Annotated in this window: 38 protein-coding genes, 22 tRNA genes, 3 rRNA genes, 3 pseudogenes and 1 riboswitch; of the genes and pseudogenes, 7 read left to right on the forward strand and 59 right to left on the reverse strand. The window is 42.3% G+C overall.

The window, feature by feature from the left end; genetic code table 11:
- From ETB99_RS12225 to ETB99_RS12290, 14 genes are all read right to left on the reverse strand, one after another.
- Positions 1-69 (reverse strand): 16S ribosomal RNA (locus ETB99_RS12225); the annotation flags it as partial.
- A gap of 60 nt (positions 70-129) precedes the next feature.
- Positions 130-200: transfer RNA gene (locus tag ETB99_RS12230), tRNA-Gly, on the reverse strand.
- Positions 201-372: 172 nt separating this feature from the next.
- Positions 373-449: transfer RNA gene (locus ETB99_RS12235), tRNA-Pro, on the reverse strand.
- A gap of 20 nt (positions 450-469) precedes the next feature.
- Positions 470-546 (reverse strand) — tRNA-Arg (locus ETB99_RS12240).
- A gap of 59 nt (positions 547-605) precedes the next feature.
- Positions 606-688 (reverse strand) — tRNA-Leu (locus tag ETB99_RS12245).
- Positions 689-710: 22 nt separating this feature from the next.
- Positions 711-794, reverse strand: a tRNA-Leu gene (locus ETB99_RS12250).
- A 5-nt stretch (positions 795-799) separates the two neighbouring features.
- Positions 800-875 (reverse strand) — tRNA-Lys (locus tag ETB99_RS12255).
- Between the two features lie 148 nt (positions 876-1023).
- A tRNA-Gln gene (locus ETB99_RS12260) sits at positions 1024-1098 on the reverse strand.
- 35 nt (positions 1099-1133) lie between these two features.
- A tRNA-Asp gene (locus ETB99_RS12265) sits at positions 1134-1209 on the reverse strand.
- Between the two features lie 8 nt (positions 1210-1217).
- Positions 1218-1290, reverse strand: a tRNA-Val gene (locus ETB99_RS12270).
- A gap of 39 nt (positions 1291-1329) precedes the next feature.
- Positions 1330-1401, reverse strand: a tRNA-Glu gene (locus ETB99_RS12275).
- Between the two features lie 16 nt (positions 1402-1417).
- Positions 1418-1510: transfer RNA gene (locus ETB99_RS12280), tRNA-Ser, on the reverse strand.
- Between the two features lie 2 nt (positions 1511-1512).
- Positions 1513-1587: transfer RNA gene (locus tag ETB99_RS12285), tRNA-Asn, on the reverse strand.
- Between the two features lie 283 nt (positions 1588-1870).
- Positions 1871-2326: a SprT family protein gene (locus ETB99_RS12290; protein WP_077429782.1), complete on the reverse strand. Its 456-nt coding sequence runs from the start codon at positions 2324-2326 to the stop codon at positions 1871-1873.
- Between the two features lie 73 nt (positions 2327-2399).
- On the opposite strand from ETB99_RS12290, the gene cmpA reads away from it, so the two are divergent.
- Entirely contained in the window at positions 2400-2513 is a 114-nt protein-coding gene (gene cmpA, locus ETB99_RS12295; protein WP_012573928.1) for a cortex morphogenetic protein CmpA, read from the forward strand.
- Here cmpA and ETB99_RS12300 read toward each other — a convergent pair.
- The 9 genes from ETB99_RS12300 to ETB99_RS12340 all read right to left on the reverse strand — a co-directional run bounded on the left by ETB99_RS12300 (position 2508) and on the right by ETB99_RS12340 (position 12279).
- Entirely contained in the window at positions 2508-4673 is a 2166-nt protein-coding gene (locus tag ETB99_RS12300; RefSeq protein WP_253263634.1) for a Tex family protein, read from the reverse strand. The two genes, cmpA and ETB99_RS12300, sit on opposite strands and share 6 nt — an antisense overlap.
- A 57-nt stretch (positions 4674-4730) precedes the next feature.
- Positions 4731-5081, reverse strand: coding sequence for a type II toxin-antitoxin system endoribonuclease NdoA (gene ndoA / locus ETB99_RS12305; protein ID WP_003253417.1), 351 nt, complete (start codon positions 5079-5081; stop codon positions 4731-4733).
- Between the two features lie 4 nt (positions 5082-5085).
- On the reverse strand, positions 5086-5367 hold the full coding sequence (locus ETB99_RS12310) for a CopG family ribbon-helix-helix protein (protein ID WP_003398486.1): 282 nt from the start codon (positions 5365-5367) through the stop codon (positions 5086-5088).
- A gap of 152 nt (positions 5368-5519) precedes the next feature.
- Positions 5520-6677 carry an alanine racemase gene (alr, locus tag ETB99_RS12315; RefSeq protein ID WP_171700723.1) on the reverse strand — a complete coding sequence of 386 codons (1158 nt, stop codon included), beginning with the start codon at positions 6675-6677 and terminating at the stop codon, positions 5520-5522.
- Between the two features lie 95 nt (positions 6678-6772).
- Positions 6773-7792 carry a LolA family protein gene (locus tag ETB99_RS12320; protein ID WP_077429779.1) on the reverse strand — a complete coding sequence of 340 codons (1020 nt, stop codon included), beginning with the start codon at positions 7790-7792 and terminating at the stop codon, positions 6773-6775.
- Positions 7793-7866: 74 nt separating this feature from the next.
- The gene (gene acpS / locus ETB99_RS12325; RefSeq protein WP_077429778.1) at positions 7867-8229 is read right to left on the reverse strand and encodes a holo-ACP synthase; all 363 of its coding nucleotides are present in this window, start codon (positions 8227-8229) and stop codon (positions 7867-7869) included.
- Between the two features lie 47 nt (positions 8230-8276).
- The gene (cshA, locus tag ETB99_RS12330; RefSeq protein WP_077429785.1) at positions 8277-9683 is read right to left on the reverse strand and encodes a degradosome RNA helicase CshA; all 1407 of its coding nucleotides are present in this window, start codon (positions 9681-9683) and stop codon (positions 8277-8279) included.
- A 145-nt stretch (positions 9684-9828) separates the two neighbouring features.
- Complete coding sequence (locus ETB99_RS12335; RefSeq protein ID WP_171700724.1) at positions 9829-11205, reverse strand: UDP-N-acetylmuramoyl-tripeptide--D-alanyl-D-alanine ligase; 1377 nt, start codon at positions 11203-11205, stop codon at positions 9829-9831.
- Positions 11206-11214: 9 nt separating this feature from the next.
- Positions 11215-12279 carry a D-alanine--D-alanine ligase gene (locus ETB99_RS12340; protein WP_128999469.1) on the reverse strand — a complete coding sequence of 355 codons (1065 nt, stop codon included), beginning with the start codon at positions 12277-12279 and terminating at the stop codon, positions 11215-11217.
- Between the two features lie 151 nt (positions 12280-12430).
- On the opposite strand from ETB99_RS12340, the gene ETB99_RS12345 reads away from it, so the two are divergent.
- The 3 genes from ETB99_RS12345 to ETB99_RS12355 are packed head-to-tail and all read left to right on the forward strand — an operon-like array spanning position 12431 to position 16094.
- A complete protein-coding gene (locus ETB99_RS12345) occupies positions 12431-13507 on the forward strand; it encodes a GerAB/ArcD/ProY family transporter (protein ID WP_171700725.1) in 1077 nt (358 codons plus the stop codon).
- Positions 13504-14967: a spore germination protein gene (locus tag ETB99_RS12350; RefSeq protein ID WP_171700726.1), complete on the forward strand. Its 1464-nt coding sequence runs from the start codon at positions 13504-13506 to the stop codon at positions 14965-14967. Before ETB99_RS12345 ends, ETB99_RS12350 begins: the two co-directional genes overlap by 4 nt.
- On the forward strand, positions 14964-16094 hold the full coding sequence (locus ETB99_RS12355; protein ID WP_171700727.1) for a Ger(x)C family spore germination protein: 1131 nt from the start codon (positions 14964-14966) through the stop codon (positions 16092-16094). Before ETB99_RS12350 ends, ETB99_RS12355 begins: the two co-directional genes overlap by 4 nt.
- 16 nt (positions 16095-16110) lie before the next feature.
- Here the strand turns inward: ETB99_RS12355 and ETB99_RS12360 are convergent, their stop codons facing one another.
- The 17 genes and pseudogenes from ETB99_RS12360 to ETB99_RS12440 all read right to left on the reverse strand — a co-directional run bounded on the left by ETB99_RS12360 (position 16111) and on the right by ETB99_RS12440 (position 30993).
- Complete coding sequence (locus tag ETB99_RS12360; RefSeq protein WP_171700728.1) at positions 16111-17223, reverse strand: MGDG synthase family glycosyltransferase; 1113 nt, start codon at positions 17221-17223, stop codon at positions 16111-16113.
- A gap of 15 nt (positions 17224-17238) precedes the next feature.
- Positions 17239-17820, reverse strand: coding sequence for a DedA family protein (locus ETB99_RS12365; RefSeq protein WP_171700729.1), 582 nt, complete (start codon positions 17818-17820; stop codon positions 17239-17241).
- Between the two features lie 14 nt (positions 17821-17834).
- Positions 17835-18504 (reverse strand): annotated as a pseudogene (locus ETB99_RS15265) (polysaccharide deacetylase family protein).
- A 175-nt stretch (positions 18505-18679) separates the two neighbouring features.
- Positions 18680-20227, reverse strand: coding sequence for an acyl-CoA carboxylase subunit beta (locus tag ETB99_RS12375; protein ID WP_077429769.1), 1548 nt, complete (start codon positions 20225-20227; stop codon positions 18680-18682).
- A 5-nt stretch (positions 20228-20232) separates the two neighbouring features.
- Positions 20233-21015: an enoyl-CoA hydratase gene (locus ETB99_RS12380; RefSeq protein WP_077429784.1), complete on the reverse strand. Its 783-nt coding sequence runs from the start codon at positions 21013-21015 to the stop codon at positions 20233-20235.
- The gene (locus ETB99_RS12385; RefSeq protein WP_171700730.1) at positions 21015-21905 is read right to left on the reverse strand and encodes a hydroxymethylglutaryl-CoA lyase; all 891 of its coding nucleotides are present in this window, start codon (positions 21903-21905) and stop codon (positions 21015-21017) included. Before ETB99_RS12385 ends, ETB99_RS12380 begins: the two co-directional genes overlap by 1 nt.
- A 10-nt stretch (positions 21906-21915) precedes the next feature.
- A complete protein-coding gene (locus ETB99_RS12390) occupies positions 21916-22128 on the reverse strand; it encodes an acetyl-CoA carboxylase biotin carboxyl carrier protein subunit (RefSeq protein WP_171700731.1) in 213 nt (70 codons plus the stop codon).
- A complete protein-coding gene (gene accC / locus ETB99_RS12395; protein ID WP_171700732.1) occupies positions 22121-23482 on the reverse strand; it encodes an acetyl-CoA carboxylase biotin carboxylase subunit in 1362 nt (453 codons plus the stop codon). The genes ETB99_RS12390 and accC overlap by 8 nt, the downstream gene beginning before the upstream one ends.
- An 11-nt stretch (positions 23483-23493) precedes the next feature.
- The gene (locus ETB99_RS12400) at positions 23494-25134 is read right to left on the reverse strand and encodes an AMP-binding protein (protein WP_171700733.1); all 1641 of its coding nucleotides are present in this window, start codon (positions 25132-25134) and stop codon (positions 23494-23496) included.
- Between the two features lie 12 nt (positions 25135-25146).
- Positions 25147-26289 carry an acyl-CoA dehydrogenase gene (locus ETB99_RS12405; protein ID WP_171700734.1) on the reverse strand — a complete coding sequence of 381 codons (1143 nt, stop codon included), beginning with the start codon at positions 26287-26289 and terminating at the stop codon, positions 25147-25149.
- A 98-nt stretch (positions 26290-26387) separates the two neighbouring features.
- Entirely contained in the window at positions 26388-27023 is a 636-nt protein-coding gene (locus ETB99_RS12410; RefSeq protein WP_006322517.1) for a TetR/AcrR family transcriptional regulator, read from the reverse strand.
- Positions 27024-27103: 80 nt separating this feature from the next.
- Positions 27104-27808: a DUF3298 and DUF4163 domain-containing protein gene (locus ETB99_RS12415; protein ID WP_128999477.1), complete on the reverse strand. Its 705-nt coding sequence runs from the start codon at positions 27806-27808 to the stop codon at positions 27104-27106.
- A gap of 63 nt (positions 27809-27871) precedes the next feature.
- A complete protein-coding gene (locus tag ETB99_RS12420; RefSeq protein WP_077429760.1) occupies positions 27872-28918 on the reverse strand; it encodes an NAD(P)/FAD-dependent oxidoreductase in 1047 nt (348 codons plus the stop codon).
- Positions 28919-29009: 91 nt separating this feature from the next.
- Positions 29010-29168, reverse strand: a pseudogene (locus tag ETB99_RS12425) (TipAS antibiotic-recognition domain-containing protein); the annotation flags it as partial.
- A gap of 1 nt (position 29169) precedes the next feature.
- Positions 29170-29544 (reverse strand): annotated as a pseudogene (locus tag ETB99_RS12430) (PspA/IM30 family protein); the annotation flags it as partial.
- A gap of 14 nt (positions 29545-29558) precedes the next feature.
- The gene (locus tag ETB99_RS12435; protein ID WP_077429755.1) at positions 29559-29909 is read right to left on the reverse strand and encodes a lmo0954 family membrane protein; all 351 of its coding nucleotides are present in this window, start codon (positions 29907-29909) and stop codon (positions 29559-29561) included.
- A gap of 175 nt (positions 29910-30084) precedes the next feature.
- Positions 30085-30993 (reverse strand): AraC family transcriptional regulator, encoded by a 909-nt coding sequence (locus ETB99_RS12440; RefSeq protein ID WP_077429754.1) that lies wholly within the window; start codon positions 30991-30993, stop codon positions 30085-30087.
- 120 nt (positions 30994-31113) lie between these two features.
- On the opposite strand from ETB99_RS12440, the gene ETB99_RS12445 reads away from it, so the two are divergent.
- The 3 genes from ETB99_RS12445 to ETB99_RS12455 all read left to right on the forward strand — a co-directional run bounded on the left by ETB99_RS12445 (position 31114) and on the right by ETB99_RS12455 (position 35198).
- Positions 31114-32061, forward strand: coding sequence for a DMT family transporter (locus ETB99_RS12445; protein ID WP_077429753.1), 948 nt, complete (start codon positions 31114-31116; stop codon positions 32059-32061).
- Between the two features lie 95 nt (positions 32062-32156).
- Positions 32157-32346, forward strand: a riboswitch (cobalamin riboswitch).
- Positions 32347-32487: 141 nt separating this feature from the next.
- Positions 32488-34758: a 5-methyltetrahydropteroyltriglutamate--homocysteine S-methyltransferase gene (gene metE, locus ETB99_RS12450; RefSeq protein ID WP_171700735.1), complete on the forward strand. Its 2271-nt coding sequence runs from the start codon at positions 32488-32490 to the stop codon at positions 34756-34758.
- Complete coding sequence (locus ETB99_RS12455; protein ID WP_043964492.1) at positions 34749-35198, forward strand: acyl-CoA thioesterase; 450 nt, start codon at positions 34749-34751, stop codon at positions 35196-35198. The genes metE and ETB99_RS12455 overlap by 10 nt, the downstream gene beginning before the upstream one ends.
- A 71-nt stretch (positions 35199-35269) precedes the next feature.
- Here ETB99_RS12455 and glmS read toward each other — a convergent pair whose 3' ends face one another.
- From glmS to ETB99_RS12550, 19 genes are all read right to left on the reverse strand, one after another.
- Positions 35270-37072, reverse strand: a complete 1803-nt coding sequence (glmS, locus tag ETB99_RS12460) for a glutamine--fructose-6-phosphate transaminase (isomerizing) (RefSeq protein WP_171700736.1) — start codon at positions 37070-37072, stop codon at positions 35270-35272.
- Between the two features lie 388 nt (positions 37073-37460).
- Entirely contained in the window at positions 37461-38807 is a 1347-nt protein-coding gene (glmM, locus tag ETB99_RS12465; protein WP_171700737.1) for a phosphoglucosamine mutase, read from the reverse strand.
- A 19-nt stretch (positions 38808-38826) separates the two neighbouring features.
- The gene (locus ETB99_RS12470; RefSeq protein ID WP_077429740.1) at positions 38827-40059 is read right to left on the reverse strand and encodes a CdaR family protein; all 1233 of its coding nucleotides are present in this window, start codon (positions 40057-40059) and stop codon (positions 38827-38829) included.
- Positions 40052-40873 (reverse strand): diadenylate cyclase CdaA, encoded by an 822-nt coding sequence (cdaA, locus tag ETB99_RS12475; protein ID WP_077429739.1) that lies wholly within the window; start codon positions 40871-40873, stop codon positions 40052-40054. The genes ETB99_RS12470 and cdaA overlap by 8 nt, the downstream gene beginning before the upstream one ends.
- 63 nt (positions 40874-40936) lie before the next feature.
- Positions 40937-41551: an anti-sigma factor family protein gene (locus tag ETB99_RS12480; RefSeq protein ID WP_077429738.1), complete on the reverse strand. Its 615-nt coding sequence runs from the start codon at positions 41549-41551 to the stop codon at positions 40937-40939.
- A gap of 17 nt (positions 41552-41568) precedes the next feature.
- Positions 41569-42132 carry an RNA polymerase sigma factor SigW gene (gene sigW, locus ETB99_RS12485; RefSeq protein WP_077429737.1) on the reverse strand — a complete coding sequence of 188 codons (564 nt, stop codon included), beginning with the start codon at positions 42130-42132 and terminating at the stop codon, positions 41569-41571.
- 123 nt (positions 42133-42255) lie between these two features.
- Complete coding sequence (gene rocF / locus ETB99_RS12490) at positions 42256-43152, reverse strand: arginase (RefSeq protein WP_004888717.1); 897 nt, start codon at positions 43150-43152, stop codon at positions 42256-42258.
- A gap of 135 nt (positions 43153-43287) precedes the next feature.
- A tRNA-Ala gene (locus tag ETB99_RS12495) sits at positions 43288-43360 on the reverse strand.
- 1 nt (position 43361) lies between these two features.
- Positions 43362-43436, reverse strand: a tRNA-Gly gene (locus tag ETB99_RS12500).
- 6 nt (positions 43437-43442) lie between these two features.
- Positions 43443-43515: transfer RNA gene (locus ETB99_RS12505), tRNA-Lys, on the reverse strand.
- A 24-nt stretch (positions 43516-43539) separates the two neighbouring features.
- Positions 43540-43614, reverse strand: a tRNA-Gln gene (locus tag ETB99_RS12510).
- A gap of 145 nt (positions 43615-43759) precedes the next feature.
- Positions 43760-43844: transfer RNA gene (locus ETB99_RS12515), tRNA-Tyr, on the reverse strand.
- A gap of 5 nt (positions 43845-43849) precedes the next feature.
- Positions 43850-43925: transfer RNA gene (locus tag ETB99_RS12520), tRNA-Thr, on the reverse strand.
- A gap of 59 nt (positions 43926-43984) precedes the next feature.
- A tRNA-Val gene (locus tag ETB99_RS12525) sits at positions 43985-44060 on the reverse strand.
- Positions 44061-44070: 10 nt separating this feature from the next.
- Positions 44071-44142, reverse strand: a tRNA-Glu gene (locus ETB99_RS12530).
- Between the two features lie 15 nt (positions 44143-44157).
- A tRNA-Thr gene (locus tag ETB99_RS12535) sits at positions 44158-44230 on the reverse strand.
- A 2-nt stretch (positions 44231-44232) separates the two neighbouring features.
- A tRNA-Asn gene (locus ETB99_RS12540) sits at positions 44233-44307 on the reverse strand.
- 166 nt (positions 44308-44473) lie between these two features.
- Positions 44474-44590 (reverse strand): 5S ribosomal RNA (gene rrf / locus ETB99_RS12545).
- A gap of 366 nt (positions 44591-44956) precedes the next feature.
- Positions 44957-45078: ribosomal RNA gene (locus ETB99_RS12550) — 23S ribosomal RNA — on the reverse strand; the annotation flags it as partial.

The raw sequence follows: 45078 nt of genomic DNA on the forward strand, positions 1-45078 counted from the left end.
CCGCTCGACTTGCATGTATTAGGCACGCCGCCAGCGTTCGTCCTGAGCCAGGATCAAACTCTCCATAGAAAGTTCATATCTCTAGCTTCTTTACGCTTTTCGCTTCGTTCAGTTTTCAAGGAACATCAAAGCGGGTGATGGGAATCGAACCCACGACATCAGCTTGGAAGGCTGAGGTTTTACCACTAAACTACACCCGCATGTTAGTTAAGTTTAAACCATTACTAGTCATCACGCATAATCATGCCTCTTCCTCTACTCGCAAAATCAGAGATGATTGATGCGTCGAGGCAACTCGCAGTTTACTCAAAGATGCGTTGCTCGTGGCTGAGGTTTTACCACTAAACTACACCCGCATGATTATAAACGAGATGGTCGGGAAGACAGGATTCGAACCTGCGACCCCATGGTCCCAAACCATGTGCTCTACCAAGCTGAGCTACTTCCCGTCTTCATGACGTTATAAACATGGCGCGCCCGAGAGGATTCGAACCCCTAACCTTCTGATCCGTAGTCAGATGCTCTATCCAATTGAGCTACGGGCGCATTTTTAACGACCTTTTCATCGTATCACATTTCATCAACTAAAGTCAAGCTTTTTTAGATGCGGCCGAGAGGACTTGAACCTCCACGGGGTTTCCCCCACTAGGCCCTCAACCTAGCGCGTCTGCCATTCCGCCACGACCGCATATCATTAAAAACCGACCGACTGGTGCGGGTGGAGGGACTTGAACCCCCACGCCAAAGGCGCCAGATCCTAAGTCTGGTACGTCTGCCAATTCCGCCACACCCGCATACATGGTGAGCCATGGAGGACTCGAACCTCCGACCCTCTGATTAAAAGTCAGATGCTCTACCTACTGAGCTAATGGCTCGTTTCAAAAAAAGTTTTTAAATAAGATTTTTGACGTCCCGCTCTCAGTATGCTTAATCAAGTAGCAGCTCGAGCGGTACGCTGTTGCCTTTTCAAAGAAGCTAAATCGATCGTGCTCTACCTACTGAGCTAATGGCTCATCACATTCATGGCTGGGCTAGCTGGATTCGAACCAGCGCATCACGGAGTCAAAGTCCGTTGCCTTACCGCTTGGCTATAGCCCAACAACAAACAACTTTAAATAAATTAAGTTTTCAAATGGCGGTCCCGACGGGGATCGAACCCGCGATCTCCTGCGTGACAGGCAGGCATGTTAACCACTACACCACGGGACCACAAAGAGTGGAGGATGACGGGATCGAACCGCCGACCCCTTGCTTGTAAGGCAAGTGCTCTCCCAGCTGAGCTAATCCTCCGAAATAAAATGGAGTGAACAAAATGAGCACTCCAAAGGATGACCCGTACGGGATTCGAACCCGTGTTACCGCCGTGAAAGGGCGGTGTCTTAACCACTTGACCAACGGGCCATATTCAACATCTTCCTGGCGGAGAAGGCGGGATTTGAACCCGCGCGCCGTAAAAGAACGACCTAACGGTTTAGCAAACCGTCCCCTTCAGCCACTTGGGTACTTCTCCAATGGCTCCGCAGGTAGGATTCGAACCTACGACCGCTCGGTTAACAGCCGAGTGCTCTACCACTGAGCTACTGCGGAATAAAAAGCAAGTGACTCATACGCCTTAAGCATGATTTCAATTAAACTTACTGCCTCTTCCTCTGCTCGTCTAATCAATGATGATCAATGCATCGAGGCAACTCGTAGCCTAATCGACGAAGTATCGCTCGTCACTGAGCTACTGCGGAACAATCAAATCATAAGGACTGTTTATATTATATTTACTCTTTTTTGCTCTGTCAACTATCTTTTTTATTTTATTTCTTCACCGAACGTCGAATAACGACGGCTTTTATAATTTAGCACAGAAAGATTTGACTTGTCAACACTCTCTTTTTATTTTTTTCAATTTCCCTCGACAAAAGCCGCATACGTATCGAGTTGTATCTAATGCTTTTCTTCGCACATACATATAGCGACATGATGTGCATTTGTAATAATGTTCTTTTTTTGTCTTCGATAATAAAACAGGCTTACAAAAACGTGGAGCTTGTACCTTTTGTAATAATTCGCGAAAATCACGATCGCGATGGCGATAGCCTTTTCCTTCAAGATGCAAATGATAGTGACATAATTCGTGCTTAATGACTTGAATGAGTTCTTCTTCTCCGTACTGCTCATAATATTTTCTATTTAGTTCGATATGATGTGTAGAAAGCACATATCGCCCACCAGTCGTGCGTAATCGATCGTTAAATACCGCACGATGACGAAATGGTTTATGGAATACATCCAACGATATGCGCTCAACAAGCGCCTGTAATTCACGCTCATCCATTTTACTTCCGTCCTTTCACCATTGGGCTCTTTTACTCATAACATAATAAAAAAACAATTTGAAGGTGATCATTATGCCGATGTGGTTAAAAAATCAAATGCGGCGTGCATACTATGAGAAAAATCGCGCACAAATTAAACTTCTTAATCAATGTTGGTTTTTTTATCGGAAAACACACTGCTCATGACAGTGTGTTTTCCAATGTTGGTGGAATCATTGTTAAAGCGATGCGCTCTTTTTGTAAATCGACCGAATCAACCCATACTTTCACAATATCTCCGACAGACACAACATCAAGCGGATGTTTGACATATCGCGTACTTAGTTTCGAAATATGAACAAGTCCATCTTGTTTCACACCAATATCTACAAATACTCCAAAATCGACGACGTTTCGTACGGTGCCCTCTAACTCCATTCCCTTTCTTAAATCCTCCATCTTTAACACATGTTTCTTTAAGATTGGTTTTGGCAAATCATCACGCGGGTCACGCTCCGGGCGATTCAATGCATCGATGATATCTTGAAGTGTCAATGTGCCGATATTCAGTTCTTGTGCTACTTCTTCGATGTTAATCCCTTCAAGCGCCCCTCGCAACTGCTCACTTCCAATCGCCTCTGTTGAAAAGCCAAGACGATGTAGCAATTGGTACACTTCCTCATATCGCTCTGGGTGAATTGGTGTGCGATCTAACGGCTCATCCCCATCTAAAATACGTAAAAACCCGATACATTGTTCGTACGTTTTCGCACCAAGGCGTGGGATATGTTTTAATTGCGTGCGATTCGAGAACTTCCCGTGCTCTTCCCGATATTTCACGATGTTTTCAGCTACCGTCTTTGTTAGGCCCGATACATATTGCAATAACGTTGGAGAAGCAGTATTAACGTTCACACCAACTTGGTTGACTACTGTTTCAACAACAAACTGCAACGATTGCTCAAGCTTTTTTTGCGACACGTCATGTTGATATTGGCCGACCCCAACAGATTTTGGATCTATTTTTACTAATTCAGCAAGTGGATCTTGCACACGACGGGCAATCGAGACAGCGCTTCTCTCCTCCACTTGCAAATGCGGAAACTCTTTACGCGCCAAATCTGATGCAGAATATACACTTGCTCCTGCTTCATTGACGATCAAATAAAACACGTTCCCGTCCCACTCAGAAATTGTATCGGCTACAAACTGCTCTGTCTCTCGCGATGCCGTTCCGTTCCCAATGGCAATTAGCTCCACTTGATACGTATGAAGTAATTGCTTTAATTTTTCTTTTGCTTTTTCAACTTCATTTTTCGGAGGATGCGGGTAAATGACATCGATATGAAGTACTTTTCCCGTTTCATCGACGACAGCTAACTTACATCCTGTTCGATACGCCGGGTCTACTCCCAAAACAACTTTCCCTTTTAATGGTGGTTGTAACAATAAATTACGCAAATTTTCAGCGAAAATGTGAATCGCTCGTTCTTCCGCGCGTTCTGTCAACTCATTTCGCACATCCCGTTCAATTGACGGGGCAATTAAACGTTTATATGCATCTTCAATCGCTTCCACAACAATGGGAGCGGCCGATGATTGTTCGTTCGTTACGATTTGTTTACGAATGTATGCAGTCATTCGGTCCGTATCTACGTCAATGTCAATGCGTAAAATTCCTTCTTTTTCACCCCGATTCATCGCTAAAATACGATGAGCAGGTGCTTTGGCGATCGGTTCACGGTGGTCGTAATACATTTCAAATACACGCTTTTCGTCTTTTTCCGTTTCTTTTCCAAAAGAAACAATGGTGCCCGTTTGCCACGTTTGTTGACGAATCCATTGCCGAAGGGCTGCATCATCTGAAACTTTTTCAGCAATAATATCTTTCGCTCCTTGGATCACTTCTTCGATCGTATGTACTTCTTTTTGCTCATCAATAAACAATTGTGCTCGCTCTGCAATTGACTCATTAGGAAACGTTAATAACCATTCTGCAAAAGGTTCTAGCCCTTTTTCTTTTGCGATTGTTGCTTTCGTTCGTCGTTTTTGTTTATACGGGCGATATAAATCTTCCACCTCTTGCAGTTTCGTTGCTTTTGTAATCGCTTCTTTCAGCCCATCCGTTAACTTTCCTTGTTCATCGATTAAACGAATCACTTCTTCTTTTCGTTTCGCTAAGTTTTGCAAGTAATTCCATTCATCTAAAATGGTGCGAATTTGCACTTCATCGAGCGCACCAGTCATTTCTTTTCGGTAGCGCGCAATAAACGGAATCGTATTCCCTTCCTCATGAAGTTGAATGACGTGTTGTACATGTATAAATGGAATATTTAATTTCGCAGATAGTTGCTTTAGTAGCTCCAAGCAAAATTCCTCCCCTAAACAAAAATAGCTACACAACGTAGCTATTTTTCCAGCATATTAGAAATCAATAAGACCGAGACTAATTTGCAACGCTTCATCTACTTTATCCATCATCTCATCATCTAGATGGGTAATCTTATCTGTCAGACGTTGTTTATCAATCGTCCGAATTTGTTCAAGCAAAATGACAGAGTCCCGTTCAAATCCGTAGCGCTTTGCGTCGATTTCAACATGTGTAGGCAACTTCGCTTTTTGGATTTGCGCAGTAATGGCAGCAACGATGACGGTTGGACTGAAACGGTTCCCGATGTCATTTTGAATAACAAGCACAGGGCGCACGCCCCCTTGCTCTGATCCAACTACTGGAGAAAGATCGGCAAAATACACGTCACCACGTTTGACAATCAAAAGATTACCCCCCGCTAACTAAGCGTTCAACGGTGTGGTCAGCTTCATATTCCGCAAGAAAAGCTTCCGACGCAAGCGACAAATTAATTTTCGCCATCTCCATATACCCACGTCTCATCGCTTCTCGAATTTGACGTTTTTTCCGCTCACGGATGTACATTTTCATCGCTTGATAAATCAGTTCATTTCGGCTGCCGTTTTCTTGCTTCACAATTCCATCTAATTCGCTCACTAACGCCTGCGGTAACCGAATAACAATTTCTGTTGTTGCGCTGGATTCAGACACAAACACACACCTCCAACTAAACTACAACCACATAGTTGCTCCCAATTTACATCATACCATTTCATCTTCGCGATGCAAAGTCATTTCCAGCATCATTCGCCCAAATTTTGTAGAAATTTTTCGAAAACGACCATTCTCATTACACCCATCTACTATAATACCGCATTTCTCACTTCAATTATACTCTTGTTTTTTAAAAAAATACGGGGAACACGATAACTAATTGTACAAGGAATTTCATAATTAATCGTATTTACATGCGCGGCAACATCATCAACGGAAATACGGTCCCCTTGTTGTTCACCGATGAGCGTCACTTTCGTACCGACAGGAAGCTCATACGGCAAACGAATCATCATTTGGTCCATACAAACCCGTCCAACAATTGGGGCACGTTTTCCATCAACGAGCACAGAAAAATGTTGCATCCGACGTAACCACCCGTCAGCATAACCGATCGGAACTGTGCCGATCCATTCATCTGTCTCTGCTTCATATGTCGCTCCGTAACTTATTTTTTCTCCGCCTTTCACTTTTTTTACATGCGTTAAACGACTGTGAAGCGAAAACGCTTCTTTTAACGGATAAGGTAACAATGATTTCATTTCTTGCGACGGTGCTAATCCGTACATTGAGATACCGAAACGAACCGCATTGAATATACGATCGGGATAACGTAGTCCTGCTGCACTATTGGCGCAATGAATGAGCGATGGCTGAATCGACAACCATTCTAGCATGTGTAGAAACGTATCATATTGAAACGAAAAATAGTCTATATTTTGTTCATCAGCTGTTGCAAAATGTGTGTATACTCCTTCGAGTATGAAACTAGGATGCTGTTCGATTGCGTGTATCATTTGCTTCACTTCTTCTTTTGTTTTCGCTCCTAATCGCCCCATCCCTGTATCTAACTTCATGTGAACGTTCAACGGTTGTTCATACGGGGCATACACGATCGCCTGTTCAAACCAATCCGCCCGAAAAACAGTTAGCGCAATGTTTTGACTAGCGGCTAACGGCGCATATTGAGGGTTTGTTGCCCCAAGTACGAGAATCGGTACGTCTAAAGAAATGCCTTTTTTTCTTAAAGCGAGCGCTTCGTCTAAAAAAGCGACGGCTAAACGTGTTGCACCTGCTTCAAGCGCTGTTTTCGCCACCTGAATATCCCCATGCCCATAAGCGTTCGCCTTCACGACAGCAATGACTTCAACATGAGATCCAACATGCTGTTTCATTGACTGTACGTTATAAAAAATCGCATCTAAATCAATCTCTGCCCATGTATCGCGGTAAAATGCTTTCTCCATCCTTCAAAAGCCCCTTTAAAAATATGTTCACGTTTGATTATTTCTTTTGCCCTTGCATCATGTCAACAAAAAAATAAAGACTCGCCGCGCGAGTCTTACTTCATAACCTTCCCTTGCACCGAACGGGCAATCGCAACCATTTCTTCTTTCGTTAAATCTTGTGAAGCGAGAATAAAATCGACACCTTTATACGTCCACGTCAACGTGCCGTTTGCCATCGCTCCAACAGCAAACCCTAAATCAACAGGCTCACCTTTAACAGTTGTCGATACGTTTGCTGTCGGTACAGCATGCGCTTTTTCTTGTACAAGCGTAAACGACTTTTCCCCAGCAAATGTCATCACTATCCGCTTGCCATTTGCCGTTGTAAATTCTTTTTCTTCAACAAGTTTCACACCATCGAGTTCGTATGTCGGATACATGACCGGCGCTGCTTGTTGGTTTGCTGCTGTCGTCGCTTCTTGTTCATTTTCTAACTTCGCTCTTGTCATATTTTTACTTACATCAAAAGCGTTATCATCAAACGAAGCATTCCATTCAACTTTGGAAAATTCAACCGTTAACATCGGTTGGGAATCAACATCCATGACCGTCACTTTTACCGGTGTTAAATCTTTTTTATTTAACGTAATCTCTTGCTTCGGTAACATTTTTTTGTTTTCATAATTTGTTTTCGTTTGGAACACGTAATGGTTTTTTGTCGCTTTAAAATCCGCTTTCGTATCAGCTAAAATGTCTTTTACGAGCGATTCATACAAATATACTTGACTTGCGTTTTGCGGCCAGTCGCTTTGAAAGCGAAAACTTTTATTTAGTGCAGGCGTTAATACAAATACTCCTTCGTCGTTGCGCAAAATCATTTGATGTTGATCACGCTGGGCGTTTTTCAAGTTCACGCGATAATAATTTGGAGACTTATGCCAAATCTCAATTTCATATACTTGTGGCTCCGTCCCTGTTTGCAGCGTCATTTTTGCTTCGGCTTTGTACCCAGACATCGTTTGTACTTTCTCATCGAGCGCCTTTAATACATCTTGTTGCGACTTTTCTCCGCAAGCGGCCAAACTGCCTACAACAAAAAGAAGCAGGCACCAAAAAAGCCATGTTCGTCTCATGTTTTCAACCCCTTTACCTCATTTGGACTTCCTTCATAAGCCATCATATGAGGTCAAACGGGAGAATATGCAGACTAGCTTGACAAGCGTTCAATGATTACTTGCGCAACTGCATAATGTTCGCTATGTGAAATCGAAACGTGCACACGTTCATCCATGGATGGAGAAATAATATACGGCTTGCCGTTTTCGTTATTTTTTATTTCAATATCGCGAAAAGAAACATGTGTACCAATCCCTGTCCCTAACGCTTTCGCATACGCTTCTTTTGCTGCAAATCGTCCAGCCACAAATTCAATTTTCCGTTTTGACGATAGTTGTTGAAAACGAATATATTCATTGTCTGTTAAAATGCGCTCAATCAATTTCGGCTGACGTTCCATTAGCTCTGCAATGCGATGTAATTCGACAATATCAATGCCAATACCAACAATCATCTACATCCCTCCTGTAAAGAAAAAGAAGCTATCTTTTCAGACAGCTTCTATCGCTTTGTGCGCGCTTTCGATCCGCGGCTGCGCGTCTCATTGCGACGTTGACGCGTTTGTACTTGTCGCTTTTTCTCTTTTTTCATAAGCGGTGGCTCTTCTGTCAACTGCACCGGTGTCATATCCGGCTCTTTTGTTAACATTTTAATACATGCGGCAACAAGTGAAACGGAGTCATGCTCCTCTAATAATTCCTCCGCTGCACGCTTATAAAATGACAAATTGTTATGTTCAATTGTCGCAAGCAGTTTTTCAATCGCTGCCCTTTGTTGCCCTTCAAGCGCCTCATCTAACGTCGGCGGTTTCATCCGTTCCATTTTCCGCTTCGTCGTTTTTTCAATATGGTGCAACTGTCCGATTTCACGTGGAGTAACGAACGTAATCGCCATTCCTGTTTTCCCGGCACGCCCTGTTCGACCGATACGATGAACATAGCTTTCTGGATCTTGTGGAATATCAAAATTGTATACGTGTGTGACACCAGAAATATCTAAACCACGCGCTGCTACATCTGTTGCGACTAAAATATCGATGGAACCTTCCTTAAACTTACGCAATACAGATAAGCGTTTCGCTTGGCTTAAGTCGCCATGAATGCCTTCTGCCGCATAGCCACGCAAGTTGAGTGCTTCCGCTAGCTCATCGACGCGACGTTTCGTTCTTCCGAAAACGATTGCTAATTCAGGCGATTGAATATCTAATAAGCGCGTTAACGTATCAAACTTCTTCTTTTCTTGAATTTCAATATAATATTGTTCAATATTTGGAACAGTCATTTCTTTCGCTTTCACACGAACGAGTTCCGGATTATTCATAAATCGTTCAGCGATGCGGCGAATCGGTTCTGGCATCGTCGCCGAGAAAAGAAGTGTTTGACGCTCTGTTGGCACATGGCTTAAAATCGCTTCAATATCTTCAACGAAGCCCATGTTCAACATTTCATCCGCTTCGTCTAATACGACTGTATGCACATGTTGCAAGCGAAGTGTGCGACGTCGAATATGATCTAAAATGCGCCCAGGCGTACCAACAATAATGTGTGGGTGCTTTTTTAAGGCACGAATTTGCCGTTCAATATCTTGTCCGCCGTAAATCGGCAACACGCGCACACGCTTTGTGGAACCGATTTTATATAGTTCTTCAGATACTTGAATCGCTAGTTCCCTCGTCGGCGCAACAACGATTGCTTGCACCGCATCGTTGTTCATATCAATTTTTTCAATAAGCGGAATGCCAAATGCCGCTGTTTTTCCTGTTCCCGTTTGCGCTTGCCCGATGACATCGCGATTTTGCAAACTAAGCGGAATGGTGGCCGCTTGAATCGGCGTTGCCTCTTCAAATCCCATTTTACTAACTGCTTTCATTAATTCTGGACTTAATCCAAATTCGTTAAATGTAACCAATGTTTTCATACTCCTTCTTCAAATAACTTACGAAAAAAGGCATTCCCGTATAGACGGAAGTGCCTTGTTGAAATTCATTCCGTAAACAGCTCTTGTTCATCATACCATTTTATGCATATGTTTTCAACAAATTGGACGCCTCTTTTTAATTATTTAACAAAGAAATGATTTCCTCGAGCTTCATACCGCGAGATGCCTTAAGTAAAATGACATCACCTGCTTCTATTATCCCTCGTACATCCGCTGCTAATTCGAATTTATCGTCATACGCCCGAACACGCCCCTCGCTAAACCGTTTGCTTGCGCGTTCAGCGATCGCTTTGGCACGTTCACCATATGTCAACACATAATCTATTTTTTGCGGATCGATCATCTCACCAATTTGTTCATGAAAAGCAATCTCTTGTTCACCTAATTCAAGCATATCCCCAACAATGGCAATTTTCTTACGGTATCCCGTCAGTTGTCCGAGCAGTTCAAGCGCAGCCCGCATCGATGTTGGGCTTGCGTTGTACGCATCGTTAATGATCGTCACCCCGTCAGAACGCTTTATGACTTCTGTACGCATTTTTGTTACAGATAAACGTAAAAAGCCTTCCTTGATATGATCGATGTCCACAGAAGCAAATCGAGCAACTGCAATCGCTGCAAGAGCATTCATCACATGGTGGCGGCCAAGAAGTGGCATACGAAACGTTTCGTTTGGCCAACGATCTACCTTAAACGTCGTTCCGTCCGCTTGAACACGAATGTCTAGCGGATAATAATCGTTTGTCGGTTCCATTCCAAACGTTTGAACATGCGAAAGATTAGCGTTTTCCACACGTGTTTGCAGTAACGGTTCATCCCCGTGGTAAATAAATAAACCGTCGCGTTTTAATCCTTTTATGATTTCAAACTTTGCTGTTGCAATTCCTTCGCGCGAGCCGAGCTCTTGCAAATGTGATTCACCAATGTTTGTGATGATAGCAACATCTGGTTCAGCCAAAGTGGAAAGCAACTCAATTTCACCAAACCCACTCATTCCCATTTCGACAATGGCATACTCTGTTTCTTCTTTTAAACGAAGCAGTGTGAGCGGCACACCGATATGATTGTTTAAGTTCCCTTCTGTCTTTTGTACGCGGTATACGGTCCCAAGCAGTGATGCAATCATATCTTTTGTTGTTGTTTTTCCGTTGCTTCCGGTCACACCGATGATGCGCGCACGCAGCTGTTTTCGATACGTGTGAGCCAGCTGCTGCAACGCAACGAGTGAATCTTCCACAAAAATAAGTGGTACATCCGTTGGCGCATTCGGCTCATGTTTGCTCCATAGCGCAGCGGCTGCTCCTTTTTCAAACGCCTCCTTCACAAACTGATGACCATTAAACGTTGCTCCTTTTAACGGAACATATAAATTCCCTCTCTCAATTGTGCGTGTATCTGTTGACACACCATGAATCATAACAGAAGCATATCGCTCATCAATTATACTTCCAGGAATCATCGTTTGAATGTCTGCTAATGAACGTATAATCATATGATCACCTTAAAATACATACGTAATGTTTTGTTTTTCTTCATATCGCTCAATCGCCAGTTGAATGAGGCGTTCAATTAATTCCTCATACGATACACCTGTATGTTTCCATAAGAGCGGGAACATGCTGAATGGCGTAAAGCCCGGCATCGTATTGACTTCGTTAATATACGCCTCTCCATCTGCTGTCAAGAAAAAGTCGGCGCGGACTAATCCTGCTAAATCGAGCACTTTAAAAGCGGTAAGCGCCATTTGTTTTATTGTTTCGTATTCTTTATGTGTAATGTTCGCTGGAATAACTAATTCTGTATTTCCATCAACATATTTTGCTTCGTAATCGTAAAACTCTTTTTTCGGCACAATTTCCCCCACAACCGAACAAATGGGTTCATCGTTTCCGACTACCCCAATTTCCACTTCACGACCGATAATCGCTTCTTCGACGATGACTTTCCGATCGTAACGAAACGCCTCTTGAAACGCCGCTTGCAATTGTTCACGGTTTTTACATTTGCTTATGCCCACGCTTGAACCGGCGTTGGCTGGCTTAACAAAACACGGATAGCCAATCTCTTGTTTAACCGTTTCATATACGTTTTCTTTATGTTTTTCCCATTCTTTTTTTAAGAAAAAGACGTAACGCGCTTGTTTTAGCCCTGCTTGCGCAAACAATTGTTTCATAACGACTTTATCCATACCGACAGCTGATGCTAACACGCCGTTCCCAACGTACGGTACGTTTAATAACTCTAACATACCTTGCACCGTTCCATCTTCCCCGTTCGGCCCGTGTAAAAGAGGAAAAATAACATCAATGCGTTCTTCTTTGTTTTCCGAACGATTTGCAATCGACGCGAGCGCTGGTAAACCTTGTTGAAAAGCAAGTTGCTCAATGTTTTGCACTTCCCCTTCAATTGCCTCACCGCGCAACCACTGTCCATCTGTCGTAATGTAAATGGGCACGACCGTAAATTTTTCTTTATTTATCGCATTAATGACGGAACGTGCTGTTTGTAGAGATACTTTATGTTCAGGCGATTTTCCGCCGTATAGTATACCTAACGTTATCTTCATGTTTTTTCCTCCTCGACTGTTCATTCACTTCATTTATTGTAGCACAACTACTTTGTTATTTATATGGTGAAGCAAGCCTAGATGGTGACAATGCATATCATTTCCGTGTTTGGAAACGATAAAAATACAAAAAGGAAAAAGGTGTGTGTTTATGAATACGGTACAAATGTTATTCGTTTTAATGCTATCGATCGGTCTTATGAATCACGTCATTATCATTCCAATCTTGCTTGAAGTAGCTGGGCGAGACGCATGGATCTCTGCCGTTCTTGGATTGATCCTTCTCGTCCTTTTCCTCCCACTTGTTTATTTTCCGATAAAACAATCGCAACAAACGCACATCTTTCAATGGCTGAAAGAAAATGTCGGCGCACCAATTGCCTATTTTATCGCTTCCGTCACATGTTTATATTTACTCATCATTAGTATCGTCACATTAAAAGATACGACAACGTTTACGACGACATCATATTTAACAGGAACGCCGAACTGGGCGATTGTCGTTACACTTTGCATCATTTGTTTTTATAATGCTTCGATCGGTTTGCCATCCATCGCGAAAACGTCAGGCATTATTTTACCTTTCGTCGTATTGTTTGGCATATTTGTCGCTTTAGCTACGGTGCCACACAAAAACTACGAACTGCTAAAGCCGGTACTTGAAGAAGGATGGATGCCCGTTTGGAAAGGTGTGATGTATGTCGCTGCTGGATACGGAGAAATTGTTCTTTTACTATTTATGCAACAACAAATGAAAACAAACATTTCCTTTATGAAACTCATTTTATTCGGTCTTGTCGCCGCTAGTTTATCAATTGGGCCAACAATTGGGGCCATTACAGAATTTGGTCCAGCGGAAGCAAGCCATTTGCGCTACCCTGCGTTTGAACAATGGCGCATGGTGAACTTAGGAACATATTTAGAGCATTTTGATTTTTTATCTGTTTACCAGTGGCTCGCGGGCGCTTTCATCCGCATTTCGCTCGCAACAGCGCTTATCCCGGAGTTATTTGATATAACGAATAAAGCATCACGACGGTGGATTTTAATATTCGTATACGTCGTCTTGTTCTTCGCTGCTATGACACCAATGAGCGATGATACATTTTTTCATATGTTAAAAAAATGGGTGTTACCGATGTCGTTTTTCTTCATTTGTTTTCTTGCGATGTTATTGTTCGTACTTGCGTTAGCAATACGTATAAAAGAAAGGAGAGCGTCCGCATGACCGCTGAAATCATTGTCGATGAACGAACATTAAAAGAACATTTTGCACAATGTAAAGATGTCGTAATCATGCCAGCTACCATCTATTCGGACGAACGAAAACCGCTTTCACTCATTTTCGTCTATTGTGAAGAATTATGTGATACGAAGCTACTTAAAGAATTTATTTTCCCGACCATTACGCGCATGGGACAACAATATCCGCTATATTCCGTTACAGATATTGAAAAATATAAACAAATGCCACTTCATTTAATCGGAAAATCAGTTTCTGCTCAACAGCTTGATTTTATCATTTTTAACGGAGATTTAATCATTTACTTCGTCGAAGCTGGGGTGATGTATTCCATTTCGCTCGCGAATCCACCAAACCGCAACCCCGAAGAGCCAAACACAGAAGTGTCGATTCGCGGACCGAAAGACGGCTTTATTGAAGAAGTAGCTAAAAACGTAGCGCTCGTGCGCAAGCGGCTAAAAACGAGCAGTTTACAAGTCGAACAAGTATTAATCGGCAAACGAAGCCGAACGAAAGTCGATCTTTTATATATAAAAGACATCATAAATCAAGAAACAATTGATGAGCTCAAGCGACGGTTAAGTACCATCAACATCGATGCCTTAACTGGGACGAATCAATTAGAAGAATTGTTAAGCGAAAAATACATCTCTTTATTTCCCGTCTTCGCATACTCTGGTCGTCCTGATTTTGTCGTGAACGCACTATTAAACGGACGGTTTGTTGTTTTTGTTGATGGCTCGCCGACAGCATTGATCGGACCAGCAAATTTAACATTTTTGTTAAATACTTCAGAAGACAATAGTACATCATTTGTGTTTGTGACATTTCAACGCATTATTCGCCTAATCGGTGTAAGCGTCGCTGTCTTTTTACCGGGTCTTTGGGTCGCAATTATAACGTATCATCAAGATCAGTTGCCGTTTACACTATTGGCAACAATCGTCCTCTCACGGCAAGGGGTTCCCCTCCCCGCTCCGTTAGAAGCATTTATTATGATCAGCTTGTTTGAAATTTTCAAGGAAGCGGGGATGCGGCTGCCGATTGCGATCGGGCAAACGTTATCTGTCGTTGGCGGGTTAATTATCGGGCAGGCATCGATAAACGCCGGGCTGGCTGCCCCCGGTACACTCGTCGTCATCGCCACTTCCGTCATCGCCACATTTACGCTCGTCAATCAATCGCTTGCTGGAACAGTATCCATTTTACGTTTTGTCGTCCTTGCCGCTTCATCGTTGCTCGGACTTTTCGGTTTCATTGCATCGATGTTTTTTATTCTTGTTTATACAGCAAATTTAACTTCGTTTGGCGTCCCGTACTTAGCACCGATTTCCCCAGCGACAGGGGACATATGGAAAGTGGTGATTACTAGTGGATGGAAAAAATTTAAACGCCGTCCAAAAATGTTGAAAACAAGGGACAATACGCCGGGTGACGAATCATGATTCGCGCAATTGTTTGTTGTTTCTTTTGTTTCGTATTAACGGGCTGTTGGGGAATGAAAGATATTGATCATCTTGCTTACATTCATGTAATCGGTATAGATTATGAAGACGATCAAGTGATCGCATACGCTCAACTCATTAGTTTTTTAGGGCTCGCAAAAGTCGAAGCGGGAGGTAGCCGAGAAAAATCAACCGTTGCGATCGGAAAGGCAAAAGGAGAAACGTTTAATGTCGCGACAGATCGGTTGTATCACTCCATTCAACAAGGCGTATCGTGGGGACACATTAAAGGGATTGTTTTTACGGAACGAGCGCTCAAAAAAGGGCTCGTGCGTGACGTCATCGATGTGCTCGACCGTTACAATGAAATTCGCTATACCATTTGGGCATTTACAACGAAAGAATCGATTGAACAGCTATTTGAAACAACGCCATTTTTAGATTACTCGCCGTATTTTTCGTTACTAGCGAACCCGACGGACATTTATAAACAAAGTTCATTCATTCAACCGAAGCGCATTAATGAGCTGATCGCCGCTTCTAATGAAAAAGCAGTTACGTTTCCGCTCCCTTCCCTTTCTGTCGAGGAGAAAAGTTGGACGGAAAATAAAAAAAAGAAGCCGATGCTAAAAATCGACGGCGTTTGTTTTTTACATCGCTACAATAAGCAAGCATGCATCCCGCGTCATAAACTTGACGGATTACGCTGGATAACAAAAGGTACCGGGCGTACCCCGATTTACATGAAACCGAACGGCAAAATGATTGGCACGCTCGTTGTGCGCGGACCGAAGGCAAGCATATCGTACAAAATAAAAGACGGCCACCCCGTATTCACCGTTGAGGTGCAAGCGACAGGGAGCATCGTCGAATTGCGCGAGCGCATGTCAGAAAAGCAAATTGTTGAATACGCATCAAAAACGGTCGAAAAAGAGATAAAAAACTTATTCGAGCTCGGAGTAAAAGAGGGAGTCGATACGCTTCAGTTATCGAACGCCTTGTATCGCCAAAACGTGAATGATTGGCGAAAATACACGACAAACGGAGTAGTCCCCCTTACAAAAAATACGTTACAACGTATCCATGTCAAATTAAGTATTGACACATACGGGAAATCGAAAAAATAAAAGCGATGAGAGCTACTCATCGCTTCTTTACCGCATGTAAACGTGCTTCGATCCACTCGCTCAACGCCTCTTGTGCTGTTTTCTCGCGTTCGAGCCAATATTGTTCGATCCGTTTTCCTAATTGATCCATCTCATCATTATCCGTTAATACGCGCATTAACTGTTGATCGTACGGCTCATTGTCATTGAGAAAATAAATCAGTCCTTTTTTTCTTAAATAATGTAAATTCATTTGTTCTTGCCCTGGTAAATACGAGAGTGTGAAAGCAGGTAACCGTTTTGCAAGCACTTCGCTCATTGTCACACCGCCCGGTTTTGTCACAATGGCATCGACTTTATCATATAATTCGTTCATTTTCGCTGGATCGGAAATATATCGATACGGGCGAATACGCGGATTGTTCCAACTTTTTATCTCATGATATAATGTTTCATTTTTTCCGCATAGTACGTCATATGTCAATTGTGTATGAGTTGCGTTCATTAAAAATTGTTCTATTTTCCCTAATCCTTGATTGCCGCCCGCCACTAAAATACGTTTATTTTTTCGTCGCTTTCTTTTTTGTACAGGCACAATTTGTTCGTGAATCGGAATGCCTGTGACAATGACGCGACGAGGCTCAACATGAAACATTGTACATAGCAACCGCTTTGCATCTTTATGAGGAACGAAATGATAATCAATCGCTGTTTTTCCCCAAATGCCACTTAAAAAAAAGTCTGTATATACGTTTATAACAGGCACTGTTATAGCGCCTCTTTGTTTCAATCGCTGCAACACGTGTGAAGGAAACGAATGCGTACATATGACGAGATCCGGTTTTTTCTCTTGAAGAAGACGTTTCATCTTCTTTTCAAAATAAAGCAACCACGGTTCCATCGCTGGTTGTTCAAATTTTTTCATCCATCGTCGATACATCCACTCATAAGAATGTGGCGATAGCGAAATCCAGCGAAGATAAAAATCAGCGACTCGTCTTTCAACTTGTTCGTTACAATAGCTAAGAAAATCAAGCTTTTCGCAAGAAACGTTAGGAAAACGATGTTGCAACGAATACATAATCGCATCGGCCACTTGGTGATGACCAGACGGCATTTGAAACAAAGGTAGTACGAGAATGTTCATCATTATGCGAACTCCCTTTTATTTTTGTTTTCTATTTTTCACATACAATGCAATGAAAAATAAACTAAAAAATAACAACGTGATCCATGGCAATACATGAAGCGGGATATGAATACGTTCTCCAAGAAACTTACCTACAAATATAAATAAGCAAATCCAAAACGATGCCCCAAGAAACGATAAAAAGAGAAACGGAAGAAACGGGAAGCGAACAACTCCAGCCATGTATGGAGACAATTGACGAATACCGGGAACGAAATAACCAAAGGGAATCAATAAAAAAGCACGTTTGCGGAAATGGCGATACACATACCGATAACGGCGACGATGGAACCCAATATAATGACCATATTTAAACAAGAGCGGAGAACCGAACGTATAGCCAGCGACATAGGCGACAACCATGCCAATAGTTGCCCCAAAAATCGCAAAAAATAAACTTTTAAATAAATGCAATTGGGCGTGCGAAATAAAAATGCCGACGAAAAATAGAAGCGACTCTTCCGGTGCAGGAATGCCAACGATGCCGAAAAATAAAGAAAGAAATAATACAATATAGCCATGAGATTGAATATACGTTAACACGCTGTTCGCTTCCACTTCCCCATTCCCCTTTACTCTTCATTCAGCTTTACCCATTTTACGTTTGTATGTTGGAATAGTCTTTCTAACGTTGCGATCATGTTGGCGGGTGCATGTTCATCTGCGCCAATTGTTGAACCACTATCATGCAATACGATAATGGCTCCATCTTCTATACTGCTCATTAGTCGTTCATAAAGGCGATCAACACCTAATGAAGCATTCCAATCACCAAGAATATATGTCCATATGACGATTTTATACTTTTTTTGCATCAGCACCGTCCATATGTTTAAATGTCCCCACGGCGGACGATAGTATACCGGACGAACGCCTGTAATGTGCTCAATGACACGTGCTGATCGTTCAAGCTCCCATTCCGTAACAAGCGGAAGAAGAAACCAGTTGCTCGTATGATAAATAATGGTGTAAACCGATCGTATGACCTTCTTCTTGCATTCGTTTGATCAGATGTGGGTATTTTTTCGCCTTCCACCCAACAACGAAAAACGTCGCTTTTACATTATATTTTTTCAACAAATCAAGCAACTGAGGCGTGTACACTGGATCTGGACCATCGTCAAACGTTAATGCCACACCGTTTTTCACCTTCTTTTGTACACGAAGTGAGAAAATGCGGACAATCAACGTTGGCAATATGCTATAAATGAAAAATAGTGCGATGAGCCATATATAAATCAAACGTCAAATCTCCTTTCTTAATTATACAAAAAAATACAAAGAGTGTTTTTTAAAAACAAATTGATCTTTCTCCTCATCGACAACACGTGCAAATGTTGTCGATTTCCGGGGAAATTTCCCGAAAAAAAGGCGATGTTAGAACACATCGCCTCCATTGTACCATATGTCTTGACAACTACACAGGGTAAACCCCATGCTTCCGTTCAGAAAATACAACATATTTCGACATGTATGCATCTAAACGACGAATGAGTTCAGAACGTAACTCATTCGGCGCAATAATGCCGTCTATAACCATTTCAGAAGCGAGTCGGTAAATATCGATGTCTTTCCGATATTCTTCCCGCTTTTGTTCAATAAAAGCGGCACGTTCTTCTTCTGGCAATTCGGCAATTTTATTGGCATACACCGCATTGACCGCGGCTTCTGGTCCCATAACAGCAATTTGCGCATGCGGAAAAGCTAAACAACAATCTGGTTCAAACGCTGGGCCTGCCATGGCATACAACCCCGCTCCGTACGCTTTTCGCACGATGATTGATATTTTCGGAACAGTCGCTTCAGACATCGCCGAAATCATTTTTGCACCGTGACGAATAATACCTGCCCGCTCGACTTTTGTTCCGATCATAAATCCAGGGATGTCTGCTAAAAAGATGAGCGGAATATGGAACGCATCGCAAAGGGTAATAAACTTTGCCGCCTTATCTGCAGAATCGTGAAATAATACACCGCCTTTCATACGAGGCTGATTGGCGATAATTCCAACGGATTGTCCGTTTATGCGCGCAAGACCTGTAATTAGCTCAGGGGCAAACAATTTTTTTATTTCACAAAACGATCCTTCATCAATAATTCGGTCAATTAAATCATACATGTTAAACGGTGCGTTTTGGTTTTTCGGAATAATTTCTTCAATTGTTTTTTGAAATGATTTTGGTTCTTTTGGTTCTACTACTGGTGGCTTTTCACTAAAGTTTGCAGGAAAATATGATAAATATTTACGGGCAAACGCAATCGCTTCTTCTTCTGTTTTCACAAGCACGTCTCCGCAACCTGAAACAGAACAATGCATGCGCGCGCCACCCATTTCTTCTAGCGTCACTTTCTCACCGATAACCATTTCAGCCATGCGTGGAGAACCAAGATACATGGAAGCATTTCCTTCGACCATAATGACGATATCACAAAAAGCTGGAATATACGCACCACCCGCTGCCGATGGTCCGAACAATAAACAAATTTGCGGCACTTTTCCAGACAGCTTCACTTGGTTATAAAAAATGCGTCCCGCTCCGCGCCGTCCCGGAAACATTTCAATTTGATCTGTAATACGAGCCCCTGCCGAGTCCACTAAGTATAAAATCGGACAACGTAATTTTTCGGCTGTTTCTTGAATACGAATAATTTTTTCTACTGTTCTTGCTCCCCATGAACCTGCTTTAACTGTCGAATCATTGGCCATAACGCATACCGTTTGTCCGTTAATTTTTCCGACCCCTGTCACGACACCATCTGCTGGCAGCCCGTCCGCTAAACAGTTTGCAAAAAAGGCATCTTCAAACTGCAAGCCATCATCAAACAACAGTTTTAAACGATCACGAACAAATAATTTTCCTTGCTCGGCGTTTTTTTCGTGATATTTGCGTGCGCCTCCTTGTTCAATTTGTTTTCGTTTTTGCTGTAGTTGTTCAACGAGTGACAATTGTTCGTTTGAAATCATATCTATTACTCCCCTTTGTACACCGGTTTTCGTTTTTCTTTGAACGCTTGCAATCCTTCTCGTCGGTCGCTTGTATGAATCGTTCGCTCGTATGCCATTTGCTCAATGACAAGCCCTGTTTGTATATCGACTTGTACCCCATGATTAATCGCTGCTTTTGCCTGAGCAACGGCAATCGGAGCGTTATTGGCGATCGTCGTTGCGATAGTAAGCGCCTCGTCCAACAATTGTTCTATCGGAACAACGCGTTCCACTAAACCAATCCGCTCCGCTTCTTGTGCGGATATGCGCTTCGCTGTGTAAATCATCTCCTTCGCTCGCCCAATACCAATGAGACGCGGAAGACGTTGCGTCCCTCCTGCACCTGGGATGATCCCAAGCGATGTTTCTGTCAGTCCCATGATCGCATGTTCAGCAGCAATGCGAATGTCACATGCGAGTGCCAACTCAAGCCCCCCACCAAAAGCCCCTCCGTTTAGTGCACAAATGACAGGCTGAGGCAGTTGCTCAAATCCATTAATCGTCTCCCGAATAAGCGCCACCGTTTGACGCACTTGCGTTTCGTTCATTTTTGCTCGCTCTTTTAAATCTGCTCCCGCACAAAATGTTTTATGTCCCGCCCCTATGACAATGACTGCACGCACGTTTCGATTTAGCTTTAGTTCCGCTTGAATGCGTTGCAATTCGTTTAACATTTTTACAGATAGAGCATTTGCCGCATCTGGTCGATTTAACGTAACAACTGCCACCCCTGCATCAATTGTGGAATAAAGAACAGCTTCCATCATCATGCATTCCTCCTTACAACGTGTGAATGGTGGCTCGTTAGCGGACGGCCAATTTTTTCTTCAATCCATCGCGCTGCTTCTGTCAATGGTTCAAGTTGAACACCACAATCGATACCCATTTGAGCAAGCATATATACTAAGTCGTCTGTCGCTAAATTGCCAGATGCGCCTGGGGCATATGGACAACCCCCTAATCCGCCGAGCGAGCTATCAAAAGTAGTCATCCCCATCTGCAACGATGCAAACACGTTTGCAAGTGCCATCCCATACGTATTATGAAAATGAAGCGCCATCTTTTCAGCAGAAAACCGCTTTAATAGTTGTTCTAACGTCCGTTGAACTTGCACAGGGTTTGCAACACCGATCGTATCGCCAAGCGATAGCTCATCAATGCCAAGCTCAAACAATCGCTCAGAAACAGAGATGACGCGTTCAATGCTGACTGTTCCTTCATATGGACAACCAAATACGGTCGATACGTAACCACGAACTGTTTTGTTTGCTCGCTTCGCCTCGTCAATGACTTCCTTCAGTACGGGATACGTTTCTTCAATAGATTTATTAATATTTTTTCGGTTGTGCGTTTCGCTTGCTGACATAAATACGGAAACTTCATCCATATTCGCGGCTAGTGCGCCTTCCAATCCTTTTTTATTCGGGACAAGTGCAGCATATGTCACACCTTCTACCCGCTCAATACGAGAGGCGACTTCGTACGCATCTGCAAGCTGTGGAATCCATTTCGGGTGGACGAACGATGTCACTTCAATATATGACAAACCTGTTTTGGATAATTGATTAATCCACGTAATTTTATCTTCCGTTTGAATAAAGATCGGCTCGTTTTGCAACCCATCACGTGGACCGACTTCTTTCACCGTTACGCGCATACATACCCCCCTATTCGATTTCGATTAATACGTCCCCTTCGTTTACGAAGTCGCCTTCTTGCACATAAATCGCTTTGACAACTCCTCCCGCTTCCGTCGCGATCGGGATTTCCATTTTCATCGATTCTAAAATGACGACATCTTGCCCTTCTTCAACAACGTCACCGACTTGAACAACAATTTTCCACACGTTTCCTGCCATCAATGCGACAACCTCATGCATGTTTTTTGCCTCCTTTTTTGTTCATATACATATTCACAAAGTTTGTTGTCGTATTCCCTTGTTGAAATGCCTCATGCGTTAATACAGCCGTTAGCATCGGAATGTTCGTTTTAATTCCTTCGATCTTATATTCATGTAATGCTTCAATCATAGTGGCGATGGCTGCTTGTCGATCGCTTCCTTTAGCAATGCATTTCGCGATCATCGGATCGTAAAACGGGGTAACGACCGAGCCGCTTTGCACCGCAATTTCATGGCGGATATGTTCCCCTTCAGGAAGCTGTAAACGCGTAATCGTCCCTGGGGAAGGGAAAAATGTATTTGGATCTTCAGCGTAAATACGCACTTCGATCGCATGTCCTTCTCGTTTCACTTCAGCTTGTGTAAAAGATAGCTTTTCCCCTGCGGCAATGCGCAATTGTTGTTCGACAATGTCAATCCCTGTAATTTCTTCTGTCACAGGATGTTCTACTTGAAGACGTGTATTCATCTCAAGGAAATAAAAGTTTTTTTGCTCATCTACGAGAAATTCGATCGTCCCTGCATTTGTATATCCGATATGTTTTGCAGCTCGCACAGCCGCTTCTCCCATTTTCCGACGCGTTTCTTCGTCTAAAAACGGAGAAGGTGCTTCTTCGACAACTTTTTGATGGCGACGTTGAATAGAACATTCTCTTTCCCATAAATACACGCAGTTCCCGTGCGCATCAGCTAACAGTTGAATTTCAATATGACGCGGATTTTCAATATATTTTTCAACATACATCGCCCCATCTCCGAAAAAGGAAGCCGCGCGACTTTGATTTCCTTCAAATGCTTTTCGTAGCTGCTCTTCGCCATAAACAAGTTGCATGCCAATGCCTCCGCCACCTGCCGATGCTTTCAACATAACTGGATATCCAATGCCGTTCGCTACGTTCGTTGCTTCATCGACATCAGCAAGCGGAAAAGAGATGCCGGGCACAATCGGCACCCCTGCTTCCGCCATCGTTTGTCGCGCTTCGATTTTGCTCCCCATTTTCGCAATCACATCCGGTTTGGGACCGATAAACACGACCCCTTCCTCTTCGCACCGACGAGCAAATGTTGCATTTTCTGAAAGCAAGCCGTAACCCGGATGAATAGCTTCCGCTTTCGTTTCTTTGGCGATCGAAATAATTTTTTCGATATTTAAATAGCTCTCATTCACCCGCGCTTTTCCAACGATATACGCTTCGTCCGCTTGCTTCACATGAAGCGAATTAGCATCGGCTTCCGAATAAATGGCGACCGTTTGAATGCCGAGCTTTTGGCACGTGCGAATGATACGTAAAGCAATTTCTCCCCGATTCGCAATAAGTATTTTCGAAAACATGTTTTTCCCCCTTACACATGCTTTTTTTGTTCGACTCGCTCCCGCGCCCATTCGCGCAATTTAAATTTTTGAATTTTCCCCGATGCCGTCATCGGATACGCTGTTGTAAATTCGATATATCGCGGAATTTTATGACGCGATATATGCCCTTCACAAAACGAGCGAATGTCTTCAGGTGTGGCGTGTTCCCCTTCTTTTAAAATGATCCAAGCCATTACTTCTTCCCCATACGTTTCGTCTGGAACACCGACAACTTGCACATCGAGCACTTTCGGATGCTTATATAAAAACTCTTCAATTTCACGCGGATAAATGTTCTCCCCACCGCGGATAATCATATCTTTTAGCCGTCCGGTAATGCGGAAGTAACCGTTTTCATCCATTACGGCTAAATCGCCTGTATGCAACCATCCATCTTCATCAATCGCTTCGCGCGTCGCGGAAGGATTGTTGTAGTATCCTTTCATGACATGATATCCGCGGGTACATAGCTCACCTTGCATACCAGGTGGCAATTCTTTATTTGTTGTTGGATCAACAATTTTCACCTCGACGTGAGGGAGGGCACGCCCTACAGTTTCAACACGTAACTCAATCGGATCATCGGTGCGTGTTTGCGTAATAACCGGTGAGGACTCTGTTTGACCGTACGCAATCGTAATGTCTCGCGCCCCCATTTTTTCGATGACCGCTTTCATCACTTCAATTGGGCAATTCGAGCCGGCCATAATGCCCGTGCGCAAAGAAGATAAATCATATGATGCAAAATCCGGATCGTTTAATTCAGCAATAAACATCGTTGGCACGCCATGAAGTGCTGTGCATTTTTCATCTTGCACTGTTTGTAATACTTGCTTCGGATGGAATTGCTCAAGTGGCACCATTGTTGCCCCAACTGTCACACAAGCGAGCGTACCGAGCACACAACCGAAACAATGAAAAAACGGCACAGGAATACATAAACGATCTTCTTTTGTCAGTTTCATACATTCCGCAATATAATACGCATTGTTCACAATGTTATGATGTGTAAGCATAACGCCTTTTGGGAATCCTGTCGTTCCTGAGGTATATTGCATGTTGATGACATCATGTGGATCGAGGGAATTCATTCGTGCATCGAGTGCTGCGTCTTCGACATATTCCGCCATGGCTAAGAGGTCATTCCATGAAAATGTTCCTGGATAACGTTGTTCGCTTAATACGATGACATTTCGTAATTGTGGAAGACGTTTCGCTTGTAGCTTTCCGGGTTCACAGTAAGCAAGTTCCGGTGCAATATCGTAAATCATGTCGATATAAGAGGCATCGCGATACTGTTCCATTAAAATAATCGTTGTCGCATCAGATTGTTTTAACAAATATTCGAGCTCGGCTGTGCGGTAATTCGTATTGACCGTAACAAGTACCGCTCCCATTTTCCCTGTCGCAAACTGGCACGCAAGCCACTCCGGTTTATTCGTTGCCCAAATCGCCATATGTTCTCCTGCTTCAATGCCAAGTTTCATCAACCCTTTGGCAACAAGGCGACAATAATCATTAAATTGACGATATGACCAACGCAACTGACGATCTGCATATACAACTGCCTCATGATCCGGATGAATGGAAGCCTTTTGCTCAAGCAATTGACCAACTGTAATATGAAGCATACGCCCCCTCCTTTAGCATCCTAATTGACGTGCAATAACGAGCCGTTGAATTTCCGATGTTCCTTCGCCAATTTCCATCAGTTTCATATCGCGGAGATGACGTTCGACACCATATTCTTTCATATATCCATATCCACCGTGAATTTGAATCGCTTGATTGCAAATGTGAAATCCTGTTTCAGAAGCAAACAATTTTGCAAACGCTGCCTCTTTTGTAAACGGCTTTCCTCGGTCTTTCAACCACGCTGCTTTGTATACCATATTGCGCGCAAGTTCGAGCTGCATCGCCATATCCGCAAGCTTAAATTGAATCGCTTGAAACTTGGCAATCGGTTGGCCGAACTGTTTTCTCTCTTTTGCATATTGAAGTGCTTTTTCAAATGCAGCTTGTGCGATCCCAACGGCTAATGCTGCAATCGAAATACGTCCGCCATCTAGCGTGTATAAAAACTGCTTAAATCCTTTTTTCGGATCGCCTAGTATGTTTTCTTTTGGTACGCGCACATCTTGCAATACAAGTTCGCACGTATTCGATGCGCGAACGCCCATTTTGTCATAATGGCAGTTAATCGTAAAGCCCGGTGCATCTGTTGGAACGATGAAAGCAGAAATAATATTTTTTCCTCGTTCATCTTTACCAGTGACAGCGGTTACAATAACTTGGCGCGCATAGCCTGCATTTGTAATCCAACATTTTTCTCCGTTAATGACGTATTCATCGCCATCTAAAACGGCGCGCGTTTGCGTTCCCCCTGCGTCAGATCCTGCGTTTGGCTCCGTTAATCCGAACGAACCGAATGCCTTTCCTTTTGCCATTGGCACGAGCCATTTTTCTTTTTGTTCTTCTGTTCCGAAATAGTAAATTGGGCTTGCACCGAGCGATACAGCTGCCGCATAACTTAACCCTGTTCCGCCGCATGCCCGACCAATTTCTTCAACCGCAATGGCGTAAGAAATCGTATCTCCTCCCGAACCACCATATTGTTCAGGGAACGGAATACCAAACAGTCCAAGCTCGCCCATTTTTTTGAATGTGTCAATTGGAAAAATGGCTTCCTCATCCCATTTCGACGCGTATGGGGCAATTTCCTTTTCCGCAAAATCGCGAACCATCTCTTTAATCATTTGTTGCTCTTTCGTTAATTCAAAATGCATCGCCTTTCTCCTCCTTTATAAAAATGAAAATATATGAAACCAACAAGCCTGTTTTTGTTTCAAACCGACTAGTTGGTCTGTACGCTATGCAACACTCATCACTTGTCGCCTACATGCGACAAAAGAAATGATGAAACGTCTTCATCTCGCTTCGCTTCCTCTGTCAAGAGCGAATGTAAAATTAAATCATTGAAAGCAGCAGCAATTTGTTCAATCGACATCGGTCCATCAGGCTTATACCATTTATACATCCAGTTCACCATCCCGATAATCGACAACCCTGCAATTTCAACAGGCACTTCTGTACGAAACTGCTTTGCTTCAATACCTTCCCGAAGCACTTGAAAAATAATTTGTTTATATTGTTCACGTTTTGCATTGATTTTTTCAGCGTACTCCGGCTTTAAATACGCTGCCTCTTGATTGAACACCGTAATGTGTGGTTTATATATGTGAAAAACTTTAACAAACGACTGAATGATCGCACATAGCCGCTTAGTTGGCGTCTTATATTTTACATATGCTTCTTGCGCTTTATTTAGCACATACGTAATAAATACATCATGTATGTGATAAAGCAGTTCATCTTTTGACTTAAAGTTATGATAAAATCCTCCCTTTGACGCGCCACACTCCGCAACAATGCGGTCAACCGTCACCCCATGATACCCATATTTTTCGAACAACGTAAGCGCCGTTTCAATAATGCGATCCTTTAGCTGCTTCTCAACCATACGCGAGAACTCCTTTTCGTCTTATTTTAGCACAATTTTCTGAAAAGTTAAATGTTTTCACACAGAAAAAACTAGCGCTTTTATTGCGCTAGCTTCGTTTTCATATACGGTCGCAAAGTTGAAAATGGAATAAAAAATTCACGAATACCTGCAGCGTACGGGGCAATCTCGTATAATCCGTAATAAATGACAATGCCGTCACTTGTTATATAGTAAGGCTGATCATTTGGCATCTTTTTTACAACATCGATGGCATTATCAAAATACAAGTCGTTTTCTTTTCTTATTTGTGCAATCACTTCGTTCGTAATCACTTGCTTATAGTTCGTTCCCTTTTTAAATAAATCGCTAAGTTGTAACGATTTTCCTTCATGAAAATCAAAATTATTTGGCACTTTAACTGTCATTCCGTGCGCACCGCCTGTATAGCTATATAACGTCACCGGGATGCTTAATATGCCATGTTGATTGTACGTCACTTCATAATTGCTGACTGCTGCATGCAATCGATATGGAAATCCTTCCTTTTTGCTTATTGCCATATTTTCTCGCGCTTGCTTTTCTACTTCACGCTTTAAATCAAGCGACTCCTTACGCAATAAACGATTGACTTGGCGCTGGAAAGATTGGTTGATCGATCCGGATACGATCGGAATGTTCAAATCGACTTCCATCAGTTCATTTGTATATTTTATTTGCTTCGTTGTCACATGAAGTGGGTGGCTGTACGCTGTCAATATAAATAACATCAACACCATCATCCATATGTTTCGTTGTTTGAACACGATGTTCACCTCGTTTGTTTTACCGAAAGTTTGCGTTAAAACAAACGAATTTATGCATTACTATTATTTTAACATTTGTTTCACTAACTCTCGATTTCGCTCCTTAAACGCTTCGTGATGTGAAGATACCATCGCATACGGATCGGCAGTGGGTTCAATGAAACGTTTCGCACTATTTACCGCATTCGCTGCGTCTTGGAAAGCACCTGTAAGTAAATATAACTTTCCATCATATTTTGAAATATCGCCAGCTGCATATAACCCCGGAACAGAACATTCTCCTTTTGCATTTGTCGCAATATAATATTCGTCAACCATTTGAATGGGTAGTTCACTATTGGCAAGCAATGAGGCATCTCGTTCATATCCATGGCTAATAATGACATCATCTACATCGAGTTCAAACACATCGCCCGTCTCATGATTTGTCAATACCACTCGCTCAATCATTTCATGGTTGGGGCTGGCAACTAATTTTGTAATGGACGTATGGAAAAAGCAAATGGCAGAACTATTTAATAATTGCGTCGCTTGCGCCTCATGTCCTTTTAACGATTCATTACGATAAGTGACATATACTTTTTTCGCAATTGGCACGAGTTCATTTGCCCAATCAATCGCTGTATTCCCCCCACCCGAAATAATCACCGTTTTCTCTTTAAATTGTTTTAACGATTTCACCGTATAGTGTAAATTTGTAATCTCAAACTTTTCTGCTCCTTCAATTTGAAGTTTTTGCGGCTTTAATATGCCACTTCCTACCGCAATAATGATCGTTTTCGATATATGTCGTTGACCAGATGATGTTTGTAAAATGAATATGCCGTCTTCTCTTCGCTGAATCGTTTCAACTTTTTCATTTAATACAACGGTCGGATTAAAGGTAAGCGCTTGTTTAACAAGTTGTTCGCGTAATTTCTCTCCTGTAATCGGAGCATGCCCGCCAACATCCCAAATCATTTTTTCTGGATACACATGCAATTTTCCACCTAACTGCGACTGATATTCAATCAACTTCGTTTTCATTTCTCGCAATCCACTATAAAACGTCGCATACAGCCCTGCTGGTCCACCGCCAATGATCGTCACGTCATACAATTGTTGCTCCATCGTTATCACCCTTAAATTTGATTATCATTCTCATTTAAATATACATCTTTTTTCAAACTTTTACAATGTAAAAAGACAGGCTGATGCCTGCCTATTTTTTACCTGTGTAAAGGAAAATGGCGTCACGGAAAAATTCCGCCGTTCCTGGTTGTTTCTGATCGTAGTATGCTTTAAATCGTTCATCATCCACATACATTTGTGCCAATCCTGCATGTGCTTCTTTTGAGTAATGGTCCCAAAAGTACCCTATGTTCGTATTTCTTTTCTAGTTCCAATAACTGTTCGTTTGTTTGCTCAAGCAATTGCTTTAATCGCGCCGCCCGCTCTTCGTATTGCATTTGCTCATGAGACGCAAACGCAAACAGCTCCGATTCTCCTGCTTTTGAGGCAATATCCGCCTGTTTTTTCCGCTTTTCCGCCAGCTGCACAGCTTCGCGATATTCGCGCGCAAACTGCTCTTTTAATACGTATTGCCGCTCAAGTAGCTTTCGTACTTTTTCTACTTCTTGTTCGCATTGGCGTAAGTATTCATTTAGCACCGCAATCGGATTTTTCTTTTCTTTTTCGTCCAACCATTCATGAATATCTGCTGCAATCATCGTTTTCATGCGAGAAAGTAAACCCATTGTTCTTCGCTCCTTTAATAATGTTTTTGTAGCTCCGCCCATTGTTTTTCGAAGTTCACGAACGGATCGTCAACGACTTGCACCACTTCTTTCGGTTCGTTCCATTTTTTATACACGACATACAGCACATACGCTGCGACGATAGCAACAAGCGCCGGCACATTCGACACGCTTACCATCAGCGCAGCCAAGCCAATGAGCGCCCAAACGATTTTGCCGAACGTCGAATCGGCTTTGAAAAACTTTTTGACCGCATAGTACAAAATCGCCAAGCTGATCGCTAATCCAATGAGCGGCCCGAGGTGAAACATAAGCACGAGTACCGCCATTCCACCTGCAAGCAATAACCCGATTTTTTTTAACATCCCTTTCGCCTCCTTCCTTGCTTTCATCTTACCGATTCTCATCTTTGTTCATCATGTCCCATAGCTATATTTTCAACTACGACTCAAGGCGTATTTTTAAGTAATAAAGGTCTTTTCAATGAAAAAGAGCCGCCATAAAACAAAGCGGCTCTTGTTATAGACCATTTGTTACAGTTCAATCGAACGATCTGTTTGAATTAAAGTTACTCATACGTTTTTTATAAGACAGTGGTGTCATTTTCATATATTTTCGGAATCGATCAATAAAATAACTTGTACTATTAAAACCGACTTGGTAGGCAACCTCTGTAACATTCAAATGATCTTTTTGCAAGAGAATTAAACTTTTTTGAATTCGATACTCTATTACATAATTTAGTGGTGTTTTTTTGAGAAATTTTTTAAAGTATCTACAACACTCGGAACGGCTCAATTGGCCAGCTCGGGCAATATCTTCTAAAAGTATTTTGTCTGCATAATGTGTGTGTATCCAATCTAACATTTGTTTCATTCGATGGCTCTTTAGCATTTCCATCCGCTCGTACTTTAATTGAAAACCATTCATAACTAAATTTTTCCAAATGAATGTTAACTGGATAAAGATGTCTAGTTCATAGTATAAGGATTTTTTCCGTATCAATTCGTTTATTTTTCTGACAGCATCCAAAATATTTTTCCCCCATAGTTCGTTTGGATGTAATTGTAAGTAAGATAAATTAGTCGCTTGAATATATGGAGTTACATAGGTGGCATAAAGTTCTTGTGACAGTATAAAGCTAGGCGAAACGTTTAAGCAAATATAAGCACAATTCGAATCATCCATATCTTTTGCCATATGCAGACAGCCACTATTAATAAACAACCCTTCTCCTTCTCCAACAACGATATTTTCCCCATTAACTTGAAAAATGGATTGACCCTTTATAACGAGAATAAATTGTAATTCGTCATGCCAATGGAGCGGTATATATCCATGAACGTTTTGATTAATAATTGTCTCGTAACATGCAACTGGCAACGCAACCGTCCGATGTTCAGTTAATTCTTTTAAATTTCGATCAACCATAAAATCCTTTATTTGCACACTATCACCTCAATATAGTGATATTTTTTTATTCAATCTTTGTATGATTTATAATGTATTTTGTCTTATTATACAAACTATCATAGTACTATTTTTATATTCCGAGGTGAAAAATGAATCATGAATAGAAAAAAAGGATTATTTTTAGTCATCACCGGAGCATTATTTTGGGGGATTGGGGGAACTGTATCAAAAAAACTTTTTCAGTATGGCATCGATGTAGATTGGCTTGTAACGACAAGATTACTCGTAGCTGGTTTTTTACTTTTAATCGTTCAATTTGTTAGGAAAGAAGAGCGCACACAAATATTTTCCGTTTGGAAAACGAAAAAAGCAGTTATCTCATTGATTACCTTCGGATTGCTCGGTATGCTGGCTGTTCAATATACGTATATGGCTTCCATTAAACATGGTAACGCAGCTGTCGCCACATTATTGCAATATTTAGCACCTGTTATGATTATCATTTACTCCGTTTTTCACAGACAAGCTACTATAACAAAAAGAGATGTATTGGCTATTTCGCTCGCCTTAGTTGGTTGCTTTTTCTTATTAACAAACGGTTCTGTTTCCCAACTATCTGTACCACTGCTCGCAATTGTTTGGGGTTTTTTATCTGGCATCGCTTTAGCATTTTATACTCTATATGCTGTTCCTTTACTGAAACAATATCATTCACTTGTCGTTGTCGGCTGGTCCATGGTGATTGGCGGCTTAGCACTAAGCTTTGTTCATCCACCCTGGCAAATGGATTTTAAACACTTAACCATAGAAACGTACTTATACTTAATTTTCGTTATTATATTCGGTACAATGATTGCATTTTGGTTTTATATCGAAAGCTTACAAAGTCTCTCGCCTAAAGAATCAAGCCTATTAGGCAACATTGAACCACTCGCCGCTGTTTTAACAACCGTTTTTTGGTTAAAAGAACCTTTTGGTTTTTTTCAATGGATTGGCACAGCTTGCATTATTACTATGATGTTATTGATAGCATTAAATAAAAAATCCTCCATAGCTGACCATCAATATGCATACAAATCAAAAAATTCACAAACGTTAGGGTGATTACTACATTATTTTTATGTTTTATGTAAAAATACATTAATATTTCTGTTGAAAAAAACAAAAAGTTCGTTTATTCTGAATTTTATACAATAACATAATAAGTTCACGCAACAGGTGGTTCACACATGCTGTGAATCTTAAAAGGGAAGTTTGGTGAAAGTCCAACACGGTCGCGCCACTGTGATGCAGAGCTGTTTATCACAATCCACTGTTTCATTTGAAATGGGAAGGAGATAAACAGCGATGAAGCTAAGTCAGGAGACCTGCCTGTTGTATGCACTTACGACCTACGCGTCATAGGGAGGAGTGAGGACATATGATCTTGAGGCACTTCATGTATCTCAATACGAGCTAGCTATGCCCTCCTTCTGTTTGGAAGAGGGTTTTTTTGCTTGATTGGGATATAAATAACTGGAGGTGCTTAACTTGTTCATTCGTAGTTCAAATGTAGGGTATCCGCGCATTGGTGAAAAAAGAGAATGGAAAAAAACATTAGAATCTTTTTGGAATGGGCAAATAGACAAAGATCAATTCACAAAAACAATGGAAACGATTCGACTCGATTCCATTCGTAAACAACTTGAGAAAGGAATTGATCTCATTCCGATCGGAGATTTTTCTTTATACGATCACGTGCTAGATACCGCATTTATGTTTGGGTATATTCCCAAGCGATTTCAACAAATAAACGATACGCTTGAGCAATATTTTGCAATGGCACGTGGGACAAATGGGCAACATGCGCTTGAAATGACGAAATGGTTTAATACAAATTATCACTACATTGTGCCTGAAATCGGGCAAACGAAGCCGAAATTAGTGGATAATCGCCTATTGAAAGAATACAAGCTTGTAAAAGAAACATTCAATTTAGAAACAAAGCCTGTATTACTTGGACCGATTACGTTTCTTTTGCTTTCTAAGCAATACGCGCGACACGAGTGGCGCAAACATCTCGCACAATTAGTTCCTCTTTATGTGGAATTATTCAAACAACTAAGCGAAGCGGGCGTGTCATTCGTCCAAATCGATGAACCGATTCTCGTTCAAGATATAGACGATGACATAGTCGATGCATTTCGTGATGTATATGAAGTTTTTCATCGCGATGTACCAAATATAAACCTTATTTTACAAACATATTTTGATAGCGTATCGCATTATCGTGAAATCGTTGCTTTACCTGTCGCAGGCATTGGGCTTGATTTCGTGCATGACGATGGCGAGAACATGAAAAACATAAACACGTACGGATTTCCGAAAGATAAAATATTAGTTGCTGGGATTGTAGACGGTCGCAATGTATGGAAAAGCTCGCTTGCCCAAAAAGCAACGCTCCTTCATCATTTAGCAAACGTTGCCGAACAACTGATCATTCAACCGTCTTGCAGCTTACTGCATGTTCCTGTCACGACAAAACATGAACATGCATTGCCGACGGAGCTTGCTGGGGCTTTATCATTTGCCGATGAAAAATTAGATGAAATACGTATGTTGACAGAGTATATGAACGGAAACGTAACGATCGACGAGCTAATCAAATACGATGAACAAACAAACGTTTATTTCGCCAAACTTCACCACGAACAAGAACAAACAGCCGAAACCGTTCCGGTAAGCCGCGTGCCTTACAACGAACGACGAAAAGTACAACAAGCACATTTACAACTTCCGCTGTTGCCAACAACGACGATTGGAAGCTTCCCACAAACGAGCGACGTGCGCCAAGCTCGAATGAAGTGGAAAAAAGGCGAATGGAACGACAATCAATATAAGTCGTTTATAAAAAAAGAAATCGCAAAATGGATCGACATTCAAGAGCAACTTCAGCTCGATGTGCTTGTCCATGGCGAATTTGAACGTACAGATATGGTGGAGTTTTTCGGTGAAAAACTGCAAGGCATGGCATGCACAACAAACGGCTGGGTGCAATCATACGGCTCGCGTTGTGTGCGCCCACCTATTATTTTTAGCGATATTGCCTATCAACAACCGATGACCATAGAAGAAACAGTATATGCCCAATCATTAACGACTAAACCTGTGAAAGGAATGTTAACAGGACCAGTAACTATTTTAAACTGGTCGTTCGTTCGCAACGATATTTCACGGAAACGTGTGCTCATTCAGCTCGCTCTTGCGATTCGTGAAGAAGTGCTGCAGTTAGAAAAAGAAGGAATACGTATCATTCAAGTCGACGAGCCAGCGTTACGGGAAGGATTGCCTTTGAAAACAAAAAAACATGCATCGTATTGGGAAGATGCCGTTATCGCATTTCGTATCACGACCTCATCGGTGGAAGAGGAAACGCAAATTCATACGCATATGTGCTATTCACAATTTGAACATATGATGCATATCATTGATGAGCTTGATGCGGATGTCATTTCTATTGAATCGTCGCGAAGCCACGGTGAACTTGTTTCTGTATTTGAAACATATGAGTATGAGAAGGGAATCGGATTAGGGGTGTATGACATTCATAGCCCACGCATTCCGACAAAAGAAGAACTAAGCGAACAAATCGAACGGGCACTTCGCGTTCTTCGTCCAGAACAATTTTGGGTCAATCCTGATTGCGGATTAAAAACTCGAAAAGAAGAAGAAACGATTGCCGCACTTCAAGTGATGGTAGAGGCAGCACGCGAATACCGCGAGCGTCTTTTAGCTTACGGAGGGATGAAGTCATGGAAGTAAGCGTCGAGCAGTCGAAAACGATTCAAACACGGCTCGTATTGCCTTCTGATACGAACCATCTCGGCACGATTTTTGGCGGTACCGTTTTAGCTTACATTGATGAAATTGCGGCAATATCCGCCATGCGTCATGCACGAAAAGCAGTCGTCACCGTTTCGATTGACAAAGTTGATTTCATTTCGTCCGCAAAAGTTGGCGATATTTTAAAGCTTGAAGCATTCGTCTACTCGACCGGACGCACATCCATGAAAGTATTCGTCAAAGTCGAAACAGAAGATTTATTTACAGGCGAACATCACTTAACAACGACATGCTTTTTAACGATGGTCGCCATCGATCAAAACAAAAAACCAACCCCTGTTCCAAAAGTCATCATCAGCGAACAGGAGGAACAAATCGTACAACTGTATCAGCAAAACAAACGAAACAACAAGGCATAAATATTTACACGAAAAAACACACGTCCGATTACATACATCGTGACGTGTGTTTTTATCATTTCTTCTAATTTTTACTCCACCGTTACCGACTTCGCTAAGTTGCGCGGTTTGTCGACGTCGCAGCCGCGGTGTAATGCTGCATAGTAAGCAATTAATTGCAATGGCACGACAGATGCAAGCGGCGTAAGCATTGGATGAACAGCTGGAATGACGAAACGGTCGTCCTCCATGTCTAATCCTTTCATGGAAATGATGCACGGATTAGCGCCGCGAGCGACCACTTCTTTGACGTTTCCGCGAATGCTTAAGTTCACATGTTCTTGTGTCGCTAGGGCAATGACTGGTGTGCCGTTTTCAATTAAAGCGATCGTACCGTGCTTCAATTCTCCACCTGCAAAGCCTTCTGCTTGAATGTAAGAAATTTCTTTTAGCTTTAATGCCCCTTCTAATACGACATAATAGTCAACCGCGCGACCGATAAAGAAGCAGTTGCGTGTTGTCGCTAAATATTCGCGTGCAATTTGTTCCATTTCATGTTTTGCGTCGCAAAGTGTCTCCATCGCATTGGCGACAATGCCGAGTTCTTTTGTGACGTCAACATCTAGCGCGATGCCTTTTGCTTTCGCAGCGACCGCCGCTAACATCGCAAGCACCGCAATTTGTGCTGTATATGCTTTCGTTGATGCAACAGCGATTTCTGGCCCAGCATGAAGAAGAAGCGTATAATCTGCTTCGCGCGATAATGTCGAACCTGGCACGTTCGTAATCGTTAATGATTTATAACCAAGCTCTTTCGTGCGCACGAGCACCGCGCGGCTATCTGCCGTCTCCCCGCTTTGTGAAATATAAATAAAGAGCGGTTTTTCCGATAAAAGCGGCATATTGTATGAAAATTCGCTTGCAATGTGCACTTCAACAGGGATTTTCGCCCAGTTTTCGATCAATTGCTTACCGACTAAACCAGCATGATAGCTCGTGCCGCACGCGACGATATATAAGCGATCGGCTTCATTCACTGCTTGCACGATATCTTCATCAATCGCTAACTCGCCTTGTTCATTGCGATATTTTTCAATTAAACGACGAATGACAAGCGGTTGTTCGTCAATTTCTTTCAACATGTAGTAAGGATACGTTCCTTTTTCAATGTCGCTTGCATCTAATTCCGCTACATACGGTGCACGCTCTACGACTTCACCATTTAACTTTTTAATCGTCACACTTTCTTTTGTCACAATGACGATTTCTTTATCCATTAACTCAACATATCGATTTGTCACTTGTAACATCGCTAATGCGTCGCTTGCGACGACATTAAATCCTTCGCCTAACCCAGCTAAAAGCGGGCTTTTGTTTTTCGCCGCATAAATGACACCATCGTTTTCGGCATCAATTAACGCGATCGCATACGAACCTTTTAATAACGAAAGCGTCTTACGAAACGCTTCTTCCACCGACAATCCGTCATTTACAAACGTTTCGATTAACTGAACAATAACTTCTGTATCTGTGTCACTTTTAAACGTCACATGTGCTAAATAATCGCGTTTTAACAATTCGTAGTTTTCGATCACACCGTTATGCACAAGCGTGAAGCGGCCAGATGCACTTTGATGTGGATGAGCATTCGCGCGGTTTGGTACGCCATGTGTTGCCCAACGTGTATGGCCAATGCCAAGCGGCGCATCGACATCTTCTGCGACAATCGCGCGCAAGTCAGCAATGCGTCCCTTTTCTTTAAACACATGAACACCTTTTTCGTTTAATAACGCAATCCCTGCCGAGTCATAGCCACGGTATTCTAATTTTTCTAATCCGTACAATAAAATTTCTTTTGCTGGTTGTTCACCAATATAACCAACGATTCCGCACATAATAAATCCTCCCTAATAATAGGGGCAAGAAGGGGCTCTTGCCCCTTAAAATATTTGTTTGCGATGAACGTTCTTTCCTTTGTGCAAAGAGTCGCCTCTTTGTTTTAAGAAAGAACTTGCGGCTGTCATCGCATCAGCCGGGAGGCATCCGCCGAACACTCGATAAACCTCCTCCTCGTCAACTAAGCTTTTTTCCCGTCCAAAGCTTAGTCCAGGCGCTTTTGTGAAACTTTTTTTCCGCTATCCTCCTTTCATGTAAGATGTCAAACAACAATAGTTTACAACAACAAAGAGGCAAACGTCAATGTGTATCGCTTACCCCTGTATAAACAAAATATGCATAAATGGAATAAACTGTTCCATTTATGCATATCGTTTACTGAAACCATTATTGTACGCCAAAGCGTTCACGAATAACGGACGCAATGCGCTCGACGTATTGATCGCAAAGTTCATTTGTCGGCGCCTCTGCCATCACACGAACGAGCGGCTCCGTACCAGACGGACGAACGAGAATGCGGCCGTTTCCAGCCATCTCTTCTTCCACTTCGCGAATGACACGTTGCACTTCTTCGTTTGCGATTGCTTCCTGTTTATCTGTTACTTTTACATTCACTAATTTTTGTGGGTATTTTTTCATTTCCCCCGCTAGCTCAGAAAGCGGCTTTTTCGTCATTTTCATAATGTTGACAAGCTGCAGCGCCGTCAACAATCCATCCCCTGTCGTATTGTAATCAAGGAAAATAATATGCCCCGATTGTTCTCCACCTAAATTGTAGCCGTTCTTTTTCATTTCTTCGACGACATAACGGTCGCCAACGGCTGTTTGTACGCTTTTGATCCCTTGCGCTTCAAGCGCTTTATAAAAGCCGAGATTGCTCATGACGGTCGAGACGACCGTTTGATGTTTTAAGCGGCCTTGTTCATTGAGATATTTCGCGCAAATGTACATAATTTGGTCACCGTCAACAATTTGACCGTTTTCATCCACCGCAATTAATCGGTCACCATCGCCATCAAACGCTAATCCTACATCTGCTCCTTTTTCTTTCACAAACGCAGCCAACGCCTCTGGATGCGTCGAACCGACACCGTCGTTAATGTTTAATCCGTTCGGTGATGCACCCATCGTCGATACATCGGCATCTAAATCAGCAAATAAATGTGTCGCTAATGCCGATGTCGCCCCATGTGCACAATCAAGCGCGACATGAATGCCTGAAAAATCTTCATCTACCGTTTGTTTTAAATATTGTAAATATTTTTGTCCACCTTCAAAATAGTCGTTTACTTGCCCTAAATCTTTGCCGATTGGACGTGGCAACGTATCTTCTTCACTATCAAGAAGTGCTTCAATTTCTAACTCTTGTTCATCAGAAAGCTTAAACCCATCTGGACCGAAAAACTTAATGCCGTTATCTTGAACGGGGTTATGGGAAGCAGAGATCATAACTCCTGCTTGTGCCCCTAGCGCTTTTGTTAAGTAAGCTACACCCGGCGTCGAAATAACACCAAGGCGCATCACTTCTGCCCCGATGGAGAGCAATCCAGCAACAAGCGCTCCTTCGAGCATATGACCAGAAATGCGTGTATCGCGTCCGATTAATACTTTCGGACGTTCTTTATCTTTCGTTAATACATATCCACCAAAACGACCAATTTTAAAAGCTAATTCTGGCGTTAATTCGCTATTGGCAATCCCTCGAACACCGTCTGTTCCGAAATACTTACCCATGCTATCGCTCCTTCTATTATTACTCGTTTCTTGTAATGCGAATCGTTGCTTCTTTTTGCGGTAGTCTCCATCGAACGTTTTGAGGACCATTGACTTCAATTGGTACGTCATGTTCTCCAATACCTAATTCACTAACGTTTAAGTATACCTCAATATCTTTCAACTGAATAGCATCCAATACACTTTGGGCCCCTAAAGCCGTTAGTGTAACATTTCGATCAGCAGGATCGATAAATTCTGCCTTGTACGCATCGTTTAGTCCGATGATTTCAATTGGAACTTGATCAAATGTCCTTTCTTTTTCCTGTTCAATTTCAATTAAAATTGTCACTTTCGCCGGATCTACCATTTTAGCTCCTTTTGGAACAGGCACATCAACTTGTAAAGTGGTATCACTTGTAATATCGCTTAAGTCGACTTCAATACCACTAATAAACTCGATCTCATCGATCTTTGCTTTTGGTCCAAAAATCGTTACTTCACTCGGAATTACTTCCATTTTGACAATGCTTAATCCTTCGCGTAACGTTCCTTTTCGTTCAATTTTTAAAGGAACAGTTTTACTTGGACTTTTTATTGGCACGGTAATGTCGACAATGGATGGTTCCACATCGAGCGGTAACACATTTCCTTCTTTATCATATACCGTCACTTTCGACTCCCTCTCAATTGTTTCTTCAACTCCTTTTAAGTCTACACGTGCCTTTACTAATGCCACTTTATCAATTAATGTTTTTGCTCCGGTCACTTTCACAACATTTGGCTTCACAATTGGCTGTTCTGGTGAATAACCATCTGCAATTTGTGATTTATTAATAAAGTCAACTTCTACTGGAAAGTCTTTTGACACTCGTTCATCAATCGTTACAGTAATTGTCGCTGGATCAATAGTGACACGCAACTTTTCCGAAATATTTCGGTATTTCAAAGGAACAGTATGTTTGCCAATTGACAACTTAGATAAATCGACATACACTTCAAAATCTCGCTGCAGCTTCGTTGGCGTAACAATGCTTTTTGGCCCCTCAAGCATGACATTCACAGATTGGGGGATCCCTGAAACAACAAGGTTTTCTTGATCGTAATACGCGACGACCGGAACGTCCGTCACCGTTTCAACATCCGATTGACCGACCGTATTTCGTGACGTACTATTCGATTGTGTTTCAATATTGACTGAAACGTAAATCATAAGCGCTAACAACAAAGAAAAAATACGTATAAACCATGGGCTATTCATCCATTTATCCACTTTTTTTCGCCCTCCACTGCCAACGAGATGAGGAAGTTGTCTTCGGTTGGATGAGCTCTTTCGTCAGCAATTCTCTCAATACATCTAACTTTAAGTCACGGTAAAGCTCCCCATTTTTCGTAACAGAAATTGCTCCAGTTTCTTCGGATACAACAACGGTAATGCTGTCGGTCACTTCACTAATACCTAATGCCGCGCGATGTCGCGTGCCAAGCTCTTTAGAAATAAACGGGCTTTCAGACAGTGGCAAATAACAAGATGCCGCAGCGATTTGATTTCTTTGAACAATAACAGCTCCATCGTGAAGTGGCGTATTTGGAATAAAAATGTTAATGAGCAATTCTGATGAAACATGTGCGTGTAATGGGATGCCGGTTTCAATGTAATCGCCCATTCCTGTTTCTCGTTCAATAGAAATTAACGCCCCGATTCGTCGTTTTGCCATATACTCTGTCGCTTTCACAATCGCTTCAATGATGTGCGTTTGCTCTTCCTCTTCAGGCGTCGTGCTCCGAGAAAACAGTTTTCCCCTCCCTAGCTGTTCAAGTGCTCGACGTAACTCAGGCTGGAAAATAATGATGATAGCTAAAAAACCCCATGTAATCGCCTGATCCATCAACCATTGCAATGTGCTTAATCCAATAAAGCTACTTACAATGCGAACAAGGATAATGACAATAATCCCTTTTAGCAGTTGCACCGCTTTCGTGCCACGCACAACCATAATGAGTTTGTAAATCACAAACCAAACGACAAGAATGTCTACAAACTTAATGAGGTAATTCACAAATGTTGGGAGCTCTCCAAATGGCATTCTTACACTTCCTTCACTCATTCTAATTGCTCTCACATGTAAAAAAGCCATCAATATGGATGGCTATTTCGTTAATGTTTTGGCGATATTGTAACCGACTCTTTTTACATTATACCAAATCCAATCAAATACTTCATTAACTTCTTCAATTTGTCCGGTTACTTCACCAGCAGAAGCTAAATATTTATGACCGTTAATAACAGTAACGTTGCCACGCACTTCTCCTTCAATTTGAATATCACCATTTCGGACAACAATATCACCTTCCACGACTTTTCCTTTCGGCACAATGATAGTATGATTTTGAACAATTAAATGTTCTTGCTTAGAAAACGAAAATTCATTGTCTTCTTGCCAAACGGCCCACAAGCCACTTGTGCTTAATAGGAGAAATAGTGATGCAGCCGTTAAAAACGGATGATGAGTAAACCACCGTTTCCAACGTACACGTCGTTTTTCACGAGGTAAGTTGTACATCACTTTTTTGATAAAATCGTCTGAAGGGGTGAAGTGAGAAACGTTTTCGACAAACGCCACTGTTTTTTCCAATGCATAAAAATGCTCGCGACATGCTTCACATTGTTGAATATGGCTACGCAATTGTCGTTCTTCCTCTTTTGGAATATCCCCATCTAAGTAGTCATGCATCCATTGAACAATTTGTTTAGAGCATGGCATCTGTCTCACTCCTTTTATCATAAATGGCCTAAATGTTTACGCAATGCTTCACGACCACGATGAATGCGCGTTTTTACTGTGCCAATCGGCAAGTTTAAAATGTCACTAATTTCTTGTAACGATAGCTCGTCAATATATTTTAAAACGATGACTGTGCGATATTTTTCCGGCAATTTTAAAATCGCTTCTTGAACCATTTTCTGTAACTCTAAGCTTTCTAAAGCATCTTCCGGAGAAGTTCCCTTATCTGCAAGCTGAGAGTACATCGTTAGCCCATCTGTTCCTGACACTTCCGCATCTAAATAAACATCAGGATTTTTTTTACGCATGCGATCGATCGATAAATTCGTTGCAATGCGATACAACCAAGAAGAAAATTTCATAGTTGGATCGTACGTATGGATGTTGACATACGCCCGAATAAACGCTTCTTGTGCCGCATCCTCCGCCTCATGACGATTTCCTAACATGCGATAGCATAGTTGATAAATTTTATCTTTGTACATTTCAACAATATCAGCAAAAGCACTTTGATCTCCTTTTTTAACTGCTTTAATGCGTTGCCTAATAAACATGTCCATGTAATATTTACCTCCACATGGGGGCTACTATTTTATACGAATAACATAAAGCAAAGTTCCACAAATCGCAACGAATATATTCATATTTTTAAAAAAAATGAAGAGGTGGCATCATGCCACCTCTCATACAAGCTTCTCACCGAACAGCGATCCCATTAAAGCGACAGCAGTTGCAGCTGTTTTATTGCGCTCATCTAAAATCGGATTCACTTCAACAAATTCAGCTGAAGTGATGATTTGCGCTTCAGCTAACATTTCCATCGCTAAATGACTTTCACGGTAAGAGAGCCCACCGATCACCGGCGTTCCAACTCCAGGTGCATCATGTGGGTCAAGCCCATCTAAGTCAAGAGACAAATGTACACCGTCTGTTCGTTCTTTTAAATACGCAATCGTCTCTTCCATTACTTTTGTCATACCGAGACGATCAACCTCATGCATTGTATATATTTTGATTCCTTTTTCTTTAATTAATTGTTTTTCGCCTTCATCAAGTGCACGAGCACCGATGATCACAATATTTTCTGGTTTCACTTTTGGACTATATCCACCAATCATCGTTAAAGCTGGATGACCAAGTCCTAAACTTGCAGCAAGCGACATACCGTGAATATTTCCCGAGGGCGATGTTTCCTCCGTGTTTAAATCTCCGTGCGCATCGTACCAAATGACGCCTAAACTTTTATAATGTCTAGCCACTCCTGCAAGTGTCCCAATCGCAATGCTGTGATCCCCACCAAGCACTAGTGGGAAACGACCTTTGGCCACAACTTCATCCACCGTAGCGGCTAGTTTTTCATTCGCCTCAGCAACCGCTTTCAAGTTTCGTAATTTTGGATTTGTCACATCTTGAACGCGCTCAGCGCGACCAATTTGAATATCTCCTAAATCCTCAATATCATGATTTAAGTTTTCTAAACGCTCTACTACGCCAGCGTAGCGAATGGCACTTGGCCCCATATCAACACCACGGCGTGTTTGTCCTAAGTCCATTGGCACTCCAATAATCGAAATGTCCATCTCGATCTCCTCCCCTTGTTGTATCTGATGTTTATTGTACATGAGGAGAAACAGTTGGCTCAACTCGACAACTTTTTGAATATTTATTCTATAACAAACAGAAAAAAACCTTAGGTATTACCTAAGGTTTTAGTATGGAGCCTATCGGGATCGAACCGATGACCTCCTGCGTGCAAAGCAGGCGCTCTCCCAGCTGAGCTAAGGCCCCATGGAGCGGAAGACGGGACTCGAACCCGCGACCCCCACCTTGGCAAGGTGGTGTTCTACCACTGAACTACTTCCGCAAACAGTGAGCCATGGAGGACTCGAACCTCCGACCCTCTGATTAAAAGTCAGATGCTCTACCTACTGAGCTAATGGCTCGTTATAAGTTAAATTATAATTAAATGGCTGGGCTAGCTGGATTCGAACCAGCGCATCACGGAGTCAAAGTCCGTTGCCTTACCGCTTGGCTATAGCCCATTGATATAACTTCATGAGTTAACTTCTCAGAATTTACCTCATGAATTAACACCGCAGGATTATTTTGAGAATTTCTGAAGGAAATTCGCGAAATAATCCGACATTGATATGACAAAAATGTATGTAATCATTATGTGAAAACAAATGGTGGAGGGGGACGGATTCGAACCGCCGAACCCAAAGGGAGCGGATTTACAGTCCGCCGCGTTTAGCCACTTCGCTACCCCTCCACGGATGGTGCCGGCTGCAGGACTTGAACCCGCAACCTACTGATTACAAGTCAGTTGCTCTACCAATTGAGCTAAGCCGGCAGTCATTTTCCCTAGACTACATTATGCTACCCAATTTCCTACACATTCATCAAAACGTATGGTGGAGGATGACGGGATCGAACCGCCGACCCCTTGCTTGTAAGGCAAGTGCTCTCCCAGCTGAGCTAATCCTCCGTAAAAGAGATGACCCGTACGGGATTCGAACCCGTGTTACCGCCGTGAAAGGGCGGTGTCTTAACCACTTGACCAACGGGCCAACATACGACACACAAGCTTCCAACCGGGCTTGAACCGGTGACCTCTTCCTTACCATGGAAGTGCTCTACCAACTGAGCTATGGAAGCACTGGCTCCGCAGGTAGGATTCGAACCTACGACCGCTCGGTTAACAGCCGAGTGCTCTACCACTGAGCTACTGCGGAATAAAAATGTAAGTAATTCATACTGCTTAACCATTATTTCAATTGAATGCTACTGCCTCTTCCTCTACTCGCATACTCAATGATGATGAATGCGTCGAGGCAACTCGCAGCTTGATCGATGAAGCATCGCTCGTCACTGAGCTACTGCGGAATAACATATTGTTTTGCCCGGCAACGTCCTACTCTCGCAGGCGGTGTCCCGCCAACTACCATCGGCGCTGGAGAGCTTAACTTCCGTGTTCGGGATGGGAACGGGTGTGACCTCTCCGCCATCGTCACCGAGCAATAATGCTTTAGACAAATGTTATTATAACGGAATATTTTTTGTTGTCAAGCATTTTTTTATTCCTTCAAAACTAGATAACAGGCTAAACAGTCGCCTCCGCTTTTCGTGATGTCTAGCTTCGAACTAACATCCTCCTACGCCTGCGCTTTTTCCGTTCGACGTGCGTGCACGTCTTCGTCAAAAGCTTTCGGCTCCGTCGGATGTTTTCTTGACTACGTCAAGAACCGTTCTCCGCTTTTCTTTTGTCTAGCTGCGGCTCCTAGCCCCTCGAATCGCTTCAGTCCTGCTGTGGCGGCAACAGCCTCCTCGCAGGCCTTTCGCGTTCTTCGTGGCTGGACAGTCGCCTGCGCTTTTCGTATGTGTTTAGTTAAGTCCTCGATCGATTAGTATCCGTCAGCTGCACGTGTCGCCACGCTTCCACCTCGGACCTATCTACCTTGTCATCTTCAAGGGATCTTACTCGCTTGACGCGATGGGAAATCTCA

The sequence above is a fragment of the Anoxybacillus sp. CHMUD genome, assembly GCF_013096965.1.
GTDB lineage: Bacteria > Bacillota > Bacilli > Bacillales > Anoxybacillaceae > Anoxybacillus > Anoxybacillus kestanbolensis_A.

What these genes read in the sequence shown, in the direction of transcription:
- ETB99_RS12290 (WP_077429782.1), bottom strand. Translation starts at nt 2,326, where the DNA reads ATGGATGAGCGTGAATTACAGGCGCTTGTTGAGCGCATATCGTTGGAT.
- cmpA (WP_012573928.1), top strand. Translation starts at nt 2,400, where the DNA reads ATGCCGATGTGGTTAAAAAATCAAATGCGGCGTGCATACTATGAGAAA.
- alr (WP_171700723.1), bottom strand. Translation starts at nt 6,677, where the DNA reads ATGGAGAAAGCATTTTACCGCGATACATGGGCAGAGATTGATTTAGAT.
- ETB99_RS12320 (WP_077429779.1), bottom strand. Translation starts at nt 7,792, where the DNA reads ATGAGACGAACATGGCTTTTTTGGTGCCTGCTTCTTTTTGTTGTAGGC.
- acpS (WP_077429778.1), bottom strand. Translation starts at nt 8,229, where the DNA reads ATGATTGTTGGTATTGGCATTGATATTGTCGAATTACATCGCATTGCA.
- ETB99_RS12335 (WP_171700724.1), bottom strand. Translation starts at nt 11,205, where the DNA reads ATGATTATACGTTCATTAGCAGACATTCAAACGATGATTCCTGGAAGT.
- ETB99_RS12340 (WP_128999469.1), bottom strand. Translation starts at nt 12,279, where the DNA reads ATGAAGATAACGTTAGGTATACTATACGGCGGAAAATCGCCTGAACAT.
- ETB99_RS12345 (WP_171700725.1), top strand. Translation starts at nt 12,431, where the DNA reads ATGAATACGGTACAAATGTTATTCGTTTTAATGCTATCGATCGGTCTT.
- ETB99_RS12350 (WP_171700726.1), top strand. Translation starts at nt 13,504, where the DNA reads ATGACCGCTGAAATCATTGTCGATGAACGAACATTAAAAGAACATTTT.
- ETB99_RS12355 (WP_171700727.1), top strand. Translation starts at nt 14,964, where the DNA reads ATGATTCGCGCAATTGTTTGTTGTTTCTTTTGTTTCGTATTAACGGGC.
- ETB99_RS12360 (WP_171700728.1), bottom strand. Translation starts at nt 17,223, where the DNA reads ATGATGAACATTCTCGTACTACCTTTGTTTCAAATGCCGTCTGGTCAT.
- ETB99_RS12375 (WP_077429769.1), bottom strand. Translation starts at nt 20,227, where the DNA reads ATGATTTCAAACGAACAATTGTCACTCGTTGAACAACTACAGCAAAAA.
- ETB99_RS12380 (WP_077429784.1), bottom strand. Translation starts at nt 21,015, where the DNA reads ATGATGGAAGCTGTTCTTTATTCCACAATTGATGCAGGGGTGGCAGTT.
- ETB99_RS12385 (WP_171700730.1), bottom strand. Translation starts at nt 21,905, where the DNA reads ATGCGCGTAACGGTGAAAGAAGTCGGTCCACGTGATGGGTTGCAAAAC.
- ETB99_RS12390 (WP_171700731.1), bottom strand. Translation starts at nt 22,128, where the DNA reads ATGCATGAGGTTGTCGCATTGATGGCAGGAAACGTGTGGAAAATTGTT.
- accC (WP_171700732.1), bottom strand. Translation starts at nt 23,482, where the DNA reads ATGTTTTCGAAAATACTTATTGCGAATCGGGGAGAAATTGCTTTACGT.
- ETB99_RS12400 (WP_171700733.1), bottom strand. Translation starts at nt 25,134, where the DNA reads ATGCTTCATATTACAGTTGGTCAATTGCTTGAGCAAAAGGCTTCCATT.
- ETB99_RS12405 (WP_171700734.1), bottom strand. Translation starts at nt 26,289, where the DNA reads ATGCATTTTGAATTAACGAAAGAGCAACAAATGATTAAAGAGATGGTT.
- ETB99_RS12410 (WP_006322517.1), bottom strand. Translation starts at nt 27,023, where the DNA reads ATGGTTGAGAAGCAGCTAAAGGATCGCATTATTGAAACGGCGCTTACG.
- ETB99_RS12420 (WP_077429760.1), bottom strand. Translation starts at nt 28,918, where the DNA reads ATGGAGCAACAATTGTATGACGTGACGATCATTGGCGGTGGACCAGCA.
- ETB99_RS12435 (WP_077429755.1), bottom strand. Translation starts at nt 29,909, where the DNA reads ATGTTAAAAAAAATCGGGTTATTGCTTGCAGGTGGAATGGCGGTACTC.
- ETB99_RS12445 (WP_077429753.1), top strand. Translation starts at nt 31,114, where the DNA reads ATGAATAGAAAAAAAGGATTATTTTTAGTCATCACCGGAGCATTATTT.
- ETB99_RS12455 (WP_043964492.1), top strand. Translation starts at nt 34,749, where the DNA reads ATGGAAGTAAGCGTCGAGCAGTCGAAAACGATTCAAACACGGCTCGTA.
- glmS (WP_171700736.1), bottom strand. Translation starts at nt 37,072, where the DNA reads ATGTGCGGAATCGTTGGTTATATTGGTGAACAACCAGCAAAAGAAATT.
- glmM (WP_171700737.1), bottom strand. Translation starts at nt 38,807, where the DNA reads ATGGGTAAGTATTTCGGAACAGACGGTGTTCGAGGGATTGCCAATAGC.
- cdaA (WP_077429739.1), bottom strand. Translation starts at nt 40,873, where the DNA reads ATGCCATTTGGAGAGCTCCCAACATTTGTGAATTACCTCATTAAGTTT.
- ETB99_RS12480 (WP_077429738.1), bottom strand. Translation starts at nt 41,551, where the DNA reads ATGCCATGCTCTAAACAAATTGTTCAATGGATGCATGACTACTTAGAT.
- sigW (WP_077429737.1), bottom strand. Translation starts at nt 42,132, where the DNA reads ATGGACATGTTTATTAGGCAACGCATTAAAGCAGTTAAAAAAGGAGAT.
- rocF (WP_004888717.1), bottom strand. Translation starts at nt 43,152, where the DNA reads ATGGACATTTCGATTATTGGAGTGCCAATGGACTTAGGACAAACACGC.